This window comes from Pseudomonas sp. ZL2 (assembly GCF_054788455.1).
The window spans coordinates 56,524-112,933 of the sequence record NZ_JBGOGX010000015.1 but is presented as its reverse complement, the minus strand read 5'-3'; the positions used below and the strand labels follow the sequence as shown (position 1 = coordinate 112,933).

Genomic DNA, 56,410 nt, shown 5'->3' with positions numbered 1-56,410 from the left:
CGAAGTCGAGTTTATCGCCCAGGCCTTCCAGCTGATTCACGGCGGGCGCGACCTGAGCCTGCAACAACGGCCGTTGCTCAAGGTGCTGTCGACCCTCGAAGGGCAGGGCTACCTGCCAGCGGCGGTGATTGCCGAGCTGCGTGAAGGCTATGAGTTCCTGCGTTACACCGAACACGCGATCCAGGCGATTGCCGACCGCCAGACCCAGATGCTCCCGGACGACGAACTGGACCGCGCGCGCATCGCCTTCATGCTCGGCTTTGCCGACTGGCCGAGCTTCCATGCCCAGCTGATGCACTGGCGTGGGCGTATCGACTGGCACTTCCGTCAGGTGATTGCCGACCCGGACGAAGACGAGAATGAAGAAGGTGAAGTGATCGTCGGCGGCGAATGGCTGCCGCTGTGGGAAGAAGCCCAGAATGAAGAGGCCGCCTGCCGTCAGTTGCAGGACGCCGGTTTCGCCGACCCGGAAAAAGCCCTCAAGCAGCTTGCCGGCCTGCGCGTCAGCCCGCAGTTGCGGGCCATGCAGCGCCTGGGGCGTGAGCGTCTGGATGCCTTTATCCCACGTTTGCTGGCCCAGGCGGTGGAGCACGCCGATCCGGACCTGGTGCTGGAGCGGGTGTTGCCGCTGGTCGAAGCCGTAGCCCGGCGTTCGGCCTACCTGGTGCTGCTCACCGAAAACCCCGGGGCGCTGCGCCGCCTGCTGACCCTGTGCGCCGCCAGCCCGTGGATCGCCGAACAGATCACCCGTTTCCCGCTGCTGCTCGACGAGCTGCTCAACGAAGGCCGCCTGTTCAGCCCGCCGCAGGCCCCGGAACTGGCCGCCGAGTTGCGCGAGCGGCTGACGCGCATCCCCGAAGACGACCTTGAACAGCAAATGGAAGCCCTGCGCCACTTCAAGCTGGCCCACAGCCTGCGCGTGGCCGCTTCGGAAATCGCCGGCAACCTGCCGTTGATGAAAGTCAGCGACTACCTGACCTGGCTGGCCGAAGCCATCCTCAACCAGGTGCTGGCCCTGGCCTGGCGCCAGACCGTGAGCCGTCACGGCCAGCCCAAGCGCAGCGACGGCAGCCTGTGCGACCCGGGCTTCATTATTGTCGGCTACGGCAAGGTGGGTGGCATCGAGCTGGGCCACGGCTCGGACCTGGACCTGGTATTCATCCACGACGGTGACCCGCAGGCCGAAACCGACGGTGCCAAGCCGATCGACAGCGCGCAGTTCTTCACCCGCCTGGGCCAGCGCATTATTCACCTGCTGACCACCCAGACCAACTCCGGCCAGCTCTACGACGTTGATATGCGCCTGCGCCCCTCGGGTGCCTCAGGTTTGTTGGTCAGCTCGCTGGGCGCCTTTGAGCGTTACCAGCAAAACGAAGCCTGGACCTGGGAGCATCAGGCCCTGGTTCGCGCCCGGGTGCTGGTCGGTTGCCCGCAGGTGGGTTCGGCGTTCGAGACCGTGCGTGCACGCATTCTCGGCCAGGCGCGCGACCTGCCCAAGCTGCAGGCCGAGGTCAGCGAGATGCGCGCCAAGATGCGCGACAACCTCGGCACCAAGCTCAGCGCCGCCGGGACGGCGGCCAACGCCTTCGATGCCGGTGTGCCCTTCGATATCAAGCAGGATGCCGGTGGTATCGTCGATATCGAATTTATGGTGCAATACGCCGCTTTGGCCTGGTCTCACGACCATCCGGCGCTGCTGCGCTGGACCGACAATATCCGCATCCTCGAAGAGCTCGAGCAGGCCGGGCTGATGCCCGCCAGCGATGCCGTGCTGCTGCGCGAGGTGTACAAGGCGTTCCGTTCCGCCGCGCACCGCCAGGCCCTGCAGAAGCAGGCCGGGGTGATCGATGCCGGACAGTTCGTTCAGGAGCGCCAGGAGGTGCGGCGGATCTGGTCGGAGCTGGGCTTGAGTTGATACATCGGCCAGGCGGTTCAGGCATCAGGACGCCTGCCACGACCACAGTACAGCCCGAGTGGCGTACACTGGTCGACATATAGCCTGAATATAAAGAGGGGAGGCCAGGCTGTTTGCGGACAGTTTGCAGCCTCCCTGATCGTTTCTGGATAAAGCATGAGAATTTTGATCATTGGCCCCAGCTGGGTGGGCGACATGGTAATGGCGCAGACTTTGTTCCAGTGCCTGAAGCAGCGTCACCCGGAATGTGTGATCGATGTGCTGGCACCCGAGTGGAGCCGGCCGATCCTCGAGCGCATGCCCGAAGTGCGTCAGGCCTTGAGCTTCCCGCTCGGCCACGGCGCGCTCGAACTGGCTACGCGTCGGCGTATCGGCAAATCCCTGGCCGGCCAGTACGACCAGGCGATCCTGCTGCCCAACTCGCTGAAATCGGCGCTGGTGCCGTTCTTTGCCGGCATCCCCAAGCGCACCGGCTGGCGCGGCGAGCTGCGTTTCGGCCTGCTCAACGACGTGCGCAAGCTCGACAAGGCCAAGTACCCGCTGATGATCGAGCGCTTCATGGCCTTGGCCTACCCGGCTGGTGCCGAGCTGGCGCAGCCGTACCCGCGCCCGAGCCTGCAGATTCAAGCGCAGAGCCGCGACGCCGCCCTGGCCAAGTTCGGCCTGAGCCTGGACCGCCCGGTATTGGCGCTGTGCCCCGGTGCCGAGTTCGGTGAAGCCAAACGCTGGCCGTCGGAGCATTACGCCAAGGTTGCCGAGACCAAGATCCGCGAAGGCTGGCAAGTCTGGCTGTTCGGCTCGAAGAACGACCACGCCGTCGGCGAGGCCATTCGTGCCCGCTTGATTCCGGGGCTGCGCGAAGAAGCCAGCAACCTCAGCGGCGAGACCTCGCTGGCCGAAGCCATCGACCTGCTGTCGTGCAGCAATGCGGTGGTGTCCAACGACTCCGGGCTGATGCATGTGGCCGCCGCGCTGAACCGTCCACTGGTGGCGGTCTACGGCTCGACCTCGCCGGGCTTCACTCCGCCCCTGGCCGATCAGGTCGAGGTGGTGCGCCTGGGCCTGGACTGCAGCCCCTGTTTCGACCGTACCTGCCGATTCGGCCATTACAACTGCTTGCGTCAACTGGAGCCGGAAGCCGTGGAGGCTGCGCTGCAGCGCCTGAACGGCCCGAACCTGATCGACGTCATGGCCGAGGTCGACTAAGTGCGGGTACTGCTGATCAAGACCTCGTCCCTGGGCGATGTGATCCACGCGCTGCCGGCGCTGACCGACGCCGCCCGGGCAATCCCCGGCATCCGCTTCGACTGGGTGGTCGAAGAAGGCTTTGCCGAGATCCCCAGCTGGCATCCAGCGGTGGACAAGATCATCTCGGTGGCCATTCGTCGCTGGCGCAAGAACCTCTGGCAGACCTTCAAGAGCGGCGAGTGGCGCCAGTTCAAACAGCGTCTGCGCGAGAGCAAGTATGACCTGGTGATCGACGCCCAGGGTCTGGTCAAATCCGCCTGGCTGACCCGTTACGTCAAGGCGCCGGTGGCCGGCATGGACCGTTACTCGGCCCGTGAAGGGCTGGCGAGCCGCTTCTACGACCGGCGTTTGTCGGTGGAGCGCGGCCAGCATGCGGTGGAGCGGGTGCGCCAGCTGTTCGCCCTCGCTCTGGGCTACAACCTGCCGGCTGGTCTGGGCGATTACGGCCTGGACCTCAACCGCCTGCAGTTGCCGCCGGCGGCGCCGTTCGTGGTGTTCCTGCACGGCACCACCTGGGCGACCAAGCACTGGCCGGAAGCCTACTGGCGTCAGTTGGCCGAACGCCTCGGCCAGCAAGGCCTGCAGGTACGCCTGCCGTGGGGCAACCCGGCCGAGCAGGCGCGAGCCGAGCGCATTGCCAAGGGCCTGAGCAACTGCCAGGTGTTGCCCAAGTTGAACCTGGTCGGAGTCGCCCGCGTACTGGCCGCAGCCAAGGCCTGCATTGCCGTGGATACCGGCCTCGGTCACCTGGCGGCAGCACTGGATGTACCGACCCTGTCACTGTTCGGCCCGACCAACCCGGGCCTCACCGGTGCCTATGGCAAGTCCCAGGTGCATATCGCCAGCGATTTTGCCTGCGCGCCGTGCCTGCAAAAAAAATGTACCTACAAGCCGAGCGCTGATGACCAGCGCCGGTTCGATCTCAAACGCGAGTGGCCACTGTGCTTCACTCGCCTGAATCCCGAGCGTGTGGCGAGCCAATTGCGCGCGTTGCTGCTGGCTGAGGATGTTCGTTGATGCAACTGGCTTTTGTTCTATACAAGTATTTTCCCTTCGGCGGCCTGCAGCGTGACTTCATGCGCATTGCCCTGGAGTGTCAGCGTCGCGGTCACCAGATCCGCGTCTACACGCTGATCTGGGAAGGCGATGTGCCCGAGGGCTTCGAAGTGCTGGTGGCACCGGTCAAGGCGCTGTTCAACCATCGGCGCAACGAGAAACTCAGTGCCTGGATGGAAGCGGACCTGGCCAAGCGCCCGGTTGACCGCCTGATCGGCTTCAACAAGATGCCCGGGCTGGACGTTTACTACGCCGCCGACGGCTGCTTCGAAGACAAGGCGCAGAACCTGCGCAACTCGCTGTACCGGCGCTGGGGCCGCTACCGGCACTTTGCCGAGTACGAGCGGGCGGTGTTCGCCAAGGATGCCAAGACCGAGATCCTGATGATCTCCGAAGTCCAGCAGCCGCTGTTCATCAAGCATTACCAGACACCGATCGAGCGCTTCCATTTGCTGCCACCTGGCATCAGCCAGGACCGCCGCGCGCCGGCCAATGCCGCCGAGATCCGCGCCGAATTCCGTCGTGAGTTCGGCCTTGAGGATGATCAACTGCTGATGGTGCAGATTGGCTCCGGCTTCAAGACCAAGGGTGTCGACCGCAGCCTCAAGGCCCTGGCCGCCTTGCCGTCGTCCTTGCGCAAGCGCACGCGCTTGATGGTCATCGGCCAGGACGACCCCAAGGTGTTCCAGCTGCAAAGCGCAACCCTCGGGCTGAGCGACCAGGTGCAGTTCCTCAAGGGCCGCAGCGATATCCCGCGCTTTCTGCTCGGCGCCGACCTGCTGATCCACCCGGCCTACAACGAAAACACCGGCACCGTGCTGCTCGAAGCGCTGGTCGCCGGGCTGCCGGTACTGGTTTCGGCCGTGTGCGGCTATGCCCATTACATCGCCGAAGCCGACAGCGGCCTGGTGCTCGATGAGCCGTTCGAACAGGAGCAGCTCAACCGCTACCTGCAGCGCATGCTCGAAGAGGGTAACGCTCGCGCCGAGTGGGCGCGCAATGGCCTGGCGTTTGCCGACAGCGCCGACCTCTACAGCATGCCCGAGCATGCCGCCGACGTGATCCTGGCGCAGGAGCGCGCATGAAACTGATACTGGCTGAGCCGTTCAAACGCCTGTGGGCCGGGCGCGATGCCTTCGAGGCCGTCGAGGCCCTGCAAGGCGAGGTGTACCGCGAGCTGGAAGGCCGCCGTACCCTGCGCACCGAAGTCGAAGGCCGTGGCTATTTCGTCAAGATCCACCGTGGCATCGGCTGGGGCGAGATCTTCAAGAACCTGTTCACCGCCAAGCTGCCGGTGCTCGGCGCCGGCCAGGAATGGCAGGCCATCCAGCGCCTGCACGAAGTGGGCGTGCCGACCATGACTGCGGTGGCCTATGGTGAGCGCGGTGATAATCCGGCTGCCCAGCATTCGTTCATCGTCACTGAAGAACTGGCACCGACCGTCAGCCTCGAAGACTTCAGCATCGACTGGGTCAAGCAGCCACCCGCGCCGCGCCTCAAGCGTGCGCTGATCGCCGAAGTAGCGCGCATGACCGGCATGATGCACCGCGCCGGGGTCAACCACCGCGACTGCTACATCTGCCATTTCTTGCTGCACACCGACCGGGCGGTGACCGCCGATGACTTCAAGTTGTCGGTTATCGACCTGCACCGCGCCCAGACCCGGGTGAAAATCTCCCGCCGCTGGCGTGACAAGGACCTGGCCGCGCTGTACTTCTCGGCACTGGACATCGGCCTGACCCGGCGCGACAAGTTGCGCTTCTTGCGTGGCTACTTCCAGCAGCCGCTACGGCAGATTCTGGCCGAGGAAGCCGGGCTGCTGGCCTGGCTGGAAGGCAAGGCGCAGAAGCTCTACGAGCGTAAACAACGGTACGGAGACGCGCTCTGATGGCGGGTTGGAAACTGGAGCCTGCCTACCAGGCCCTGGCGACGGATTTTGGCAGCATCGACGCGGTGTTTGCCCTCAAGGGCGAGCGCCTGACCCACGACCCGCTGAGCGAAGTGATCCGTGTCGAGCGCGACGGGGGCAACTATTACGTCAAACGCTATACCGGCGCAGGCAAAGGCCTGCGCCGGTATTTGGGGCGCCCGCGGATCAAGGCCGAATGGCAGAACCTCAAGCAGTTCGCCAAGTGGGACATCCCCACCGCCGAAGTGGTCGCCTTTGGCCTTGAGCGTAATGGCCTGGCCTTTGGCCGCGGGGCGATGATCACCCGCGAGCTGCCGCGCACCGAAGATCTGTCGGCCCTGGCCGAGCGCAACGATGCGCGCCTGGCCGATCGCGGCTGGGTTGACCACATCAGCCGTCAGCTGGCCCGGCATACGCGAATCATGCATGACCACCACTTCACCCATAACGATCTGAAGTGGCGCAACCTGCTGGTGGATGACCAGGCCACGCTATTCTTCATCGACTGCCCGACCGGCGATTTCTGGTGGGGCTTCATGCTGCGTTACCGCATCACCAAAGACCTGGCGTGCCTGGACAAAGTGGCCAAGTATCACTTGTCGAACACCCAGCGTCTGCGCTTCTACCTGCAGTACCGCGGGCGCGAGCGTCTGAATGAATCGGACAAACGCCGCATTCGCCATGTGGTGACGTTTTTCGAGGGACGCGAATGACTGACTTTCTTGCCAGTGCCGATGTGGCACTGCTTGAGCGCCATGGCCTCAACGGTTTCGACCAGCTCTGGGCCCTGCAGCTCGATGCGGTGGATGAGCCCAATACCGGTCGTGGCGGCTGGAGCAGCGTCTATCGCCTGGAGCTTGAAGGCAAAGGCTACTACCTCAAGCGCCAGAGCGATTACCTGACCCGCACCCTGCACCGGCCGTTCGGCGAGCCGACCTTTGCTCGCGAGTTTCGCAATATCAGCCGCTACCAGAAGCTCGGGATTCCCGCTTTGCAGGCGGTGTATTACGGCGAGCGCAAGGTCGAAGGCGAGCGTCGGGCGATCCTCATGACCCGTGCCCTGGATGACTGGAGCGACCTCGACAGCCTGCTGGCGCAGTGGCCGCAGCTGGACATTGGCCAGCGCCAGGGCATCCTGCGCGCCTGCGGGCAGCTTGCGCGTACCCTGCACGCTGCCAATCAGGTGCATGGCTGCTTTTACCCCAAGCATATCTTCCTGCGTACCCGTAGCGATGGCTGGCTGGCGCAACTGATCGACCTGGAGAAAACCCGGCCGCTGCTGCTGGGCATGCGTGACCGGCTCAAGGACCTTGAGCCGCTGTTGCGCCGGGCACCGATCTGGAGCGAAGCTGAAGTGCGGGTGATGCTCTCGTCCTACCTGGACCAGCCCACCGACAGCCCGCTGGTGGATACCTGGCTGCAGCGCCTGACGCGCCGCCGCCGTGAGAAAGAGGCTCGCTGATGCGTTTGTCTGAACTCAAGGATGCCGGGCGCAGCCCGGATCTGCCCCTGAACATCAGCCTGGCCGACGCCGCCGGCAGTGCCGAGCTGCAGTTGCTCAGCCTGCTGCGGGTGCTGCCGGGCCAGCGTTATGTTGGCGCCGGGATCTGGCGCGGCAAGCCGGTACTGGCCAAATTGCTGGTCGGCAGCAGTGCTGCCCGGCATTTTCAGCGTGAGCTGGAGGGTGCGCGGCTGCTGGCCGCCCAGGGCCTGACCACGCCGTTGCTGCTGGCCGATGGTTTGCGCGAAGGCGAGGGCGGTTGGCTGCTGTTCGAGTTTCTCGAAAACGCCGTGAGCCTGGCCGATGCCTGGGCTGAAGTCGAAGCCCTGCCGCCGCTGGCCGATGAACAGCACCTGGTGCTCGGCGAAGCCCTGACGGCGGTGGCGCAGATGCACGCCAAGGGCCTGTGGCAGGACGACCTGCACCTGGACAACCTGCTGCGCCATAACGGCCAGCTGTATTTGATCGATGGCGCCGGGATCAAGGCCGAAACCCTTGGCCAGCCGTTGTCGCGCCAGCAGGTGCTGCAGAACCTCGGCGTACTTTTCGCCCAGTTGCCCAAGCGCCTGGAGCCGTTCATCGAAGAGCTGCTGGTGCATTACCTGCTGGCCAACGCCGAGCACGCGTTGCCGCTGGAAACGCTGCAAAAGCAGATCGACAAGGTCCGTAGCTGGCGTCTGAAGGACTACCTGGACAAGGCGGGTCGCGAGTGCACGTTGTTCAGCGTCGAGCGCGGTCCGTCGGGCCTGCGTTCAATTCGCCGCAATGAAGTGGTCGCCATGCTGCCGGTGCTGGAGCAGGCCGATACCCTGATCGACCAGGGCCACCTGTACAAGACCGGCGGCGCCGCCAGCGTGGCCAAGGTCGAGGTCAATGGCCGGCCACTGGTGCTCAAGCGCTACAACATCAAGAACACCGCCCATTGGTTCAAGCGCTTCTGGCGCCCGAGCCGGGCCTGGCATTCGTGGATCGAAGGGCATCGCCTGGAGTTTCTCGGCATTGCCACGCCCAAGCCGCTGGCGGTGCAGGAGCTGCGCTTCATGGGCTTGCGCAGCCGCGCCTATCTGGTCACCGAGTACGCTGATGGCCCGGATCTGTTGGCTTGTTTCGCGCCGTATGTCGAATCCGGCGAGGTGCCCGAGGAGCAACTGCAGGCCTTGCAGCACCTGCTCGCTCAGTTGATCCACGAGCGCATCAGCCACGGCGACATGAAGGGCCACAACCTGTTCTGGCAGGACGGCCAATGGTCGCTGATCGATCTGGATGCCATGTGTCATCACGCTACCCAGATGAGCTTTGCCCAGGCCTTTGCCCGTGACCGGGCGCGGTTGTTGCGCAACTGGCCCGCTGGCAGTGCGCTGTACAAGCGCCTGGATGAGTGCCTGCCGAAGCTGGCGGACTGATAGAGCCGCATCGCGGGGCTTGCCCCGCGATTGCTATCGAGCCAAGCCGCGCAAGCTGTACAGCGCTGGCAAGCCCAACCCCGCCCAGGCCAGCGCATCCCACCAGCCATCGCCAAGCAAGGCGGCAAACAGCCCCAGCGCGCCCATCAGTGCTATCGCCACTGGCACACCGAACACGCTCCAGAAACCTGACGACTTGCGCTTCATTGCACCGTCTCCGCTTGTGCCACCGCCACCGGCTTGCTGGCCCGCCGGCGCACTAGCCACAGGTACACCCCGCTACCCAGCACGATGATGGTCAGCACATCCAGCACTGCCCAGAGAACCTGCATCGGCCGGCCGCCGTAGTCACCGAAGTGCAGTGGCTGCGACAGGCCCATGGCGTCCATGTACCAGGGGCGGTCACCGATGGCGGTGACTTCAAGGTTACTGGCGTCGATCAGCACCGGGGTCAGCAGGTGTGCGGTCAGGTGTGTGCTGCCCTTCATGAACACCGCATAGTGATGCTCGCTGGAGAAACGCGTGCCGGGGAAAGCGATGAAGTCCGGTTGCATGCCCGGTGCGGCGTCGGCGGCGATATCCAGCACGCGGCTGACCGGCGCAAGCTCCGTTAGCGGCGGTGCATCGCGGTAGGGCGCGACCATCGCCGTCAGGCTTTCGTTGCGCCACGCCGCGATGACCAGATCCGACAGGGCGCTGATGACCCCGGTAACCCCAACCACCAGCGCCCAGGTCAGGGTGACGATGCCGATCAGGTTGTGCAGGTCGAGCCAGCGCAAGCGCGTGGACTTGTCGTTGCGCACGGTAGCGAACTTCAGCCGGCGCATGAACGGCGCATAGAGCACCACGCCGGAGATGATCGCCACCACGAACAACAGCCCCATGAACGCCAGCAGCAGCTTGCCGGGCAGCCCGGCGAACATGTCCACATGCAGGCGCAGCATGGTCATCATGAAGCCGCCGTTGGCCGAAGGCATTTCCACCGCTTCGCCGCTGCGTGCATCGAGCATGAACGTGTGCGACGAATTCGGCTCGGTGCCTGCGGTGGCGGCCATGATTGCGATCACGCCGTTGCTGTCGTCCTCATCCCAGCCGAAGTACTGCATCACCTCGCCAGGGCGATGGGCCTGGGCCTTGAGCACCAGTTCCTGCAAATCGAGCTTGGGTGTGTCGGCCGGCATCTGCTTGAGCTCGGGGGCATCGCCCAGCAGGTGGTCGATCTCGTGATGAAAGATCAACGGCAAGCCGGTGACTGCCAGCATCAGCAGGAACAGGGTGCAGATCAGGCTGGTCCAGGTGTGAACGAAGGACCAGCGACGGATGGTTCGGCTTTTCATCCGCGGCCTTAGAACTTGTAATTGACGCTGGCGACCACATTGCGCTCGTCACCGTAGTAGCACCAGTAACCGTCGCAGTTGGCCAGGTAGTCCTTGTTGAACAGGTTCTTGGCTTCGACGGCGACGGTCATGCCCTTGAGCGTGCTGACCTTGCGGCCCAGGTCGTAGTGCACCGACGCGTCGTAGACGGTGTAGGAGCCGACATAACCGAGATCGGTGTTGGTGGTGTTGCCGTAGTTGTCACCGACATAACGCACGCCACCGCCGACGCCGAAGCCGTCGAGCAGGCCGCTGTGCCAGGTGTAGTCGGCCCACAGGGTCGCCTGGTTGCGCGGGATCAGCGCCATGCGGTTGCCTTGCTCGTTGGCCGCACCCTTGAGGATCTCGGTATCGGTGTAGCTGTAGGAACCGATCAGCTTGAGGTTTTCGGTCACCTGTGTGGTGGCCTCCAGCTCAAGGCCGCGAACCTGCAACTGGCCAACCTGCTGGGTGATGTTGCCTTCGGTGACTTTCACGTTGTCCTGGCGCAGGTCATACACAGCTGCGGTGTAGAGGTTCTTGCTGCCAACCGGCTGGTACTTGATGCCGACTTCGTATTGGCGGCCTTCGGTCGGTTTGAACGAATCCGTGGAGGCGACGGCGGCGCCGGTAGTCGGCTGGAACGACTCGGTGTAGGAGATGTACGGGGTCACGCCGTTGTCGAACACGTAGCTCAGGCCGACGTTGCCGGTGAAGGCCTTGTCGCGTTCGGTGCTGGTCGCATCGTTCTGGTTGTGGAAGGTGGTGCCGGTGTGCACCCAGTCTTCACGCCCGCCCAGGGTCAGGCGCCAGTTGTCGAGGGCGATCTGGTCTTGCACGTAGAAGCCGGTCTGACGGATTTTCTGGCCGTAGTCGTACATGGTGAAGTAATCCACCTTGGAAAAGTCCTGGCCGTACGGCGGGTTGATCACGTTGCCTGGCGGCACGCTCGGGCTCAGGCCGTAGTCCCAGCGGTAGTTGGTGTTCGAGCGCTGGTGGTCGAGGCCGATCAGCAGGGTATGGCTCAGGGCGCCGGTCTGGAAGTCGGCCTGGAAGTTGTTGTCGACGGCGAACTGGCTGATGTCTTCGTTGACGATGCCGGTCTCGCGAGGAACGGTGCCGTCAGGCTGGATCGTGTCGTTGTTCATGGTCGCGACGTTGATACCCTGGAACGACAGGTCGCTCTTGGTGTAGCGCAGGTTCTGGCGGAACTGCCAGACATCGTTCAGACGGTGTTCGAAGGCATAGCCCAGGGCGTAGTAGGTGCGGTCGTAGAATTCCCAGTCCGGGTCACCGAGGTTCTTGTGGTGGGAGATATCACCGGCCGGCGAGCCCAGCTTGGTGCCCTGCAGCGGCAGGAACTGGCCGCTGATCCCGGTATCGTCACGGGTGAACTGGGTGATGAAGGTCAGGCTGGTGTCTTCATCCATGTTCCAGGTCAGGCTTGGCGCGAGGTTGTAGCGCTTGTCCGGAACATGATCGGTCGGCGCGCCACTGTCGCGTACGACACCGCTGACACGGTACAGGAACTGGCCTTGGTCATCGATCTTGCCGGTGCTGTCGAAGTTGATCTGGCGGTGGTTGTTGCTGCCGACCTGAGCTTCGATCTGGTGGGCGCTTTCAGCCTGGGGGCGACGGCTGACCATGTCGAGCATGCCGCCGGGTGGGGTCTGGCCATAAACCGACGATGCCGGGCCACGCAGCACGGCGATGCGCTCCAGGTTCCACGGCTCGACTTTCGGGTTGGCGAACGAGCCCTTCGGCAGCGGCAGGCCGTCGAGGAACTGGGTCGGGTCGAAACCCCGCACGCGCAGCCAGTCGGCGCGGGTGTCGGAGCCGTAACCGCTGCTTTGTACGCCGGCGGTGTAGCGCAGGGCGTCGTTGAGGTTGAGGACCTGGCGGTCGTCCAGCTGCTCACGGGTGATCACGCTCATCGAGCGCGGCACTTCAACGATCGGAGTGTCGGTTTTGGTCCCGGCTGCGGTGCGGGTGGCGGTGAAGCCGGTGGCCGGGCCCCAGGCGCTTTCATAGTCGCTGCGTGCATTGACGCTGGTTTCCGGCAGGGCCAGGGTGCCTTCGGGTGCCGCAACCAGGCTATAGGTGCCGGCGCTGCTCTGTTGCAGTTGCAGGCCGGTGCCGCGCAGGGCCGCCTGCAGGGCGCCGACGCCGTCGTACTGGCCGCTGACCGGCGCCGAGGTGCGGCCGCTGGCCAGGCTTGGGTCCAGGGCCAGGGCGATGCCGGCCTGGCTGGCGATCTGGTTGAGCGTGGTGGACAGCGGGGCTGCGGGCAGGTTGTAGCTGCGCAGGTTGCCCGATTGCTCGGCGGCGATCAGCGGGCTACTCGCCAGAGGCGCTGTCAGGGCAATGGCCACGGCCAGCAGGCTGGGACGCAGGAAGTTCTCAAAAGCGCGGGACATACAGCGGCTCCTCGACGGAAGTAAGTGCTAACTAGCTTCCTTGCCGAGTGAGTTGGGAAAAGTGTCAGGGGGTAGTGGAAATAATTTCGATTTCTATTTCATGCCTATCGCGGGGCAAGCCCGCTCCCACAGGGCCCGCATCGGGCCCTCAGTGCGTATCGCGTTTAGCTACCACCGTCACCCACCACGGTGTGCGCTGTTCGATCTGCACCGGCAAGGTCGGCAGCAACGAGGTCAGCGCCAGGTCGGTATCGTTGAGCGGGAAGCTGCCGGTAATGCGCAGGTCCGCTACATCCGCAGCAACCCCCAGATGCCCGCTGCGGTAACGTCCCAGCTCGTCGACCAGATCGGCCAGGCGCACGTTGTCGACCACCAGCATGCCGCGGGTCCAGGCATCGGCACCGGCGGCCAGGCCGTCAGCCCGGCCCAAGCGGTCGTGGCTCATTAGCACTTGCTGGCCTTCTTTGAAGATTTGCTCGTCGCCGCTGTTCTGCGGCCGGGCAGCCACCGCCGACTGCAGCACGCTCAGGCGCGTGCCCTGGTCTTCGAGCCTGACCAGGAAGCGCGTACCCAGTGCGCGCATGCGGCCGTCCTCGGTAGTGACTACAAACGGGCGATCGTCCTTGTGGCCGGTCTCGATAGAGATTTCACCTTCGTGCAACACGATCAGGCGCTCTTGCTCGTCGAAGCGGATATCCACTGCCGAATGGGTGTTGAGGCTGATCAGGGTGCCATCGGTGAGGCGCAAGGTACGCTGCTCACCCGTGCCGGTGCGTTGATCGGCCAGCCAGTAGCCCAGCGTCTGATGGGCACTGACCCAGCTCAGCAGACCCACCACCAGCACCAGGCTGGCCAGGCCGCTGCCCAGCTTGCGTACCCGTTGGCGCAGACCGGCGCGTGATTGCAGCAGGGCCTGGCGCGCAGGGCCGGCCGCGGCGCTGAAGCGCTGGTCGAGCATGCCCAGTTGCATCCAGGCGCGCGCGTGTTCTTCGTTGGCGGCATGCCAGCGGGCGAACTCGGCGCGTTCGTCGGTGCTGCCACTGCCCGAGTCCAGGCACAGCTGCCAGGCGATCGCGGCATCCAGCACCCGCGCCGAAACCGGCTTGTTATTCATGTCGGTTCACCGTACAGCGCCACGTAGCACTGGCGCATGCCCTGGGCCAGGTACTGGCGCACCCGCGATACGGAAACGCCCAGGCGTTCGGCGATCTCGGCATGGCCCAGGCCGTCCAGGCGGTTATACAGGAATGCTGCCCGGGCCTTGCTCGACAGCTTGCCAAGCAGGCGGTCGATGGCCTTGAGGTCTTCGAGGATCAAGTGTTGTTCTTCGGGGGAGGGCTGCTCGGCTTCGGGGATCAGCATCAGCTCGGCCAGATACGCCTGCTCCAGTGCGGCGCGGCGAAAGTGGTCGAACAGCAGGCCCCTGGCAATGGCCAGCAGGAACGCCCGGGGTTCGCGTGGCGCAGGCAATTGCTCGCGCCCGAGCAGGCGCACGAAGGTGTCCTGGCTCAGGTCTTCGGCGCGCTCGGCGCAGGCGATATTGCGTCGCAGCCAGGCGAGCAGCCAACTGCGATGGTCACGGTACAGCGTACCGACCAGCTCAGTGTGTGGGCTTTGCACAGACGACAAGGCGTTCCCCGAAAAGATGCGTTAACTAACGAGAATTATTCGCGATTGTCGCAGAAGCTCCCCATCAGACGCAATTCACGCTCATCGGATGATGCTTAAAAGCCATGACTTTGTTGCCGACGCCTGCGCAGGCGATGCAACTGTTGGTCAAGCAGAGCCGGACTGTCCAGTTGCTGGCGCCGGGCCTGGCTGAACAGGATCAGCGCCAGCTCGGCGGTGACCAGGGCATCGGCACTGGCGTTGTGGCGCTCGGCGGCTTCCAGGTTGAAGTAAGCGGTCCAGTCATCCAGCCCGGCTTCGCGCAGGGTGATCTGCGGGTTGAGCAGGGGTGCCAGTTCCGCGACATCGAAGAACGGGTGCTGCAGGCGATAACCGAGATGGTCCTTCAAAGCGCGGCTGAGCATGCGTTGATCGAACGGCGCATGGAAGGCCAGTAACGGGCTGTCGCCGATAAAGTCCATCAGCTCAAGCAGGGCTTGGGCCGGGTCACAGCCAGCAGCGATGGCGCTGGGCCCCAGGCCGTGGATCAGCACACTGGAGGTGAGCTTGTGGTCGCGCTGGTGCAGGGTACGTTCGAACTGCTGGCGGAAGTCGATGGCACCGTCTTCGATCACCACCGCGCCAATCGACAGCACGTGGTCACGGTTGAGGTTCAGGCCGCTGGTTTCCAGGTCGAGCACCACCCAGCGCTGCTGGCGCAGGCTATGTTCGGCCAGCGGCGCCGGGGCAGTCAGCTGTTGCACGCGCTGGCGCAGTTGCTCGTCGAGCCGTGGTGGGCTGGGGCGCAGCCAGGCAAACAGGCTCATAGCTGGTACCGCAGGGCCAGGCTGCTTTGCAGGCGCTGCGCCTGGCGCAGGGACTCGCGCAAAATGCGCCGGTCCAAGTGGTTGAGGCTGTCAGGGTCGACCCGGTTGGAGTAGGGCAGATTTTGCCGGCTCTGTAGTTGATGTTGCTGCATACGGGTTTGCTGAATGAAGTGGTAGGCCTCTTCATAAGCGGCGCCGTCGAGCGGGTCGATCACTTCCCTGGCCACCAGTTGGCGCAGGCGCTCCAGGGTGTTGTTGGCGCCGATGCCGTTGGCCAGGGCCAGCAAGCGTGCGCCATCGACGAACGGCGTCAGGCCCTGGACCTTGAGATCGAGGGTGGCGGCCTTGTCGTTACCCTGGCGGGTCAGCACGAATTCTCGGAAACGGCCCACCGGCGGGCGCTGGCGCAGGGCGTTGTCAGCCATCATGCGCTGGAACAGGCGGTTGTCGGCCACCTGCTCAAGGATGCTCTGGCGCAGTTGTTCACAGGCCTGCTCATCGCCCCAGACCACCCGCAGGTCGAAGTAGATGCTCGAAGCCAGCAGGTTCTCCGGCGTGGCTTCACGAATGAAGGCGGCAAAGCGCCTTGCCCATTCGGCGCGGGACAGGCACAGCTCGGGGTTGCCGGCCATGATGTTGCCCTTGCACAGGCTGAAGCCGCATTGCGCCAGGCCCTGGTTGATGTGCTGGGCCAGCGGCAGCAGGCGGCCGCGAATCTCGGCGGCATGGGCGGCATCGCGGGCTTCGAAAATGATGCCGTTGTCCTGGTCGGTGTGCAGGGTCTGTTCACGCCGGCCTTCACTGCCGAAGCACAGCCAGCTGAACGGCACGCCCGGGTCGCCCTTGTCTTCGATGGCCAGCTCGATCACCCGGCACACGGTGTGGTCGTTGAGCAGGGTAATGATCTGGGTAATCTGTGTCGACGAGGCGCCATGGGCCAGCATGCGCTCGACCAACTGGCTGATTTCGCCGCGCAGTGACACCAGGTTTTCGACCCGGCTGGCGTGGCGGATGGTGCGCGCCAGGTGCACCAGGTCAACCCGTTGCAGGGAGAACAGGTCTCGCTCCGACACCACGCCACACAAGCGCCGCTCTTCGACCAGGCAGACGTGGGCAATATGCCGCTCGGTCATGGCGATGGCGGCATCGAAGGCACTGGCTTGCGGGCTCAGGTAGAAGGGCGAGGCGGTCATGTGCCGGCTGATCGGCTGGGCGAAGTCGGCGCTGGCATCGGCCACCACCTGGCGCAGGTCGCGCAGGGTGAAGATGCCGATGGGAAAGCGCTGCTCGTCGACAATGACAATGCTGCCGACCTGCTGCTCGTGCATCAGGCGCACCGCTTCACGCAGCGGCGTAGCCGGATCGCAGACCACCGGATGACGCATGGCCAGCTCGCCCAAGCGGGTGTTCAGCGAATACTGGTTGCCGAGGGTTTCCACGGCGCGACGCTGGACCTGCTGGTTGACCTGGTCGAGCAGGCTGCTGACCCCGCGCAGGGCGAAGTCACGGAAGGCTTCGGAGAGGGTGAACAGGCGGATGAACGCGGCCTTGTTCAATTGCAGGCAGAAGGTGTCTTCGCCTGCCAGGTGTTCGGTGCGGGTAGCCCGTTCGCCGAGCAAGGCGGCGAGGGGGAAACACTCGCCGCTGGTGATCTCGAAGGTGGTTTCGGTGCCCGGGCGGGTCACGTGCTGACGCTCACCGACCACACGGCCTTGCTTGACGATGTAGAAGTGCTCGACCGGGCCGTCAGCGGGCTTGATGATGCTGTCATTGGCTGCATAGAAGCGCAGCTGGCACTGTTCGACGAGAAACGCCAGGTGGGCATTCTCCATCTGATTGAAGGGTGGAAAGCGTTGCAAGAATTGCATGGTCCCCTGGATGTTCTGCATCACTGCAGATTTTCCTGCCTGGGCGAAGGCGTCCATTTTGCTCATGAGCATTACCGCGTCTTTGTGTCGAACTGTGATCATCGACCTTGTTGTTTTCGACCTTCATGGTCGGTCGCGGGGTGCTCAGTGCCCATTGGACGTAAGTCTATAAACCGCGTCAGGGTGTTGAAGCAGTGCGTCATGTGTCAATTACCCGACGAAAGGCAGTTTGCAAGTAATCTGAATGCAGTCTGAACTGATTCACAGGACATTTTGCAGGTCATTGATGATGAGGCAGCCATGTCCGACCATGAAGACATACTGAGCGAGGACGAGCGTGAGGCGCTGGCATCGGTAACGGCGCCACCGGCTGCGCCGCTGAAGGTATTGATCGTTGATGACAACCGTGTGGCCCGCGAAGCCCTGGCCAGGTACCTGAGCTCCAAGCGTATCAAGTGCCTGACCGCGAGCAGCGGCAAGCAGGCGCTGGAGTGCCTGGTCAAGGAACGGGGTATTGGCCTGGTGATCACCGACCTGCGCATGGGCGCTTTCGGTGGTCTTGAGCTGATTCGACACATACGCGAATCGGAGCGCGCGGCGATGCCGATCATCATCGTGTCAGGGGCTGCGGATGTGCAGGACGCCATCGAGGCGATGCACTTGAGCGTTGTCGACTTTCTGCTCAAGCCGATCGATCTGGACAAACTGGTGGAGTTGGTGCGCAGGGAGCTGGGGATTTCTTAGGCAGGTCTGGCCTCATCGCTGGCAAGCCAGCTCCCACAGGTACTGCATTCACCGACCCTGTGGGAGCTGGCTTGCCGGCGATGGGGCTGCAAAGCAGCCCCCGAGGATGCTACAGGCCGTTCCTGGCCTTGAACTCACGACGACGACGATGCAGCACCGGCTCGGTGTAACCGTTCGGTTGCTTGGTGCCTTCGACGACCAGTTCGACCGCCGCCTGGAAGGCGATGTTGTTGTCGAAGTCCGGTGCCAGCGGGCGGTACAGCGGGTCGTTGGCGTTCTGCTTGTCGACCACCGGCGCCATGCGCTTGAGGCTTTCGAGGATCTGCGCTTCGCTGACCACGCCGTGACGCAGCCAGTTGGCCAGCAACTGCGCGGAAATCCGCAGGGTGGCGCGGTCTTCCATCAGGCCGACATCGTTGATGTCCGGCACTTTCGAGCAACCGACACCCTGGTCGATCCAGCGCACGACATAACCAAGGATGCCCTGGGCGTTGTTGTCCAGCTCGTTGCGTTTTTCTTCGTCCGACCAGTTCGTGTCGGCCGCCAGCGGGATGGTCAGGATGTCATCGACCGAAGCCGGTGCGCGCTTGGCCAGTTCCGCCTGACGGGCGAACACGTCAACCTTGTGGTAGTGCAGGGCGTGCAGCGCTGCGGCCGTCGGCGATGGCACCCAGGCGGTGTTGGCACCGGCCAGCGGGTGAGCGATCTTCTGCTCGAGCATGTCGGCCATCAGGTCCGGCATGGCCCACATGCCTTTACCGATCTGGGCGCGGCCTTGCAGGCCGGTGGCCAGGCCGATGTCGACGTTGGAGTTCTCGTAGGCGCCGATCCACTTCTGGGTCTTCATGGCACCTTTGCGCACCACGGCGCCGGCTTCCATGGAGGTATGGATCTCGTCACCGGTACGGTCGAGGAAGCCGGTGTTGATGAACACCACGCGCTCACTGGCAGCCTTGATGCAGGCCTTGAGGTTGACCGTGGTGCGGCGCTCCTCGTCCATGATGCCGACCTTCAGGGTGTTGCGCTTGAGGCCCAGGGCATCTTCGATACGGCCGAACAGTTCGTTGGTGAACGCTGCTTCTTCCGGGCCATGCATCTTCGGTTTGACGATGTACATGGAGCCGGTGCGGCTGTTCTTGCGGCTGGTATTGCCGTTGAGGTTGTGGATCGAAGCCAGGCTGGTGACCAGGCCATCGAGGATACCTTCCGGCACTTCGTTGCCGTCCTTGTCGAGGATGGCATCGATGGTCATCAGGTGACCGACGTTGCGCACGAACAGCAGCGAACGGCCGTGCAGGCTGACCGAGCCACCGTTTGGCGCGGTGTACTCGCGGTCCGGGTTCATGGTCCGGGTGAAGGTCTGGCCACCTTTGCTGACGCTTTCGGCCAGGTCGCCATTCATCAGGCCCAGCCAGTTGCGGTAGATCACCACTTTGTCGTCGGCATCGACGGCAGCGACCGAGTCTTCGCAGTCCATGATGGTGGTCAGGGCGGCTTCCATCAGCACGTCTTTGACACCGGCGGCATCGGTCTGGCCGACCGGGGTGCTGGCGTCGATCTGGATTTCGAAGTGCAGGCCGTTGTGCTTGAGCAGGATCGCGGTCGGCGCCGAGGCGTCGCCCTGGTAACCGATCAGCTGGGCGTCATCGCGCAGGCCGCTGTTGCTGCCACCCTTGAGGGCGACCACCAGCTTGCCGCCTTCGATGCGGTAAGCGCTGGAATCGACATGGGAACCAGCAGCCAGTGGCGCCGATTCGTCGAGGAAGGCACGGGCGAAGGCAATTACCTTGTCGCCGCGAACCTTGTTGTAGCCTTTGCCTTTCTCCGCGCCGCCGGCTTCGCTGATGGCGTCGGTGCCATACAGCGCGTCGTACAGCGAACCCCAACGGGCGTTGGAGGCGTTCAGGGCAAAGCGGGCGTTCATGACCGGCACCACCAGCTGCGGGCCGGCCATGCGAGCGATTTCGTCGTCGACGTTCTGGGTCGAGGCCTGGAAGTCTGCCGCTTCTGGCAGCAGGTAACCGATGTCCTGAAGGAAGGCTTTGTAAGCCACGGCATCGTGAGCCTGGCCTTTGCGCGCCTGGTGCCAGGCGTCGATCTGCGCCTGCAGTGCGTCACGTTTGGCCAGCAGTGCTTTGTTCTTTGGAGCGAGGTCGTTGATGATCTTTTCCGCACCCACCCAGAATTGTTCGGCGTTGACGCCGGTTCCGGGAATGGCTTCGTTGTTCACGAAGTCGAACAGGACTTTGGCGACCTGAAGGCCACCGACTTGAACGTGTTCAGTCATTGCTTGCCTCACTCTGCTCAGCTATTCAGCTCTTCTATTTAAGCCTTGCGCGCTTCTCTAAACACGGCACCAGAACATGCCCTCGCGGGCGGCTGGGTGCGGCCTGCCAGACAGGCTGGCGGGCGTTGGCGTATTTTCACAGGCGCATTGGCAGACATCGATCCAACGTTTTGTAGTCCGCGCTGCGGCATACTACATGATGCGCTGCGGTTGTGAAAATTAGACTAAATACGTCGTTCTGCGACCAATTGGTCGCATAGGGTCACGCTGGGAATCGGTATGTTCTCAAAAAACCGGCAGATTGTTCCAGATAAATCTTGAAACAGTACACGATTAGTCATTCGAAGCTCCTGCGGCAGGTTGCCGCGCCTTGCCTATACTTTCTCCGCGCCCTTTGATTTCGGGGCTGAACGTTAAAAGCAGAGGGTTGCCGCGTGGATCATCTCGTATTGACAGTGATCGCCCCCGATAAGGCCGGGCAGGTCGAGCGTATCGCTGAATGTATTGCCGAGCATAACGGTAACTGGTTGGAGAGCCGCATGTCGCGGATGGCCGGGCAATTTGCCGGCATTCTCAAGGTGGCGGTGCCGGCCGAGTCCTACGATGGGCTGGTCGAGGCGCTGCAGGCCCTGGGCAAGTATGACATTCGTGTGCTGATCGCCGAAAGCGGCATCGAGCCGTCCTGCACCTGGAAGCCGATCGCCATGGAACTGGTGGGCAATGACCGCCCGGGTATCGTCCGCGACATTACCCGCTTGCTGGCCGACCAGGGCGTCAACGTCGAGCGCCTGACCACCGAGGTGCGCCCGGCGCCGATGAGCAGCGAGCCGCTGTTCCATGCCGATGCCTTGCTGGCCGTGCCGCTGACACTGTCGCTGGATGTCTTGCAGGGCAAACTGGAGGCGTTGGCCGACGACCTGATGGTGGAATTGAACCTGCGCCCTGAGGATTAGTTATCCCGGTTTATCGGGGATGCGCCTGTGGATAACCTTGGGAGATGTCGCTGCAGGCCACTAATTGCGTGGCCTGCATGGCTTTGTACGTTTTTTGATCAGCTGCGCCGGCGCAGGCTCAGCCAGGCATCCACGCTGTACAGCGCCAGGCCCGCCCAGATGAACATGAAGGCCACCAGGGTGCTGCTCGACAGATGCTCGCCAAACAGCCACACCGCCTGCAGCAGTACCAGGGTAGGCGCCAGGTATTGCAGGAAGCCCAGGGTGGTGTAAGGCAGATGCCGGGCGGCGGCGTTGAAACACACAAGTGGCACCAGTGTCACCGGGCCGGCGGCTATCAGCCACAGGGCTTCGCTGCTGGTGTAGAAGCTCGCCTGGGCGCTGTGGGCCATGGGGTTGAGCAGCATCCAGCCGATGGCCAGCGGTACCAGCATCCAGGTTTCCACCACCAGCCCGGGCAGGGCGGCGACCGGCGCCTGTTTGCGGATCAGGCCGTAGAAGCCGAAGCTCAGTGCCAGCACCAGCGATACCCAGGGCAGGCTGCCGACCTGCCAGACCTGCTGGGCCACCCCGAGTGCAGCCAGGCCCACGGCTACCCACTGCAGGCGGCGCAGGCGCTCACCGAGCAAGAGCATGCCCAGCAACACATTGACCAATGGGTTGATGTAGTAGCCCAGGCTGGCTTCGAGCATGCGCCCGTTGTTGACCGACCACACGTAGGTCAGCCAGTTGCCGGCGATCAGCGAGCCACTCAGGGCCAGGATTGCCAGGCGTTTGGGGTTGTCGCGCAGCTCGCGCAACCAGCCAGGATGTTTCCAGACCAGCAGCAGCAACGAGCCGAACAGGGCTGACCAGAGCACCCGGTGGACGATGATTTCCACGGCGGGAACGCTTTGCAGCGCTTTGAAGTAGAGCGGGAACAAACCCCAGATGATGTAGGCGCTCAGGCCCAGGATGTACCCGCGGCGCGGGTTGGCGGCGTGCATGCAGATTCCTTGCTTAGGCAGCTATCTAAAAGCAGGGGGCTATTGTAGACAGACTCGCGCACGCTTCAGAACAATTTCAGCGGTTCTTCATCCAGTGCCGCCATTTGCTCACGCAGGGCGAGGATCTGGTCGCCCCAGTAACGCTCCTGGCCGAACCAGGGGAAGCTGCGCGGGAACGCCGGGTCGTCCCAGCGCCGGGCCAGCCAGGCACTGTAGTGCAACAGGCGCAGGGCGCGCAGGGGTTCGATCAGGGCCAGCTCGCGCGGATCAAAATCGTGGAACTCGTTGTAGCCATCCATCAGCTCGGCCAACTGGCCCAGGCGCTCGTGGCGATCGCCGGCAAGCATCATCCACAAATCCTGGACCGCCGGGCCCGTGCGGCAGTCATCGAGGTCGACGATGTGAAACACCTCGTCGCGGCACATCATGTTGCCCGGGTGGCAGTCGCCGTGCAGGCGAATGACCTGGTGCGGGGTGCTGGCGTAAACCGCCTCGACCCGCTTGAGCAGGTCGCGGGCCACCGACTCGAAGGCCGGCAGCAGGCTTTTGGGGATGAAGTTGCCTTCGAGCAGGGTATTGAGCGAGGCGTGGCCGAAGTTATCCACGGCCAGTGCTTCACGGTGCTCGAACGAGCGGGTGGCGCCGACCCCATGCAGACGGCCGAGCAGTTGCCCAAGGCGATACAGCTGATCGAGGTTGCCCGGCTCTGGTGCACGGCCACCGCGGCGCGGGAACAGGGTGAAGCGAAAGCCGCTGTGTTCGAACAGGGTCTTGTCGTTGTGGACAAGTGGCGCGACCACCGGCACTTCGCATTCGGCCAGTTCAGCGGTAAAGCTGTGCTCCTCGAGGATCGCCGCGTCGGTCCAGCGGTCCGGGCGGTAGAACTTGGCGATCAGTGGTTCAGCCCCTTCGATACCCACCTGGTAGACCCGGTTCTCGTAGCTGTTCAGTGCCAGCACCCGGGCGTCGCTGAGAAAGCCGATGCTTTCCACGGCGTCGAGGACCAGGTCGGGGGTGAGTGTTTCAAAGGGGTGGGACATGCTCGCTCCTGCTGTGCGGTTCCCTGCATGGTATCGCACATCGGCGGCTCGTGTGGGAGCGGGCTTGCCCCGCGATGCAGACACCACCTGATGTGCCGTCTGCACTGGGGTCATCGCGGGGTACGTCGGGTCGCCGCATCGCCGCTCCTATAGATTGGGCTGCACAGACTCAACCCCCAACGATCCCGCCATCCTCCCTGCTGATCGCCATCACCGAGGAGCGCGGCTTACCGTCGGGCAGGTGCTCGGGAAAGGTCGAGCCACCGGTTTCCCCCGGATGCTGAATACCGACGAACAAGGTGCGCTGATCCGGAGCAAAGGCGATCCCCGTCACTTCGCACGCCACCGGCCCGACCATGAAGCGGCGGATCTCACCACTGGCCGGGTCGGCGCAGAGCATCTGGTTGTTGCCCATGCCGGCAAAGTCACCATTGTTGCTGTAATCGCCGTCAGTCAGGATCCACAAGCGGCCATCGGCATCGAAGCCCAGGCCATCAGGGCTGTTGAACATGTTCTGTGGGGTGATGTTGGCGGAACCTGCCTTGGCATCACCGGCATGCACGGCCGGATTACCCGCTACTACAAACAGGTCCCAGTCGAAGCTCATCGCGCCATGGTCATCGGCGCTTTCGCGCCAGCGCAGGATCTGCCCGTAGACGTTCTTCTCGCGCGGGTTGGGGCCGCCGACTGGCTGGCCTTCTTCACCGCGTTTGACGTTGTTGGTCAGGGTGCAATAGACCTGGCCGTCCCTGGGGCTGACCACGATCCACTCCGGGCGGTCCATGCGCGTGGCCTTGAGGTGGCTGGCGGCCAGGCGCGCATGGATCAGTACCTGGGCCTGGCTGGCAAAACCGTTGGCGGCGTTGAGGCCGTTCTTGCCATGGGTCAGCTCCAGCCATTGGCCCTTGCCGCGCGGATGATCAAGGTTATGGTCGCCATCGTCGAAGCGCGCCACATACAAGGTGCCGTGGTCCAGCAGGTTGCGGTTGGCGTTGGCGTTCTTGTGGTCGATGCGATCGCGGCTGATGAACTTGTAGATGAACTCGCCACGCTCATCGTCGCCCATGTACACCACCGCGCGGCCGTCGCGGGTTTCGGCCAGAGCGGCGTTCTCGTGCTTGAAACGGCCCAGGGCGGTGCGTTTGACTGGAGTCGATTGCGGATCGAACGGATCGATTTCCACCACCCAGCCATGACGGTTCAGTTCGTTGGGGTTCTTGGCCAGGTCGAAGCGCGGGTCGTGCTGGTGCCAGTCGACCTCCTTGCCGGTGAGCGAGGCACCGTAGCGCTTCTGTGCGGCGTCGAAGGCCTGGGATGAATCGCTGCTGCCGAAGCAGTCGGTGAAGTTCTCTTCGCAGGTCAGGTAAGTACCCCACGGCGTCTTGCCGTTGGCGCAGTTCTGGAAGGTGCCCAGCGCCTTGCGCCCGCTGTTGTCGGCCGCGGTTCTGAGCAGTGCATCGCCGGCGGCCGGGCCATTCAGGCTGATGGGTGTGTTGCCATGGATACGCCGGTTGTAGGGTGAGTCCTGGACGAACTGCCACTGGCCATCACGGCGCTGCACTTCGATCACCGACACCCCTTCGGCGGCCTGGGCCTTGTGCACCTCTTCAGCAGAGGCCGGCTTGCCGCCATGGCTGAACAGGTAGCGGTAGTTGGTGTACTCGTTGTTGATCGCCATCAAGGCGCGGTCGTCGTCGCCGGGGAAGGGAAACAGGCTCATGCCGTCGTTGTGGTCACCGAACTGCAGTTCCTGGGCCAGGGCGCTACCATTGCCGGAAGGGTCGAAGGCCGGGGCGTCGGCATGCAGCGGTTGGCCCCAACTGATCAGTACCCGGGCCTTGTAGCCTGGCGGCAGGCTGATGCTGTCGGCGGTGGCGGCGGGGATGCTGGCAAAGCCCAGCAGGCTGCTGCCGCCGGCGCTGACGCTGGCCGCCAGTACGCTGCGGCTGAGCAGATTGCCACCGAGAAACAGCGCTGCGCCGCACAAGGCGCCAGCGCCGATGAAGCGGCGGCGGCTGAGACGGGTCAGGTGTTCAAGGTCGGTTGGCTGATGTTCTTCTAATAGGTGCATGACAGGCTTCCTGCGGGTTTGGCAGTCACCTTAGTCAGGGTGCATGACGGTTTTGTGGCAGTTTTATAGAGGAGTTCCGAGAAGCACGTAGGAAGGTTGGAATTGCACTTGCAAGTCGCTGCCTACAACGACCTGATGGTCCTTCAGCCAGTGTGCTTCAGCGAAGGCGCAAAGGGTTTGCCCGCTGGCCAGTGCCAGACGCACTTCGGTGGGGCCTTCGGCGTCATCAAGCAAGGCATCGACCTTGACCGGCAAACAGTTGTAGCCCTCGGCAGGCTGTTGGTCGAGGCCCAGCAACTCGAGCCAGCCAGCCTTGATCAGCGCCACGACGGCGGTACCGGGGGTCAGTTCCAGGCGGCCGGTGCTGTCGTGGGTGATCTCGGCATCAATGCGCAGTTCGCCCGCCAGGGTCAGGCTGATGCGGTCATAGCGGCCCTGGGCTTCAATCGAGCTGATGCGCCCGTGCAGCTGGTTGCGCGCGCTGGTGCGCAGCATCAGGCGGCCGAGCAGGTCGAGATCGCTGGCGTCCTCGGCGGCTTCAAGGATCTGCGCCTGCAGGGCCTGCAAGCGCTGGTACAGACGCAGCACCCGTTGGCCTTCGGCAGACAGTTTTGCTCCACCACCACCGCGACCGCCAACACTGCGCTCGACCAGCGGGCTGGCCGCCAGGTTGTTGAGTTCGTCGATTGCATCCCAGGCCGCCTTGTAACTCATGCCGGCGCTTTTTGCCGCACGGGTGATCGAACCTTGTTCGGCAATGTGTTGCAGCAAGGCAATACGCTGCGGGCGGCGGACGATGTGCTGGGTGAGCAGGGCAGGCAGAGACATAAGCGGTAACGGGCACCTGAAAGGAAACAGCCCGAAAGTGCCCGCACCCCGCGTTCAAGTCAAGCGCTGCCGGGCTTGGCGGTGCGTGCCAGACAATAGACATCGACCCGTCGGGCACCCGCCTTGAGCAGCAGGCTGGCCAATGCCTGGGCAGTGGCGCCAGTGGTCAGTACGTCATCCACCAGCGCTACATGACGCCCGGCAATCAGGCTGCTGTCGTGCACGGCGAAGGCCTGGCGCAGGTTGCGTTTGCGTGCCTTGGCCTTGAGGCCTTGCTGGGCCGGGGTATCGAGGGTGCGAGTGAGTACCTGTTCGCTGCAGCTTATACCCAGCTGTTGCGCCAGCCAGTTGCCCAGCATGCCCGCCTGGTTGTAGCCGCGTTGACGCAAACGCCGCCGTGACAGCGGTACCGGCAGCAACAAGGCCGGGCGCGGTAGCCCTTCGTCAAAGCGGTGGATCAACCAGCGCCCGAGCAGTTGCGCGAGCAGGCGGCCCAGCGGCCACTGGCTGTTGTGCTTGAAGCGGGTAACCAGCGCATCGACCGGAAACCCGTAATGCCAGGGCGCCTCGACCCGATAGAAGGCCGGCGGGCGCCGGCTGCACTGGCCGCAGACCAGGCCATGTATGGGCAACGGCAGGGCACACACCTGGCAGCGATCATCCAGCCAGGGCAGTTCGCTTTCGCAGGCGACGCACAGGGGGTAGGGCTGCTCGGCCGCTTCATTGCAGAGTAGGCATGTATGGTTATTAAATAGCCAATTGTAAACCAGTGTTTTGAGTTGTGGTTGACAGTGCATCAGCCTTCCTTAACTATGCGAGCTATCCGTGATGCGCTGGCGGGGTTTCCTGTGCCGGCGCCAGTACAAGCCTAAACAAGGAATCGCCGATGAGCGCCAGCACAACTGCAACAACACGTCACGACTGGTCCCTGGCCGAGGTCAAAGCCCTGTTCCAGCAGCCGTTCAATGACTTGCTGTTCCAGGCGCAAACCGTGCACCGCGCGCATTTCGACGCCAACCGCGTGCAGGTCTCGACCCTGCTGTCGATCAAGACCGGCGCCTGCCCGGAAGATTGCAAATATTGTCCGCAGTCCGGCCACTACAACACCGGGCTGGAAAAACAGAAGCTGATGGAAGTGCAGAAGGTCCTCGAAGAGGCAGCCCGGGCCAAGGCCATCGGCTCGACCCGCTTCTGCATGGGGGCGGCGTGGAAGCATCCGTCCGCCAAAGACATGCCCTACGTGCTGCAGATGGTCAAAGGGGTCAAGGCCATGGGCCTGGAAACCTGCATGACCCTCGGCAAGCTCGACCTGGAGCAAACCCAGGCGCTGGCCGAGGCCGGGCTGGACTACTACAACCACAACCTCGACACCTCGCCGGAGTTCTACGGCAGCATCATCACCACCCGCACCTACAGCGATCGCCTGCAGACCCTGGCCTATGTGCGTGATGCCGGAATGAAGATCTGCTCGGGCGGTATCCTCGGCATGGGCGAGTCGCTGGACGACCGCGCAGGCCTGCTGATCCAGCTGGCCAACCTGCCGGAGCACCCGGAGTCGGTACCGATTAACATGCTGGTGAAAGTCGCCGGCACCCCGCTGGAGAACGCCGAAGAAGTCGACCCGTTCGACTTCATCCGTATGCTCGCCGTGGCCCGGATCCTCATGCCCAAGTCCCACGTGCGGCTGTCCGCTGGCCGTGAAGCGATGAACGAGCAGATGCAGGCCCTGGCGTTCTTTGCTGGCGCCAACTCGATCTTCTACGGCGAGAAACTGCTGACCACCGCCAACCCGCAAGCCGACAAGGACATGCAGCTGTTCGCGCGCCTGGGTATCCAGCCCGAAGCCCGTGAAGAGCACGCCGACGAAGTCCATCAGGCCGCCATCGAACAGGCCCTGGTGGAACAGAAGAGCAGCGAGCTGTTCTACAACGCCGCCTCGGCCTGAGGCAGCCATGGCTTTTGATCTTCGCGCGCGGCTGGAGCAACGCCGCGCAGCTGACTTGTACCGTCAGCGGCCGCTGCTGCAAAGCCCGCAGGGCCCTGAAGTGGTGGTCGACGGCCAGCCGTTGCTGGCGTTTTGCAGCAACGATTACCTGGGCCTGGCCAATCACCCGGAAGTGATCGCCGCCTGGCGCGCCGGTGCCGAGCGCTGGGGGGTCGGCGGCGGTGCCTCGCACCTGGTGATAGGCCACAGCAGCCCCCATCACGCGGTAGAAGAAGCCCTGGCCGAGCTGACCGGGCGGCCGCGGGCGCTGCTTTTTTCTACTGGCTACATGGCCAACCTCGGTGCGTTGACCGCACTGGTCGGGCAGGGCGACACGGTGCTGCAGGACCGTCTCAACCATGCCTCGTTGCTGGATGCCGGCCTGCTCAGCGGTGCACGTTTCAACCGCTACCTGCACAACGATGCCGTGAGCCTGGCCAGCCGCCTGGACAAGGCCGTCGGCAATACCCTGGTGGTGACTGACGGCGTGTTCAGCATGGACGGCGACCTGGCCGATTTGCCAGCCCTGGCTGCGGTGGCCAATGCCCGCGACGCCTGGCTGATGGTCGACGATGCCCATGGCCTCGGCACCCTGGGACGCAACGGCGGCGGCATCGTCGAGCATTTCGGCCTGAGCCTCGAACAGGTGCCGGTCCTGATTGGCACCCTGGGCAAAGCCTGTGGCACCGCAGGTGCTTTTGTCGCTGGCAGCGAAGAGCTGATCGAATGCCTGATCCAGTTCGCCCGGCCCTACATCTATACCACCAGCCAGCCACCGGCCCTGGCCTGCGCCACCCTGCGCAGCCTGGAGTTGCTGCGCAGCGAACACTGGCGCCGTGAGCACCTGGCGGCGTTGATTCAGCAGTTTCGCAGCGGCGCCGAGCAGATCGGCCTGCAACTGATGGACAGCTTCACGCCGATCCAGCCGATCCTGATCGGCGACAGCGCGCGGGCCTTGCGCCTGTCGCAGATGCTCCGCGAGCGCGGCCTGCTGGTGACCGCGATCCGCCCGCCAACGGTACCCACCGGCAGCGCGCGCCTGCGCGTGACCCTGAGTGCGGCGCACAGCCCGGCGCAGGTGCAGCTATTGTTGAATGCACTGGCTGACTGTTATCCGCTGCTGGAGCCTGCAGATGCGTAATCATTTGATCCTGTTGCCAGGCTGGGGCCTGGGCAGTTCCGCCTTGCAACCGCTGGTGGCGACCCTGCGGGCCATCGACCCTGGCTTGCGGGTCGAAATCCAGGCCTTGCCCAGCCTGGTGTCCAGCAACCCCGAGGACTGGCTCGACAAGCTCGATCGGCAGTTGCCGCGCAATGCCTGGCTGGGCGGCTGGTCGCTGGGTGGCATGCTCGCCGCCGAACTGGCTGCACGGCGCGGCGATGACTGCCATGGGTTGATCACCCTGGGCAGCAACCTCAGTTTTGTCAGCCGCCCGGACTGGCCGCACGGCATGGCGCTGGATACCTTCCAGACCTTCCTCGAAGGTTGCCGCTATCACACCCAGGTCACCCTCAAGCGCTTCGTTTCGCTGTGCAGCCAGGGCGCCGAAGAGCCGCGCAGCCTGGCCCGCCTGCTCAGCGCCGGGATGCCTGCTCCCGCTCCGGAGCAGTTGGTGGCGGGGCTCGAAGTCCTTGGCCAGCTCGATACGCGTGCAGCCCTGCAGCGTTATGGCGGTCCGCAATTGCACCTGTTTGCCGGGCGGGATGGGCTGGTACCGGCGGAGGTCGCCGGCGAGTTGCTGGAAATACTGCCCGACGTGGAAGTCGGGCTGCTGGAAGACAGTGCTCATGGTTTTGTGATGGAAACACCTCATGAGTTGGCGGCGGCAATCAAGGCCTTTGTACATGAGAGTGACGATGACTGATCTTTCCCTGCCGGGCCTGCCCGGCGCCTTGCCCGATAAACGTCAGGTCGCAGCGTCGTTCTCCCGCGCTGCCGCCAGCTACGACAGCGTCGCCGAACTGCAGCGCGCGGTGGGCAATGCACTGCTTGAGCAGTTGCCCGGTGCATTCGAGCCGCAACGCTGGCTGGACCTGGGCAGCGGTACCGGCTACTTCAGTCGCACTCTGAACCGCCGTTTTCCCCAGGCTGCCGGTGTTGCCTTGGATATTGCCGAAGGCATGCTCCTGCACGCCCGGGAGCAGGGCGGGGCGCACCACCATGTGGCTGGCGATGCCGAGCGTTTGCCGCTGCGGGACGCCAGTGTCGAGCTGATCTTCACCAGCCTGGCGGTGCAATGGTGCGGCGATTTTCGCGCCGTGCTCAGCGAGGCCCGACGCGTTCTGCAGCCGGGCGGCGTGCTGGCCTTCGCCAGTCTCTGCGTCGGCACCCTGCATGAGCTGCGCGAAAGCTGGCAGGCGGTCGACGGCCTGGTGCATGTCAACCGCTTCCGGCGCCTTGAGGACTATCAACGCCTGTGCGGCGAAAGCGAGCTGAAGGTGCTCGGCCTGCAGGCTCGGCCCCATGTATTGCACTACCCGGACGTGCGCAGCCTGACCCACGAACTCAAGGCCCTCGGCGCCCACAACCTTAATCCGGGGCGCCCCGCCGGGCTTACCGGACGGGCACGAATGCAGGGCCTGTTGCAGGCCTACGAACGCTTCCGTCAGCCTCAGGGACTACCGGCTACCTATCAGGTGGTCTACGGTGTACTGCAAAAGCCGCCGGTAGAAGGGGAGTGAGATGAGCCGGGCCTATTTCATTGCAGGGACCGACACCGATGTCGGCAAGACCACCATTGCCGCCGGCCTTCTGCATGCCGCGCACCTGGCCGGGTTCAGCACCTTGGGTGCCAAGCCCGTGGCCTCGGGCTGTGAGGTCAGCAGCAAGGGCCTGCGCAATGCCGATGCCATGGCGCTGATCGCCGAAAGTTCGCTCAAGTTGCCCTACGAACAGGTCAATCCGTTCGCTTTCGAACCGGCCATTGCTCCGCACCTGGCTGCGCGGGAAGCCGGTGTCGCCCTGAGTGTTCAGGCCTTGTTGACGCCGATGCGCGAGGTGTTGGCCAAAGAGGCGGATTTCACTCTGATCGAAGGGGCTGGAGGCTGGCGCGTGCCGCTATCTGGTGAAGCCAACCTGTCAGACCTGGCCGTTGCCCTGAAGCTGCCGGTAATTCTAGTGGTCGGTGTGCGCCTGGGGTGTATCAACCACGCCTTGCTCACGGCCGAAGCCATCGCTCGCGATGGCCTGCAACTGGCCGGATGGGTCGCCAACATCGTCGATCCACGCACCTCGCGGCTGGAAGAAAACCTCGCCAGCCTCGCCGAGCGTTTACCGGCGCCGTGCCTGGGGCGGGTGCCCAAGCTCAAGCAGGTCAGCGCCGAAACCGTGGCTGCGTACCTGCAACTGGACCTGCTGGACTGAGACTGGTCTATCATAAGGCAAAGTGCCATTAGTGTTTTCAACGGGTCTTTTGCCAGCAAGTCTGCTTCAATAGAGGCCGTTCGCTTTTAGTGTCATGGAGTTTCGACATGGAAATCTCGGGCAGTTCAGCATACTACGCAGGGCTCGGTGCCATTAACGCTGGGCAAAACCGCGTCGATCAGGCCGCCAGCCAGATCGCCAACACCACCGTCGAGCGTGCCGCCACCAGCCAGTCCAGTGACTATCAGGCCGAGCGCCTGCGCGCGGTCGACCGCAGCCAGCAGATGGACCTGGCCACCAGCAGTGTCGAGATGGCGCTGGGCAAGCATCAGGTCGAACTCGGTGTCAAAGTGGCCAAAGCATCGGACGAAATGCTCGGCACCCTGATCGACACCTACGCCTGACCCCCTTCGGCTCGCCCTTCGCGAGCCTTCAACTAGTCTTTATGTATCAGCGCTTTGGCCTTGTTGGCCGGCGTTCGGCTGCGCGTTTGCCGGGCATTTTGCCAAGGCAATCGCGCAGTCTGGCATGGCCGAACTGCCCTCTGCTTGATGCTTGACAAGTTTTCGGCGTAAACGTATGTTTCAAACAACTGTTTGACCGAAAGCCGCCTAGAGCTGGTCGGTATATCGCGGTCTCCCTATCCAGGATTCATCAGCAGAGGTTCATCGCTATGCCTGATTACAAAGCCCCCTTGCGTGATATTCGCTTCGTTCGTGACGAGCTGCTCGGCTACGAAGCGCATTATCAGAGCCTGCCGGCTTGCCAGGACGCCACCCCGGACATGGTTGACGCCATCCTCGAGGAAGGCGCCAAGTTTTGTGAACAGGTACTGGCCCCGCTGAACCGTGTCGGCGACCTGGAAGGCTGCACCTGGAGCGAATCGGGCGTTAAAACCCCGACCGGCTTCAAGGAAGCCTACAAGCAGTTCGTCGAAGGTGGCTGGCCGAGCCTGGCCCATGACGTCGAGCACGGCGGTCAGGGCCTGCCTGAGTCGCTGGGCCTGGCGGTCAGCGAAATGGTCGGCGAGTCGAACTGGTCCTGGGGCATGTACCCTGGCCTGTCCCACGGCGCGATGAACACCATCTCCGAGCACGGCACCGCCGAGCAGCAGGAGACCTACCTGACCAAGCTGGTTTCCGGCGAGTGGACCGGCACCATGTGCCTGACCGAGCCACACTGCGGTACCGACCTGGGTATGCTGCGCACCAAGGCCGAGCCTCAGGCTGATGGTTCGTACAAAGTCACCGGCACCAAGATCTTCATCTCGGCCGGTGAGCACGACATGGCCGACAACATCGTCCACATCGTTCTGGCCCGCCTGCCCGATGCACCGGCTGGCACCAAAGGCATCTCGCTGTTCATCGTGCCGAAGTTCCTGCCGACCGCCGAAGGCACCGTCGGTGAGCGCAACGCCGTGTCCTGTGGCTCCCTCGAACACAAGATGGGCATCCACGGCAACGCCACCTGCGTGATGAACTTCGACGCCGCTACCGGCTACCTGATCGGCCCGGCCAACAAAGGCCTGAACTGCATGTTCACCTTCATGAACACCGCTCGCCTGGGTACCGCGCTGCAAGGCCTGGCCCACGCTGAAGTGGCGTTCCAGGGCGGCCTGAAATATGCTCGCGACCGCCTGCAAATGCGCTCGCTGACTGGCCCGAAAGCGCCGGACAAAGCCGCTGACCCGATCATCGTCCACCCGGACGTACGTCGCATGCTGCTGACCATGAAGGCGTTCGCCGAAGGCAACCGCGCGATGGTCTACTTCACCGCCAAGCAGGTGGACATCGTCAAGTACAGCCAGGACGAAGAAGAGAAGAAGAAAGCCGACGCACTGCTGGCCTTCATGACTCCGATCGCCAAGGCATTCATGACCGAAGTCGGCTTCGAAGCGGCCAACCACGGCGTGCAGATCTATGGCGGCCACGGCTTCATCGCCGAGTGGGGCATGGAGCAGAACGTTCGCGACAGCCGTATCTCGATGCTGTACGAAGGCACCACCGGCATCCAGGCGCTGGACCTGCTCGGCCGTAAAGTCTTGATGACCCAGGGCGAAGCGCTCAAGGGCTTCACCAAGATCGTGCACAAGTTCTGCCAGGGTAACGAAGGCAACGAAGCAATCAGCGAGTTCGTCGCGCCGCTGGCCCAGCTGAACAAAGAGTGGGGCGAGCTGACCATGAAGGTCGGTATGGCTGCGATGAAAGACCGTGAAGAAGTCGGTGCCGCTTCGGTGGACTACCTGATGTACTCCGGTTATGCCTGCCTGGCCTACTTCTGGGCTGACATGGCGCGCCTGGCTGCCGAAAAACTGGCTGCCGGCACCACTGAAGAAGCCTTCTACACCGCCAAGCTGCAGACCGCGCGCTTCTACTTCCAGCGCATCCTGCCGCGTACCCGCACCCACGTAGCAACCATGCTGTCGGGCGCCAACAACCTGATGGACATGAAAGAAGAGGACTTCGGTCTCTCCTACTAAGTCAAAGGCTGTAAGAAAAAACGCCTGCCCTCACCGGCAGGCGTTTTTTTTTGCTTTTGCTTCCTGTGGGAGCGGGCTTGCCCACCCCATCCAGCCATCCCGATCAAGTGCATTTATCTATTCATGTGCGCTGCCGATACATTAAGGCACAATGCCATTATTGATCTGCCGGGTCGGAGATTACCCTTGTTTCGTTTATCCGCTGTACGCCTGAGCCACTTCCTGCCATCGGTCTGTTTGCTGGTGTCAGGGCTCGCGGCCGCTTACGTGAGAGACCTCAGTGTGTTTTTCACGTCGCTGTTCAATGTCCTGCCCACCTTGGTTTTGTTGCTCGGCGGCGCCTACTGCGCCGTGTACCGCCGCCAACGTGAACTGTTTCTGATGCTCACGGTGTACATCGCCTACTTCCTGCTCGACACCCAGACCGACTTCTACCGCGACAACGGCCGCGTGCGAGAAGATGCAGCGGTGGTGTTCCACCTGGTCTGCCTGCTGTTGCCGCTGATGTTCGCCCTGTATGGCGCCTGGCAAGAGCGCACCCATCTGTTCCAGGACATGGTCGCGCGTTTCGCCGTATTGTTGGCTGTGGGCAGCGTCGCCCTGGGCCTGGAGCAGAGTTTTCCCCAAGCGCTGTTGAGCTGGCTGGCGGAGATTCGCTGGCCTTCGTTGCATGGCCAGTGGATGAGCCTGATCCAGCTGGCCTATCCGGTGTTCCTCTGCGCCTTCATCCTGCTGGTGGTGCAGTACCTGCGTGAACCGCGTCCCTTGCACGCGGCGCAGGTGATCGGCCTGATCGGTATCTTCTGGATGCTGCCCAAGACCTTCATCCTGCCGTTCACCCTGAACATCATGTGCAGCCAGGTGATGCTGATGATTGCCGCGGCGGTGTCCCACGAGGCCTATCAAATGGCTTTTCGTGATGAGCTGACCGGTTTGCCCGGCCGCCGCGCGCTCAACGAGCGCATGCAGCGCCTGGGGCGCAACTATGTGCTGGCGATGACTGACGTCGACCACTTCAAGAAATTCAACGACACCCATGGCCACGATGTGGGTGACCAGGTACTGCGCCTGGTGGCGAGCAAACTGTCCAAGGTCACCGGCGGCGGTCGGGCCTATCGCTATGGGGGTGAGGAATTCGCCGTGGTATTTGCCGGCAAAACTATCGAAGAGTGTATGCCGCACCTTGAGGCAGTGCGCGAGGTGATCGCCAACTACAACATCCAGTTGCGCAACCAGGACAACCGCCCCCAGGACGACCAGCAGGGTCGACAACGGCGTGGGGCGTCGGCGGCTTCCAGTGTGTCGGTGACTATCAGTATTGGTGCCAGTGAGCGCCTGGCCGATCATCGTTCACCCGATGAAGTGCTCAAATCCGCCGACCAGGCCCTCTACAGCGCCAAGGGCGCTGGGCGCAACTGTGTCATGGCCCATGGGGTTCAGGCAAAACGTGGTGCGGTGCGTATGGCGTGACCGAAATAGACTGTATAGTCGCCAGATGACCCTATGTGTCACAAAAGTTGTTCGGTTACACTGGTTTCATAACAGTGATGCGGCCCTGTAGGCCGTCCCCGACTCTAGTGTGAGAGGTAGCCATGGCTGACTATAAAGCGCCCCTGCGCGATATGCGCTTCGTCCTCAATGAAGTCTTCGAAGTCGCCAAGCTCTGGGCGCAGTTGCCCGGCCTTGCCGAAGCGGTGGACGAAGACACCGCCCTGGCGGTGCTGGAAGAAGCCGGCAAGGTCACCAGCAAGAGCATCGCGCCGCTGAGCCGCAGCGGCGATGAAGAAGGTTGCCACTGGGATAACGGCGCCGTGAGCACTCCGGCCGGTTTTATCGACGCCTACAAGACCTACGCCGAAGGCGGCTGGGTTGGTGTCGGTGGCGACCCAGCCTACGGCGGCATGGGCATGCCCAAGGTGATCTCGGCCCAGGTCGAGGAAATGGTCAATTCCTCCAGCCTGTCCTTCGGCCTGTACCCGATGCTGACTGCTGGTGCTTGCTTGTCGATCAACGCCCACGCCAGCGACGAGCTCAAGGAAAAATACCTGCCGAACATGTATGCCGGTGTCTGGGCCGGCTCCATGTGCCTGACCGAGCCGCACGCCGGTACTGACCTGGGGATTATCCGCACCAAGGCCGACCCTCAGGCCGATGGCAGCTACAAGGTCAGTGGTACCAAGATTTTCATCACCGGTGGCGAACACGACCTCACCGAAAACATCATCCACCTGGTGCTGGCCAAGCTGCCGGATGCGCCTGCCGGGCCGAAGGGTATTTCCCTGTTCCTGGTGCCGAAGTTCATGGTCAATGCCGATGGCAGCCTGGGCGCACGCAACCCGGCCACCTGTGGCTCGATCGAACACAAGATGGGCATCCAGGCCTCGGCCACCTGCGTGATGAACTTCGATGAGGCGGTCGGGTACCTGGTCGGCGAGCCGAACAAGGGCCTGGCGGCGATGTTCACCATGATGAACTACGAGCGTCTGGGCGTGGGTATTCAGGGCCTGGCCTCGGCCGAGCGCTCTTACCAGAACGCCATTGAATACGCGCGCGACCGCCTGCAAAGCCGCGCGCCAACCGGCCCGCAAGCAAAGGACAAGGTCGCTGACCCGATCATCGTCCACCCTGATGTGCGACGCATGCTGTTGACCATGAAGGCCCTCAACGAAGGCGGTCGTGCATTTTCCACCTACGTGGCGATGCAGCTCGATACCGCCAAGTTCAGCGAAGACGCCGACACGCGCAAACGCGCCGAAGAACTGGTGGCGTTGCTGACTCCGGTGGCCAAGGCGTTCCTGACGGACCTGGGCCTGGAATCGGCCGTACACGGCCAGCAGGTATTCGGCGGCCACGGCTACATCCGTGAGTGGGGCCAGGAGCAACTGGTGCGCGACGTGCGCATTACCCAGATCTACGAAGGCACCAATGGCATCCAGGCTCTCGACCTGATGGGCCGCAAGGTGGTTGGTAGCGGAGGGGCGCTGTACAAGCTGTTTGCCGACGAAATCCGTCATTTCACCGCCAGTGCCGACAGCAACCTGGCCGAGTTCGTCAAACCGCTCAACGCGGCTCTGGACAATCTTGACGACCTGACTGCCTGGGTCCTGGATCGGGCCAAGAACAACCCGAACGAAATTGGCGCAGCCTCGGTGGAATACCTGCAGGTGTTCGGCTATACCGCTTATGCCTACATGTGGGCGTTGATGGCCCGTACGGCCTTGGCCAAGCAAGGTGAAGACGATTTCTATGCCAGCAAGCTGGGCACTGCGCGCTTCTATTTCGCCCGTCTTCTGCCGCGTATCCACTCGCTCAGCGCCTCGGTAAAAGCCGGTAGCGAATCGCTGTACCTGCTCGATGCGGCACAGTTTTAAGGGTGTTAGTTGTTTGTAAGCATTCTCTTACATGACGTGGTGACTTTTCGCCTCTATCGGAAGATTGGATCCACAGTTAATCTTCTCACATGGACGTAGCGCAGGAAGCGCAAAGTACAGAACACGGACACGAAGGATTCCTGCCAGGATGGCGGGGCGAAAAGGATGTCAGGGAAACAGTCTGCAAAGCCCCGCTTCGGCGGGGTTTTCTTTTGCCTGCGATTTAACCTCAGCCCAGCACATCCAGCGGCGACACCCCGATCTGCCGCGGATCGGCTTCTTCTTCCAGCAGGTTGCGCAGCAGCTCCACCGACGCTTGCTGGCGTTGTGCATCGCGGAACACCAGGCCAATTTTCAGCGGCACCCGTGGTTCGCTCAATGGCTTCCACAGCAGTTCCTGGTCATCTTCGACCACTTCCTTGGCGCGCCCCGGCAATACGGTCGCCAGCGAGGTATGCGCCAGGCTGTCGAGAATCCCGCCCATGTTGTTCATTTCTGCCTGTACCTGCGGCCGCCGGCCGAGGTTGGCCAGTTGCGACTGCCAGATCTGCCGTACCTGGAACTCTTCGCCGAGCAGCAGCATGGGTAACTCGGCAGCCTGCTTGAGCGAGACTTTCTTGAATTCACGCAAGGGGTGGGTGTTGGGGATGACCAACTGCAGTTCATCTTCGTACAGCAGCAGCCCATGCAGGCCCGGTTGGCGCGGTGGCAGGTAGCTGATGCCGATATCCAGGCTGCCGTTGAGCAGACGCCGTTCGATCTCCAGGCCCGACAGTTCGTAGATCTGTACCACCAGATGCGGCTGCGCCTTGCGCACTCGGTCGAGCAGCTGCGGTACCAGGCTTGGGCGCACGGTCTGCAGTACGCCAATGGCCAGGGTACGCAACGCCTGGCCCTTGAAGTTGCGCAGCGCCTCGCGAGCCCGCTGCAGGCCGTCGAGCAGGGGCAGGGCATGGTTGTACAGGGTGTGCGCGGCCAGGGTCGGCAGCAGGCGCTTGTTGCCGCGCTCGAACAGGCTCACATCGAGGTTTTGCTCAAGCTGGCGGATCTGCTGCGAAAGCGCCGGTTGCGACAGTGACAGGCGCTCGGCAGCCCGGCCGACGTGGCCTTCTTCATACACCGCGACGAAATAACGCAGTTGGCGAAAATCCATAAGAATTACTTATCAAAAATGCTCGAAAAACCAAATGGCCGTTAGCCTGCAAGAAGCCTAGTCTATCCCGTATTCACAAGGTTTACAGGGCCAGAAGGCGCGATGAATACCGTGTATGTGGATGGCGTTTACATAGGCAAGGCAAAAAACCTCGGGCATGGCTTATTGACTGATATCGATAAGCAGGAGGTTGCAAGACGGTTGTGGTTATGGCCACAGGGGCTGGGGAGCGACGAACACGGCGACCCACGCTTTCACACCGGCCCTGAACGGGCCTTGCACCATTACCCGGCCGAGCACTACGCCTGGTGGCGGCAACGTTATCCACAGCTCGATTGGCGCGCCCCGGGTTTCGGCGAGAACCTCTCGACCCACGGCCTGGATGAACATCAGGTGTGCCTGGGGGACATGTTCCGCTGGGGTGGGGCGCTGTTGCAGATCAGTCAGCCGCGCTCGCCATGCTATCGCCTGAGTCATCGCTGGGGCGTGCCGAACCTGCCGCAACAGGCGCAGGACAGTGGCCGCTGTGGCTGGTTCTACCGGGTGCTCAAGCCGGGTTTTGTCAGCGCCGATGAACCTTTCGAACTGATTCAACGTAGCTATCCGGGCCTGACCGTGGCCTGGGCGCTGCGCACTTTTTACCGTGAACCTCTGGAGCATGCAGGTTTGAAAAAGCTGGTGGATTGTCCGGCCCTCTCGTCACGCTGGCGCGATATCGCGATCAAGCGCATGCGCACCGGTCAGGTCGAAGACTGGACCGCGCGTCTGCTTGGCCTGCCGCTCGAGGGGCTGCGCGCATGAACCTGTTCAACCTGCGCCGCCCGGCTGTGGCTGTGGCCGAGCGCAAGATCGCACCTGCCGTTACTCAGCCTGCAGACGCATTGTCGCGTGAATACCTGATGCCGGCGGTAGAGCGCGCGCCCCAGGTTTTCGTCCGCGGCCAAGGCTCATGGTTGTGGGACAGCGAAGGTCACGCATATCTGGATTTCACCCAGGGCTGTGCAGTCAACAGCCTCGGCCACAGCCCCAGTGTGCTGGTCAAAGCCCTGGGCAGCCAGGCGCAGGCGTTGATCAATCCGGGGGCGGGTTTTCATAACCGTGGCCTGTTGAACCTGGTCAATCGCCTGTGCGAAAGCACCGGCAGCGATCAGGCCTACCTGCTCAACAGCGGCGCCGAAGCTTGCGAAGGGGCAATCAAGCTGGCGCGCAAATGGGGTCAGTTGCACCGCAACGGCGCCTATCACATCATCACCGCCAGCCAGAGCTGCCATGGCCGCAGCCTGGGCGCGCTGTCCGCCTCCGACCCATCGCCGTGCAACCGTTGCGAGCCGGGTTTGCCGGGCTTCAGCAAGGTGCCGTTCAACGACCTTGAAGCGCTGCACGCGGCTGTCGATTCGCGCACCGTGGCAATCATGCTCGAACCGATCCAGGGCGAAGCCGGGGTGATTCCGGCGACCCAGGCGTATCTCCAGGGTGTCGAGCGACTGTGCCGCGAGCTGGGCATCCTGCTGATCCTCGATGAAGTGCAGACTGGCGTCGGTCGCTGCGGCGCGATGCTCGCCGAACAGTTGTATGGCGTGCGCGCTGACATCCTTACCCTTGGCAAGGGCCTGGGGGGCGGCGTACCACTGGCGGCCCTGCTGGCCCGTGGCAGTGCCTGCTGCGCCGAGGCTGGCGAGCTGGAGGGCAGCCACCATGGCAATGCGCTGATGAGTGCGGCGGGCCTGGCGGTGCTGCAGACCGTGCTGGAGCCGGGGTTCTTCGAACATGTGCAGGATTCAGGGCGGCACATGCGCGACGGTCTGAGCCGTCTGGCGGGTCGCTATGGTCAGGCCGAGGTGCGCGGCCAGGGGCTGCTCTGGGCGTTGCAGCTGAGCGAAGACATCGCCACCGAGCTGGTCCAGGCCGCCTTGCACGAAGGCTTGCTGCTCAACGCTCCGCAGGCCGACGTGCTGCGCTTTTCGCCAGCGCTGACGGTGAGCAAGGGCAACATCGACGAGATGCTCCTGCGCCTGGCCCGGGCCTTTGCCCGTGTGCACGCCGCGCAGCAGAACCTGCGGCGCGAGGCCACGGCCTGATCACTACACCGCACTAACGAATTTTCCGAACCGTCTCGCGTTCCTGCGCATCGCCCCGGGCCTGTTGTTTTTGGCTTGGGGCGTTTTTTTGTCTGCTGCTTACAAGTGGAACCCCGGTGACGCGCTAGAGTCAGTTCTAGTACATCTTTGAAGGGAGCTGCCCAATGGACTTTATCCGCATCATCATCGCCATTCTCCTGCCGCCGCTTGGCGTGTTCCTGCAGGTTGGCTTCGGCGGCGCCTTCTGGCTGAACATCCTGCTGACGTTGCTGGGGTATATCCCGGGCATCGTCCATGCGGTGTATATCATCGCCAAGCGGTGAGGCCAATCGCGGGTCAAGTCGGGGCGCCGCACCGCCGCTCCCACAGGATTGACTCTGTGGGAGCGGGCTTGACCCGCGATAGCGATCTAACTGCCTTCCAGCACCCGCCGATAAAACTTCCATTCCTCTTCCAGCGCATGCGCCAGGTTGCTCGCCGTACGAAAACCGTGACGCTCCGAAGGGTAGAAATGCCCTTCGGCGCGAATCCCGTTGGCCTTCAGCGCTTCAAGCATCGAACGGGTCTGTTCCGGCACTACTACAGCATCCAGCTCACCCTGAAAGAAGATCACCGGCACCTTGATGTTTGCGGCATGCAGCAAGGGGGTGCGCCGCTGGTAACGCTCGGCATCGGTCACCGGATCGCCGATCAGCCAGTCCAGGTAATCACCTTCGAACTTGTGCGTTGCCCGGGCCAGCGCCTGCGGATCACTGACGCCATACAGGCTGGCACCGGCGCGGAATACATCATGGAACGCCAGGGCGCAGAGGGTGGTGTAGCCGCCGGCACTGCCGCCGCGGATAAACGCGCGCTGCGGGTCGATCAGCTTGCGCTCGGCCAGGTGCCTGACCACGGCGCAGGCATCTTCGACGTCAATCTCGCCCCAGCGCAGGTGCAGGGCCTGGCGATAGTCCCGGCCATAGCCGCTGCTGCCACGGTAATTGAGGTCGGCCACGGCGAAGCCGCGCTGGGCCCAGTACTGGATGCGTGGATCGAGCACCGGGTAGCAGGCCGAGGTCGGGCCGCCATGGATGAACACCAGCAGCGGCGGCTGCACCTCAGCGTTCATGGCCGGGTAGAAGAAACCGTGGGCGATGCCGTCACCGCTGCGGTAGCGCAGTGCTTGCGGACGGCTGATGCGTTCGGCGGGCAGCGGTAAAGCACCGCCGGCCAGGACCTGTACATGATGGTTCTGGCGGTTGATGGCGATAACGGCGGGTGGGCTGATGGCCGACGCGGCAATGGCATAGAGATGCTGCTCGTCCAGATCCAGGCAGCGGAAGCGGCTGTAGTCCGCGCTGTAATCCTCTACCGAGCCATCGGCAAGGCAAATCCCCAAGCGGCTGAAGCCGTTATCGAACCAGCTCGCGAGGTAGCGCTGCTCGTCCAGCGGTAACCAGGTGCTGGCGCCCAACTGCCAGGGCGCGCCGGCATGGTCGGCCGCGGCGGCTGGCAAGGGGTTCCAGCCTGTTGCCGTTTCGCCCCAGGGCTGCCAATAGCCGTTGCGGTCGGACAGGCAATACAAACGACCGGCTGGGTCAAAATGAGGTTGTTGCAGGGACTGTTGCGGACCGGCTTCACCGGCGATGCAGCGTGGAGTGCTCCACTGGCCATCTGCCTGGCGTTGGCAGCACAGCAGCCGGGTTGCCGTCCACGGTTGTTCCGGGCGGCTCCATTCAATCCAGGCCAGGCGCGAGCCATCGGTGCTCAGGGTTGGCGAGGCGTAAAAGTCGGCGCCTTCGGCCAGGACTTCACGGCTGCCCTTGGCGATGGCCACCAGGCGATGCTCGACCGCCCCCGGACCATGGCTTTCTTCCACCGCCAGCACATGCCCGTTGGCCCAGCGCAGATCGCCGTAGCGCCGCACGCCCTCGGTCAGCGACTGCGGTAACCCGCCGTTGAGGTCCTGGGTATACAACTGCTGGTCCGCCTCGTTGACGAACACCAGGCCATCGTCGCTCAGGCAGAAGCTGCCACCGCCGTATTCATAGACCCGGCTGCGCACGCTGAAGCCATTGGGCGTCAGGCAACGGGCCTGGCCATCGCGCCAGTGCCAGATCCGGCAGGCGCCATCGCTGGGGCGAAATTCGTTCCAGAACAATCCCTGGGCAGCCACCCGCAGCTCGGCAAAATCGGTACCGGAGGCGACCGCCTGTTCGGCGCTGAAGCGCTCAGCCGCGGACAATGACAAGTGAGTTTCGCTCATTACGGAAGGTCAGCTCGTCGATGGTCTGGTGGGCGTGCTCGGCTTCTTCGCGAGCCTTGAGGATGATGCCGTGCTCGGCCGACTTGGCGCAAACCGGGTCGGCGTTACTGGCGTCGCCGGTGAGCATGAAGGCCTGGCAGCGGCAGCCGCCGAAGTCCTTCTCTTTCTCGTCACAGGAGCGGCACGGCTCGGGCATCCAGTCGTAACCGCGGAAGCGATTGAAGCCGAACGAGTCGTACCAGATGTGCTGCATGCTGTGCTCGCGGACATTGGGAAACTGCACCGGCAGCTGGCGGGCGCCGTGGCAGGGCAGGGCGGTGCCATCCGGGGTGACGGTGAGGAACACGCTGCCCCAGCCGTTCATGCAGGCCTTGGGGCGCTCTTCGTAATAGTCCGGGGTGACGAAGATCAGCTTGCACGGGTTGCCGGCGGCCTGCAGTTTAGCCCGGTATTGGTTGGTGATGCGCTCGGCGCGTTCGAGCTGGGCGCGGGTCGGCAGCAGGCCGACGCGGTTGAGGTGTGCCCAGCCGTAGAACTGACAGGTGGCCAGTTCGACGAAATCGGCTTCGAGGGCAACGCACAGCTCGATGATACGGTCGATTTTGTCGATGTTGTGCCGATGAGTGACGAAATTCAGCACCATCGGGTAGCCGTGGGCTTTGACTGCCCGGGCCATTTCCAGCTTCTGCGCGAAGGCCTTCTTCGAACCGGCCAGCAGGTTGTTCACCTGCTCGTCGCTGGCCTGGAAGCTGATCTGGATATGGTCCAGCCCGGCCTCCTTGAAGGCGGCGATCTTCTGCTCGGTGAGGCCGATGCCGGAGGTGATCAGGTTGGTGTAATAGCCCAGGCGCCGACCTTCGCCGATCAATTCGGCTAGGTCCTGGCGCACCAGCGGCTCACCGCCGGAGAAGCCCAGTTGTGCCGCGCCCATCTCGCGCGCCTCGGCCATGACCCTGAACCACTGCTCAGTGCTCAGCTCCTGACCCTGGGCGGCGAAGTCCAGGGGGTTGGAGCAGTACGGGCACTGCAGCGGGCAACGGTAAGTCAGCTCGGCAAGCAGCCACAGCGGCAGGCCGACTGCAGGTTTTGCCGGCAGCTCAGGCAAGGGTGATCCAGTGTTCGGCACGGGCCACCTCCATGAATTGCTCGATGTCGTCACCGAGCTCGGGTACTCCGGGGAACTGCGTGTCGAGCTCGGCAATGATCGCCGCGACATCGCGCTGGCCGTCGATCAGCCCGCCGATCAGCGCGGCGCTCTCGTTGAGCTTGATCATCCCTTCCGGATACAGCAGCACATGAGCTTTTTGTGCCGGCTCATACTGGAAGCGATAGCCCGGGCGCCATGCCGGGACTTGCGCGCGATCGAAACTCATAAGGCGATTCCTTTGTGCCAGACCCTTTCGCTGGTGACACTGTGATAAGGCGGGCGGTTCAGTTCGTAGGCCATGCTCATGGCGTCGAGCATGCTCCAGAGAATGTCCAGCTTGAACTGCAGGATCTCCAGCATGCGCTGCTGGCCCGCAACTGTAGTGTAGTGCTGCAGGGTGATCGCCAGCCCATGCTCGACGTCACGCCGGGCCTGGCCCAGGCGGGTACGGAAGTACTCGTAGCCGGCCGGGTCGATCCACGGATAGTGCTGGGGCCAGCTGTCCAGCCGCGACTGGTGGATCTGCGGGGCGAACAGCTCGGTCAGCGAGCTGCTGGCCGCCTCCTGCCAGCTGGCGCGGCGGGCAAAGTTGACGTAGGCATCCACGGCAAAGCGCACGCCGGGCAGCACCAGTTCCTGGGAGCGCAGTTGCTCCGGGTCGAGGCCGACCGCCTGGCCCAGGCGCAGCCAGGCTTCGATGCCGCCGTCTTCGCCAGGGGCGCCGTCATGGTCGAGCAGGCGCTGAATCCACTCGCGGCGAATTTCGCGGTCCGGGCAGTTGGCCAGGATCGCTGCATCCTTCATCGGGATGTTGACCTGGTAGTAGAAACGGTTGGCCACCCAGCCCTGGATCTGCTCGCGGCTCGCGCGGCCTTCATACATCGCCACATGGTAGGGGTGATGGATGTGGTAGTAGGCGCCCTTGGCGCGCAGGGCCTGTTCGAATTCGGCAGGGGACAGCGGTTTGGCGTCGCTCATGTCGGCTCCTAGAGGGTGATGCTCATGCCGTCGAAGGCCACTTCGACGCCGCGCCGGGCGCATTCGGCGCGTTCGGCCGAATCCTCATCGAGAATCGGATTGGTGTTGTTGATGTGGATAAGCACTTTGCGCTGACGCGGGAAGCTTTCCAGCACCTCGAGCATGCCGCCCGGGCCGTTCTGCGCCAGGTGGCCCATCTCGCGGCCGGTGCGGGTGCCGACACCACGGCGCTGCATTTCATCATCCTCCCACAGGGTGCCGTCGACCAGCAGGCAGTCGGCATCGCTCATCATCTGTAGCAATTTGCCGTCGACCTGGCCCAGGCCCGGGGCGTAGAACAGCTTGCCGCCGGTGCGCAGGTCCTCGACCATCAGCCCGAGGTTGTCGCCCGGGTGTGGGTCGAAGCGGTGCGGTGAGTAGGGCGGTGCGGCGCTGCGCAGCGGGAAGGGGGTAAAGCGCAGGTTCGGGCAGGCGTCGATGACGAAGCTGCCTTCGAGCTCGATGCGCTTCCATTGCAGGCCGCCGTTCCAGTGGCTGAGCATGGTGAACAGCGGGAAGCCGGTGCTCAGGTCCTGATGGACCATGTCGGTGCACCAGACCTGGTGCGGGCAGCCTTCGCGCAGGCTGAGCAGGCCGGTGGTGTGGTCGATCTGGCTGTCGAGCAGGACGATAGCGTTGATGCCGGTGTCGCGCAGGGCGCGGGCCGGTTGCATCGGGGCGAAGCCTTGCAGCTGCGCGCGGATGTCCGGCGAAGCGTTGCACAGTACCCAGTGGATACCGTCGTCAGACAGGGCAATCGATGACTGGGTCCGCGCCGTGGCGCGCAAGCTGCCGTCGCGAAAGCCTTTGCAGTTTGCGCAGTTGCAGTTCCACTGCGGGAACCCGCCACCGGCGGCGGAACCTAGAATCTGGATGTACATGGCCACTCCTGCCGCGTCCTGAAATAAAAACGCCCCGGCGGACCGAGGCGTTGTACCGCAAGCAGGCTCAGCGGCTCGCGAAATACATGGTCACTTCAAAGCCGATACGCAGGTCAGTGTAAGCAGGTTTGGTCCACATGGGATTACTCCTTCCGGATAGGTCTGGGGTTTGCCAGCTACTTATTTAGTCCACCCTCCAGATGAGGGGTTCCCATAGCCGAGATTGCGCTATCTTACTAAAAAAATACGAACTGAATGGTTAAATCTCAGATAAACGCCGTTACAGGGACGGTAAGAATCGCCAGCGTCAGTGCCAGTTTTCGCCGGGCGCCGGCCCGTTCGCCAGGCACAACCAACCGAGTTCGGCCTGGCTTGTCTGGCGCGCCAGGTGTTGCAGTTGTGGCGGGTCGATAGCCAGGATCGCCGCTTGCAGATCGCTCAGCAGCGGCTGCTGATGGCCGGCCAGATGCGCCTGCCAGGCCCATTCGGCAACGTCATTGTTGGTCATGGCCTGTTCGTCGAACTGTGCGGCGAGGGCCTGCTTGTCCGCGGTGTTGCAGCTCAGCGTGGCGGGCAGGGCATCGAGTACTGTGTGGATGTGCCTGACGATCTCGGCGTGGCTGGCCGACGGCGACTGCACGCCGAGCAGCAGGCCATTGCAGCCCTCGATCTGACGGAAGGCGCTGAACACCGCATAGCCCAGATTCAGCTCGACTCGCAGCCGTTGATAGAAGGGCCCTTGCAACTGCTGGGCAAGGAACCGGCCAGTGGCTTGGTCTTCGACCGGGCAAAACAGCAGCAGCGCTTGCTCGCTGGCCACCGGCGGCAGTGTTTGCCAGCGCCGCACAGCTTCGATTCTGGCGGGTAGATGCCTGCCTGCGCGCCCAGGCACTTTACCCACGGCCCGGTTCAGTGCTGATTGATCGGTGGCACTCAAGCCGGTCGAGAGTCCATTCCAGATTGAATATTCCCACAGCGTATCAAGATCGCTCTGGCTGATGGTACAGGCTGGTAACGGTTCGTCCTGGTAGCCAAGCAGCTGCTCCGGGAGCTGCCTGAGCAGGGCACGAATTGGCATGACATCGGGCTGGTTGGCAGCGCCGGGTGTCCAGCTCTGGCTGGGGGGAAACCGCAGGATTGCCAACGCCTGTTCGATCACTGCGACCAGCACTGTTCCATTGCCGGCGCAGCGCAACTGCCAGTATTTGTCGCAGGCGCTGAACTGCAGGTGTACGCCAGCCTGCGCTGCCTGTTCACGCAGGGCTTGCAGCGCCCGATCAAGTACCTGCCAGAGGCGCTCGCGCAAGGCTGAGGTGAGCTGCCAGCGCAGGTAGATGACACCATGCTGGCGCGACGGCGGTAGTAGGGGAGAAACCGTCAGGCCTTCGGGAACGGCGGTTGCTTGAGTAGTCTCTGCTTTCACGTTCAGCAACGGATTCGCGGTGGGCAACTGCCAGGCGAGGGTGGGCGTTTTTACCTGGCCAGCGAGCATTGTCTCGAGTAACCGCTCAAGCGCAGCAAGTCCTTGCGCGTCCAGCGCCTCGAAGCGTTGCCCGGCGCTATCCCGGCGCGCCAGCTCCAATGCGCTGGCGGTAAGTTCGCGGCAGCGCTGCAATCGAGCGTATTCCTGATTGATTTGGCCCAAGTCAGCCGCCCGGAAGAACGCCAGCCAGTCAGCCAGCAGTGCCCGGACCTGCTCGGCGTCAGCCGTAACGTGGAGTTTCAGGCCCGCGTGCAGCAGGGTCTGGCCGGCAAAGCCATACAGCGAGGAAAACTCGAAATGCTCCAGCCAGCCCCGCTCACGCAGCGTCGCCGGTAGCCCGCCGGGCCGGGTGTCGCTCAGCCAGGTCGCGAGAAAATCGACGGCTTGTTCAAAGCCAGCGGGGAGAGGGGCGCACGGGTACAGGACATCCACTTGGCGCTCGTTGCGGACCTGCAGTGGTGCCTGGTTGTTGAAGCTTGGCGGTAGCGCCTGCTGCACTTTTCTCCCGCTATTGAACACTTGGCCGAATCGACACGCCAGCGCCTGCAGTTCGTCGAGGCTTTGCGGCCCGCTCAGGCTCAAGGTGATCTGCCCGGCCTGATAGAAGCGCTGATGAAAATCCCTTAACGCGGCCTGGAACGCCGGGCTTTGAACCTGCAGGCTGTAACGGTTGCCAGCCTGAAAAGCGCTCAACGGATGTTCGCTGCCAGCAGCCTGAAGCAAGGCAAACTGCCGCTGCGCTTGTGGATTGCGTGACCAGGCAATGAACTCGGCATGGATCACTTCCCGCTCGCGCACTTGCCGTTCAAGGTCGAACTGCGGGTGCGCAAGCATCTGGCAAAGACGCTCCAGGCTACCGGCAAAGGCCGCTGGCGGCACTTCGAAGAAGAACTCGGTATTGCGTTCACGGGTACTGGCATTCACCTGGCCGCCGTAGTGCTGCACGTAGCGCATCAGGCCGTCTTCCAGCGCGAAACGTTGATTGCCAAGAAAGAACAGATGTTCGAGAAAGTGCGCCAACCCCGGCCATGCCCGTGGCGCGTCATGGCTGCCGGCCTGTACCCGCACTGCCGCTGCGCAGCGTTTTAGCTGCGGCGCATGGCGCAGGGTCACCTGCAGGCCATTGGCGAGGGTCAGGATGTGAAGGGCGCTGGGCATGACGGCTCCGGATACAGGCGAACCGTCATGCTAGCGGATTATTGCCGCGGCGTGCTGTAGAGCTCGGGGCGCAGGTCGTGCAGGTAAGGGTTGTTGGCCCGCCCTTGCTGCACCCGCTGCAGGTCCAGGTCGGCGCTCAGCAGCGCCGTGTCACGACCGGCCATGGCCAGGATGCTGCCGTCCGGGCCGACGATACTGCTTTGCCCGCAGTAGTGGATTTCGTCTTCGCTGCCGCAGTAGTTGGCGTACGCCAGGTAGCACTGGTTCTCGTAGGCGCGGGCGCGCACGGTGACCTGGGCAATGAAGTCGAAGGGCACCATGTTCGCCGTCGGCACCAGGATCAGCTCGGCACCGGCCAGGGCCAGGCGCCGGGCGTTTTCCGGGAACTCGATGTCGTAGCAGATCAGAAATCCAAGGCGCCAGCCGTTGAGCTCGACCACCGGGAAGTGATCCGGCCCCGGGCTGAACATCGCCCGGTCCAGGCCACCGAACAGGTGGGTCTTGCGGTAGTTGCACAGGCTGCTGCCATGGGCGTCGATCAACTGCACGCTGTTGAAGATCTGACCGTCGTCCGCCAGCTCCGGGTAGCCGTAGGCAATGGCGATGCGATTGCTCTGGGCGATCTCCACCACGGCCATGGCCGACGGGCCGTCTTCGGCTTCGGCCAGGCGCGCGACGGCTTCGCTGCCAATGTTGTAGCCGCTCAGGAACATCTCCGGGCACACCAGCAACTCGGCGCCGCGGGCAGCGGCCAGTTGCGCCTGCTGGTGCAGGCGCTCGAGGTTGCCGGACAGGTCCAGCGGTTGCGGTTCGCCTTGGAACAGGGCGATGCGCATGGCGATTCTCCCGTCAGTCGGCCAGGGCGATCGGTCCGATCTCATTGAACACATCGCCCGGGCCTGGGTTGTCCGGGTGGGTCTGCCCACCGAAGTGATTCATGATACCCCACACCGCATTGAGCGAAGTCTGCACCGCGCCTTCGACCCAGGCCGGGGTCCACGACACATCGTCACCGGCAATGAAGATGCCGCGCTGTTCGGTCGGCATGTCCTGCTGCATGAAGTGCGCGTACATGCGCTGGTTGTAGCGGTAATGGCCGGGCAGGGCGCCCTTGAAGGCGCCGAGGAAGTGCGGGTCGGCTTCCCACGACACGGTGATCGGGTCGCCGATGATGTGCCCGGCGATATCCACTTTCGGGTAGATCTTCTTCAGCGCATCGAGGGCCAGCTTGACGCGTTTTTCCACCGGGTGCGGGAGCATCTTCAGCGCATCGCTCATCCACGAGTAGGACAGGCAGATCACCCCCGGCTTGTCGTCGCCGTTGTCGAACAGGTAGGTACCGCGGGTCAGGCGGTCGGTCAGGGTCATGCTCATCAGGTCGCGGCCGGTTTCCGGGTCCTTGTCCTTCCAGAATGGCCGGTCGACCATGACGAAGGTCTTCGATGACTGCATGTAGCGGGTACGGTCCAGGGCCATCCACATCTTCTGCGAGAACAGCGATTCTTCGCACTCGATCTGGGTGGTCAGCAGCCAGCTTTGGCAGGTGGTCAGCACGGCGGCGTAATGACGGGTGTCGCCCCAGTTGTCGGTCACCGCCAGGCGCCCGTCGCTGTCGCGGGCAATGCTTTTCACCCCGGGGCGTGGTGCGCCGCGGTGCAGCGAGCTGAGGCTGGTGCCGGCCGGCCAGTGCGCGCAGCGCTCCGGCACATGGCGCCAGATGCCCAGCGGCACCTGCTCGACGCCACCGACCACCAGGTGCTGGTGATCGTCGCAGTTGGTCATTACCACGCGGAAGATTTCCAGCATCGAGTTGGGGAAGTCCGAGTCCCAGCCACCGGTGCCGAAACCGACCTGGCCGAATACTTCGCGGTGCAGGAAGCTGAGCTTGGCAAAAGCTTTGGAAGTAGCGACGAAGTCATAGAAGGTGCGGTCGTCCCACAACGGTACCAGGGTGTTCCACAGCTCTTTGAGGCGCGGCACATCACGGTCGCGGATAGCCTGCTGGATATCGCCGAAGCGGGCACCGTCCTCCAGGGCATCGGCCCAGGCATCGGCCACTTCCTGGAACAGCTTGGGCAGGTCGGAAAGTTTTTCCGCGTAGTGGGTCTGGCCTTCCAGGTCGACGACCGTACTGCCCGAGGCGGGGGTCAGCGGGTTGGGGAACGGCTTGGTCTCAAGGCCGAGCTTGTCGACGTAGTGATAGAACGCCGTGGACGACACCGGAAAGCGCATGCCGCCGAGTTCGGCGATGATCCCGTCGGTGCCTTCGAAGGCCTGCGAGCGCAGGCGCCCACCCATTTTCGAGGCTTCGTACACCACAGGCTTGAGGCCCAGCTTCATCAGCTCGTAGGCCGCTACCAGCCCGGCGATACCGGCGCCGACAATCGCAACCTCTTCGCCTTGGCGCTCGCTCGGAATGCTGCCCAGGCCGGCCGGATGCTCGATCCAGTCGTCAAAGGCGAACGGGAAATCCGGGCCGAAAATGGTGATGGGTTTCTTGCCGTCGGCGGGGTGGCGATTGTTCTTGTTCATACGTGACCTTGCCAGGCGCTGCGCGGGGTGCGGAGCTTGAGTATAGGAAAACACTGGCGGTCATTTTAGGGGGTGGGGGTTACGTAATTAAGATGCAGAGTGTCGTCGTTTGGTCATGTTTTTGGTCGATATGACGTATCTGTAATTCATATTGACTCCTTCAGGAGGGGGCTTGCCCCGCGATCAACCCTCATCGCGGGGCAAGCCCGCTCCTACACATAATGTGGCTTTAAACCGGCTGCCCGCGATCTACCTTGCTGCTGAGGATAATCGAGGTGGTGGTCTTCTCCACCCCATCAACGCTGCCGATCTGATCGAGCAACTGGTCCAGTTGCTCGGGCGAATCACTGCGCAGCCAGGCGACGTAATCGAATTCGCCGCTGACCGCGCACAATTGCTGCACCTGGCCCATGGCGCTCAGGCGCCGCACCACGTCCTTGCCCGAGCGCGGTTGCACCTTGATCCCCACATAGGCCTGCAAGCCGCCATCGATCAGCCGCTGACCCAGGCGCACGCCGTAGCCGCTGATGACTTTGGTCTTTTCCAGGCGGGCCAGGCGCGAAGTCACCGTGGTGCGCGCGATACCCAGTTGCCGGGCGAGCGTGGCGACGCTTTCACGGGCGTTGATCTGCAGCAGCGAGATCAGCTGGCGATCGATTTCGTCGAGGGCGACGGGGCGGCTGTCAGGCATGGGCACTCTCTGGCGAGAGCCGCTTTTCACGGCTCATGGAATAAGCGCGATAGCCTATCCATTGCCCTCACCCTTGAGCAAGGCGTCTGTGCTCAGCGCGACTTGAAGCAGTGCTCGGCCTGGGGAAAGCTGCCGTCGCGCACTTCCCGGGCATAGGCTGCCAGGGCTTGGGCAATCTGTGGCTGCAGGTCGGCGAAGCGTTTGACGAAGCGTGGCTGGTATTCACCGAACAAGCCCAGTAAATCCTCGGTGACCAGAACCTGGCCGTCACAGGCAGGTGAAGCGCCAATGCCAATGGTGGGGATTGCCAACTCCTCGCTCAGGCGACGGGCCAGGGGTTCGGCGATGCCTTCCAGTACCACCGAGAAAGCCCCGGCTGCCTGCATGGCGAGGGCGTCCTGGCGTACTTTGGCAGCACTCTGGTCATCCCGGCCCTGGGCCTTGAATCCGCCGAGGCTGTTGACCTGCTGCGGCATCAGTCCGACATGGGCCATTACCGGAATCCCACGGCGAGTGAGGAAGGCGACGGTCTCGGCCAGCTCTTCGCCGCCTTCAAGCTTGATGCCCTGGGCACCGGTTTCGCGCAGCAGTCGCGCACTAGTGAGGAAGGCTTGCTCGGGCGAGGCCTGATAACTGCCGAACGGCAGGTCGATGACCACGCAGGCGCGTTGCGACCCGCGCATCACCGCCTGGCCGTGGGCAATCATCATTTCCAGGGTGACCCCGAGGGTGCTGGGCATGCCATACAGGACCATGCCGACCGAGTCACCGACAATGATCACATCGGCCTCGGCATCCACCCAGCGCGCCATCGGCATGCTGTACGCAGTCAGAACTACCAGATTGCCAGCGCCTTTGCGCTGCTGGATGGCGGGCACGCTCAAACGGTTTTCACGCACATGGCTGCTCATCGGTCTCTCCTAGGGGTTGTTCAACTAAGCCGGGCGCAGGCTACCATCGGCCTTTGTCGGCTCACTTGAGCAAAGGAGACAGGCAATGCCGCCAATGAGACAAACCAGTGAAGTACCGTCGCTGCCGGACTTTCAGCAGCTGCCGGAACCGGTCTACCGGCGCATGTTTGCCATTCCGGCGGGCCATCGGGTGCAGATGCACAGCCACCCCTGGGTGCAGTTCACCTATGCCAGCGTCGGGATCATGGAGGTTTTGACCGAGCAGCACAGTTACCTGCTGCCGCCTCAATGCGCGTTGTGGATACCGGCGGGTGTCGAGCACACCGCCTATAGCGATCAGACCATCGAGTTTCGCGGGCTTTATCTGGACGAATCGCTGCTTAACGGTTACCAGCGGCCTTGTGGAGTGCTGCAGGTGACACCACTGGTGCGCGAGTTGATCGACAAGGCCAGCCGATTTGCGCCGAATTATCCGGCGCAAGGTGCCCAGGCGCGGCTGCTGCAGGTGCTGGTCGATGAACTGCGGGAGTTGCCTGAAGCGCCCTTTGGCCTGCCATTGCCCAGTGATCCGCGCTTGCGACGCATCACCGAAGCATTGCAGGCCAACCCAGGCGATAACCGTAGTATTGAAGACTGGGCGCAGCAGGTTGGGGCTTCGCGGCGCACACTTGTGCGGCTATTTCAGGCGCAGACACAGTTGTCGTTCAGAGAGTGGCGCCAACGGCTGCGCCTGCTCGCGGCCTTGCCCTTGTTGGCGCAAGGCATGAGTGTCACGGCGCTGGCCAACGAGTTGGGGTATGACTCGGTGTCGGCGTTTATTGCGCTGTTTCAGCGCTATTACGGTGAAACGCCGGGAGTTTATGGCGCCCGGCTGATCAGCCCGAGTTAACCAGTGCTCTTACTTCATCAAGTGATCTGTAGGGAATAACGGTTCGAGGAAGCCTGGAAGAGGGGGACAGGTTGAAAACCTCGAAGCCCTCTCCTACGACCGAGTCGGCCGCCAACTCAAAGGACGGAAGTATCCGCGAGTCAAAATGCTGGTCCAGGCCGCAGGGGGATCGCTTGGAAAGCGGGTCTTCGTAGAATCTGCCAGCGTTCTGGTTCAGGTCTACACCCACCATCATCACTTGGTTGAAGCCTGCGTGATAAGCGATTTGCAGTGCAACATAGGCCACTGTTCGGGCATCGAAAAAGCCGCGCTGCAGATTTTTACTGAACCCGAGTGGCTTTTTGCGGCTGCTTGGGTAGGGGCGATTGCGGATCAGTTCTGGGTCTGTGCGCAGCCAATCCCGGAACGTCGGCTTGGGTGCTTTGCGCAGGAAGAACAGTTCGCCTTCAGGGGTTACCCGAGTGGAGCGATAATGGTCTTCCCAAAGGGCTACGCGCTCGCTGCGCCGCATCGCTTCGGCGAACAACTGAGGCTGCTGATTGGAGAAGTCGCGATCGGTGCAGACATAAAAAAATGGCTTGATGGGCGTGTCGATGAACATGGAGATCGCGCCGTTCATCGTGATCATTGGTACATCGGCAAACTCCAGGAAGGGGAAGTCTTTTGCCGAACTGCCTGATGCAATCACGAAAACGGGGCCCGATGCGATGTTCCGACATGTATCGAAACTGCTGACGCTGAGGGGCACGTCAGAACTTAACCGTGCTTTTGAGGCGTCCACTGTACCAATCCTGAAACCGCATTGAAGATCATGCAGTTGAGAATAAATCCCACTTAATAAGTAGGTCATTTTCGTCGGATTGTTAACATTTGTAAAGATATGTGATGAAGTGTGGGGCTGTCAGCATCGTGCGGACGGGGTGTTCTATGTTGATGAGAGTTGGACTGTGACGCTTGAATGGCTGATGGAGTGTTGGCGACTCGAAGTCTCCAACAAGAAAAGGGTGGGCAGCCGCATAGGCCTGATGTCCAACGTTCTGCGGCGCTTGCGCAAGGACAACAAGCTCAGGTTTTTGTTTCGCTTTCGCCTCGCCCAATACCTGTATGGTAAAGGTGGTTTCTGGGCGGCACGTGCACGACGGATGCAGCAGAAATTGAATCTGAAGTACGCGGTGGATATCGACATAGGTGCGTCCATCGGCCCTGGACTGCGAATTGCGCACCTGCCTGGGGTAGTGATCACCAGCCACGCCCAAATAGGTCGAAATTTTTTTATCCGGCAGAACACGACTATCGGTATCAAGTCCCTGGGCCTTGACCACTATGACTTGAGGATTGGCGACAACGTCAGTGTTGGGGCAAACAGCTGCATCATCGCCGACAGGCTGAGCATAGGCGACAACGTGGTGATCGGGGCCATGTCACTGGTCAACAAGGATGTGCCAGCTAACTGCACCTTCTATAACAAGCGGCAGGCAGTCGTTCGCGCTTGCGAGTCGTAGCAGCCTGAAATGACAAAAACCGCGCAAAGGCGCGGTTTTTTGTTTGGTGGGCCCAGCAGGACTCGAACCTGCGACCAAGGGATTATGAGTCCCCTGCTCTAACCAACTGAGCTATAGGCCCCAGTGGACGCGGATTATAACGAGGGTTTCCAGGCTGTGCCATCCGAAAGATCTGAAAGAGCTATGCGAAGGAAAGTTGCGGCAAATTCCTCGGCCGGCAGCGGCAGGCTGACGATGTAGCCCTGGATCTGTTCGCAACCTTCGGCAGCGAGGAATTGTTGCTGGGCCTGGCTTTCCACCCCTTCGGCGATGATGGTCAGTTGCATGCTGCGGCCCAGGGCGATGATGGCGCGGGCAATCGCGGCATCGTGGGGGTCGTCGGGCAGGCCGCGGATGAACGACTGGTCGATCTTGAGGATGTCCAGCGGCAGGCGCTTGAGGTAGCTCAGTGACGAGTAACCGGTACCGAAGTCGTCGATCGCCAGTTGCACGCCCAGGTGCTTGAGCTGGTGGAGGATGGCCAGGGCTTCCTCGGCCTGGCTCATGATGAAGTTTTCGGTGATCTCCAGCTGCAGGTCGCCGGCCTTGAGCTGGTGGGTCTTGAGCAGCTGTTCGATACGTTTGACCAGGCTTGGTTGGCGCAGCTGGGCGCCGGCAAGATTGACCGATAGCGGCCCGAATGCCTGGTAGTTGTGCTTCCAGTCCTGCATTTGTCGGCAGGCCTGTTCCAGCACCCAGTCGCCCAGTTGCAGGATCATGCCGTTTTCTTCGGCCAGTGGGATGAAATGTTCCGGTGGTACGTCACCAAAGGTCGGGTGGGACCAGCGGATCAGCGCTTCGGCGCCCACCAGGCTCTGGGTTTTCAGGCTGAACTTGGGTTGGTAGCACAGGCTCAGCTCATTGCGTTCGATGGCCCGGCGCAGTTCGTGCTCCAGGGCGACGCGTTCGCTGGCTTGGGCGGTGAGATCGCGGGTGTAGGACTCGACTCGGTTGCGGCCCTTGGCCTTGGAACGGTACATGGCGGCGTCGGCGTTGCGGATCAACGAGGCGACGTCGGTGCCGTCCTGTGGATAAAGGCTGGTGCCGATGCTGGCGCTGGTGAAGAACTCGTGTTCGCCAGCCTGGAACGGTGCGCTGAAACAGGCCAGCAGCTTGTGTGCGATATGTTCGGCATCGCTGGGCTGGTGCAGGCCGGGCAGCAGGATGATGAACTCGTCCCCACCCAGGCGCGCCACGGTGTCGATATCACGCACCTGTTCCTTGAGCCGTTGAGCAATGCCTTTGAGCAGCAGGTCGCCGACCGGGTGGCCGAGGCTGTCGTTGATGTGCTTGAAACGATCCAGGTCGAGAAACAGCACTGCGCCCTGGCGCTTTGACGCCTGGGTGCAATTGAGCGCGGCCTGCAGGCGGCTTTCGAACAGGGTGCGGTTGGGCAGCCCGGTGAGCGGGTCGTGATGGGCCTGGTAATCGAGCTTGGCCTGGGCATGCTTGAGGCTGGAAATGTCA

51 protein-coding genes and 1 tRNA gene (2 of these 52 running past the window's edge) are annotated in these 56,410 nt (G+C 63.0%); 24 read left to right on the top strand and 28 right to left on the bottom strand.

What is annotated here, in order from left to right; all coding sequences use genetic code 11:
- The 8 genes from glnE to ABM562_RS13310 all read left to right on the top strand — a co-directional run.
- Positions 1-1,915, top strand: partial view of a bifunctional [glutamate--ammonia ligase]-adenylyl-L-tyrosine phosphorylase/[glutamate--ammonia-ligase] adenylyltransferase gene (gene glnE / locus ABM562_RS13345; protein WP_115084959.1) — the 3' portion only. The gene continues 1,022 nt to the left of window position 1, outside the view; only the last 1,915 of its 2,937 coding nucleotides appear in the window; its start codon lies beyond the left edge, outside the window; its stop codon occupies positions 1,913-1,915.
- A 156-nt stretch (positions 1,916-2,071) separates the two neighbouring features.
- The gene (gene waaF / locus ABM562_RS13340; RefSeq protein WP_115084960.1) at positions 2,072-3,121 is read left to right on the top strand and encodes a lipopolysaccharide heptosyltransferase II; all 1,050 of its coding nucleotides are present in this window, start codon (positions 2,072-2,074) and stop codon (positions 3,119-3,121) included.
- Positions 3,122-4,180, top strand: coding sequence for a lipopolysaccharide heptosyltransferase I (gene waaC / locus ABM562_RS13335; protein WP_460422290.1), 1,059 nt, complete (start codon positions 3,122-3,124; stop codon positions 4,178-4,180).
- Positions 4,180-5,304 (top strand): glycosyltransferase family 4 protein, encoded by a 1,125-nt coding sequence (locus ABM562_RS13330; protein WP_115084962.1) that lies wholly within the window; start codon positions 4,180-4,182, stop codon positions 5,302-5,304. Before waaC ends, ABM562_RS13330 begins: the two co-directional genes overlap by 1 nt.
- Positions 5,301-6,107, top strand: a complete 807-nt coding sequence (gene rfaP / locus ABM562_RS13325) for a lipopolysaccharide core heptose(I) kinase RfaP (protein ID WP_233674745.1) — start codon at positions 5,301-5,303, stop codon at positions 6,105-6,107. The genes ABM562_RS13330 and rfaP overlap by 4 nt, the downstream gene beginning before the upstream one ends.
- Complete coding sequence (locus ABM562_RS13320) at positions 6,107-6,841, top strand: lipopolysaccharide kinase InaA family protein (RefSeq protein WP_460422287.1); 735 nt, start codon at positions 6,107-6,109, stop codon at positions 6,839-6,841. Before rfaP ends, ABM562_RS13320 begins: the two co-directional genes overlap by 1 nt.
- Positions 6,838-7,590 (top strand): lipopolysaccharide kinase InaA family protein, encoded by a 753-nt coding sequence (locus ABM562_RS13315; protein WP_115084965.1) that lies wholly within the window; start codon positions 6,838-6,840, stop codon positions 7,588-7,590. Before ABM562_RS13320 ends, ABM562_RS13315 begins: the two co-directional genes overlap by 4 nt.
- Positions 7,590-9,032, top strand: coding sequence for a lipopolysaccharide kinase InaA family protein (locus ABM562_RS13310; protein ID WP_115084966.1), 1,443 nt, complete (start codon positions 7,590-7,592; stop codon positions 9,030-9,032). Before ABM562_RS13315 ends, ABM562_RS13310 begins: the two co-directional genes overlap by 1 nt.
- 33 nt (positions 9,033-9,065) lie before the next feature.
- On the opposite strand, the gene ABM562_RS13305 is transcribed toward ABM562_RS13310, so the two are convergent.
- The 7 genes from ABM562_RS13305 to ABM562_RS13275 form a co-directional block, all read right to left on the bottom strand.
- The gene (locus ABM562_RS13305; RefSeq protein ID WP_460422284.1) at positions 9,066-9,239 is read right to left on the bottom strand and encodes a hypothetical protein; all 174 of its coding nucleotides are present in this window, start codon (positions 9,237-9,239) and stop codon (positions 9,066-9,068) included.
- Positions 9,236-10,369 carry a PepSY-associated TM helix domain-containing protein gene (locus tag ABM562_RS13300; protein WP_134061249.1) on the bottom strand — a complete coding sequence of 378 codons (1,134 nt, stop codon included), beginning with the start codon at positions 10,367-10,369 and terminating at the stop codon, positions 9,236-9,238. Before ABM562_RS13300 ends, ABM562_RS13305 begins: the two co-directional genes overlap by 4 nt.
- Positions 10,370-10,377: 8 nt before the next feature.
- Entirely contained in the window at positions 10,378-12,804 is a 2,427-nt protein-coding gene (locus tag ABM562_RS13295) for a TonB-dependent siderophore receptor (RefSeq protein ID WP_258578499.1), read from the bottom strand.
- A 148-nt stretch (positions 12,805-12,952) separates the two neighbouring features.
- Complete coding sequence (locus ABM562_RS13290; protein WP_115084969.1) at positions 12,953-13,918, bottom strand: FecR domain-containing protein; 966 nt, start codon at positions 13,916-13,918, stop codon at positions 12,953-12,955.
- On the bottom strand, positions 13,915-14,433 hold the full coding sequence (locus tag ABM562_RS13285) for an RNA polymerase sigma factor (RefSeq protein WP_115084970.1): 519 nt from the start codon (positions 14,431-14,433) through the stop codon (positions 13,915-13,917). Before ABM562_RS13285 ends, ABM562_RS13290 begins: the two co-directional genes overlap by 4 nt.
- A gap of 95 nt (positions 14,434-14,528) precedes the next feature.
- The gene (locus tag ABM562_RS13280) at positions 14,529-15,239 is read right to left on the bottom strand and encodes a 3'-5' exonuclease (RefSeq protein ID WP_115084971.1); all 711 of its coding nucleotides are present in this window, start codon (positions 15,237-15,239) and stop codon (positions 14,529-14,531) included.
- Positions 15,236-17,173 carry a DUF294 nucleotidyltransferase-like domain-containing protein gene (locus tag ABM562_RS13275; RefSeq protein WP_233674754.1) on the bottom strand — a complete coding sequence of 646 codons (1,938 nt, stop codon included), beginning with the start codon at positions 17,171-17,173 and terminating at the stop codon, positions 15,236-15,238. The genes ABM562_RS13280 and ABM562_RS13275 overlap by 4 nt, the downstream gene beginning before the upstream one ends.
- Before the next feature lie 234 nt (positions 17,174-17,407).
- On the opposite strand from ABM562_RS13275, the gene ABM562_RS13270 reads away from it, so the two are divergent.
- Positions 17,408-17,851, top strand: coding sequence for a response regulator (locus tag ABM562_RS13270; protein WP_115085005.1), 444 nt, complete (start codon positions 17,408-17,410; stop codon positions 17,849-17,851).
- A gap of 109 nt (positions 17,852-17,960) precedes the next feature.
- Here ABM562_RS13270 and ABM562_RS13265 read toward each other — a convergent pair whose 3' ends face one another.
- Positions 17,961-20,138: a malate synthase G gene (locus ABM562_RS13265; protein ID WP_460422281.1), complete on the bottom strand. Its 2,178-nt coding sequence runs from the start codon at positions 20,136-20,138 to the stop codon at positions 17,961-17,963.
- A 434-nt stretch (positions 20,139-20,572) separates the two neighbouring features.
- Between ABM562_RS13265 and ABM562_RS13260 the strand changes: the two genes are divergently transcribed.
- Complete coding sequence (locus ABM562_RS13260) at positions 20,573-21,091, top strand: glycine cleavage system transcriptional repressor (protein WP_460422279.1); 519 nt, start codon at positions 20,573-20,575, stop codon at positions 21,089-21,091.
- A gap of 98 nt (positions 21,092-21,189) precedes the next feature.
- Here ABM562_RS13260 and rarD read toward each other — a convergent pair whose 3' ends face one another.
- The 5 genes from rarD to ABM562_RS13235 all read right to left on the bottom strand — a co-directional run bounded on the left by rarD (position 21,190) and on the right by ABM562_RS13235 (position 26,813).
- Positions 21,190-22,077 carry an EamA family transporter RarD gene (rarD, locus tag ABM562_RS13255; protein ID WP_115084974.1) on the bottom strand — a complete coding sequence of 296 codons (888 nt, stop codon included), beginning with the start codon at positions 22,075-22,077 and terminating at the stop codon, positions 21,190-21,192.
- Positions 22,078-22,142: 65 nt separating this feature from the next.
- Positions 22,143-23,117 (bottom strand): serine/threonine protein kinase, encoded by a 975-nt coding sequence (locus ABM562_RS13250; protein ID WP_460422277.1) that lies wholly within the window; start codon positions 23,115-23,117, stop codon positions 22,143-22,145.
- Positions 23,118-23,286: 169 nt separating this feature from the next.
- Positions 23,287-25,188: a PhoX family protein gene (locus ABM562_RS13245; protein WP_134061254.1), complete on the bottom strand. Its 1,902-nt coding sequence runs from the start codon at positions 25,186-25,188 to the stop codon at positions 23,287-23,289.
- 63 nt (positions 25,189-25,251) lie between these two features.
- Positions 25,252-26,016: a TOBE domain-containing protein gene (locus ABM562_RS13240; RefSeq protein WP_233674741.1), complete on the bottom strand. Its 765-nt coding sequence runs from the start codon at positions 26,014-26,016 to the stop codon at positions 25,252-25,254.
- A gap of 59 nt (positions 26,017-26,075) precedes the next feature.
- A complete protein-coding gene (locus tag ABM562_RS13235) occupies positions 26,076-26,813 on the bottom strand; it encodes a double zinc ribbon domain-containing protein (protein ID WP_460422275.1) in 738 nt (245 codons plus the stop codon).
- Between the two features lie 89 nt (positions 26,814-26,902).
- Here ABM562_RS13235 and bioB point away from each other — a divergent pair, with 89 nt between their 5' ends.
- The 9 genes from bioB to ABM562_RS13190 all read left to right on the top strand — a co-directional run bounded on the left by bioB (position 26,903) and on the right by ABM562_RS13190 (position 37,214).
- Positions 26,903-27,961: a biotin synthase BioB gene (gene bioB, locus ABM562_RS13230; RefSeq protein WP_010221404.1), complete on the top strand. Its 1,059-nt coding sequence runs from the start codon at positions 26,903-26,905 to the stop codon at positions 27,959-27,961.
- Positions 27,962-27,968: 7 nt separating this feature from the next.
- On the top strand, positions 27,969-29,141 hold the full coding sequence (bioF, locus tag ABM562_RS13225) for an 8-amino-7-oxononanoate synthase (RefSeq protein WP_115084979.1): 1,173 nt from the start codon (positions 27,969-27,971) through the stop codon (positions 29,139-29,141).
- A complete protein-coding gene (locus tag ABM562_RS13220; RefSeq protein ID WP_115084980.1) occupies positions 29,134-29,865 on the top strand; it encodes an alpha/beta fold hydrolase in 732 nt (243 codons plus the stop codon). Before bioF ends, ABM562_RS13220 begins: the two co-directional genes overlap by 8 nt.
- On the top strand, positions 29,858-30,682 hold the full coding sequence (bioC, locus tag ABM562_RS13215) for a malonyl-ACP O-methyltransferase BioC (RefSeq protein ID WP_460422272.1): 825 nt from the start codon (positions 29,858-29,860) through the stop codon (positions 30,680-30,682). Before ABM562_RS13220 ends, bioC begins: the two co-directional genes overlap by 8 nt.
- A 1-nt stretch (position 30,683) precedes the next feature.
- The gene (bioD, locus tag ABM562_RS13210) at positions 30,684-31,364 is read left to right on the top strand and encodes a dethiobiotin synthase (protein WP_115084982.1); all 681 of its coding nucleotides are present in this window, start codon (positions 30,684-30,686) and stop codon (positions 31,362-31,364) included.
- 107 nt (positions 31,365-31,471) lie between these two features.
- Positions 31,472-31,768: a pyrroloquinoline quinone biosynthesis protein PqqE gene (locus ABM562_RS13205; protein ID WP_115084983.1), complete on the top strand. Its 297-nt coding sequence runs from the start codon at positions 31,472-31,474 to the stop codon at positions 31,766-31,768.
- 269 nt (positions 31,769-32,037) lie between these two features.
- Positions 32,038-33,843: a phenylacyl-CoA dehydrogenase gene (locus ABM562_RS13200; protein ID WP_115084984.1), complete on the top strand. Its 1,806-nt coding sequence runs from the start codon at positions 32,038-32,040 to the stop codon at positions 33,841-33,843.
- Between the two features lie 186 nt (positions 33,844-34,029).
- Positions 34,030-35,313: a GGDEF domain-containing protein gene (locus ABM562_RS13195; RefSeq protein WP_115084985.1), complete on the top strand. Its 1,284-nt coding sequence runs from the start codon at positions 34,030-34,032 to the stop codon at positions 35,311-35,313.
- Between the two features lie 122 nt (positions 35,314-35,435).
- Positions 35,436-37,214, top strand: coding sequence for an acyl-CoA dehydrogenase C-terminal domain-containing protein (locus ABM562_RS13190; RefSeq protein ID WP_115084986.1), 1,779 nt, complete (start codon positions 35,436-35,438; stop codon positions 37,212-37,214).
- 229 nt (positions 37,215-37,443) lie between these two features.
- On the opposite strand, the gene ABM562_RS13185 is transcribed toward ABM562_RS13190, so the two are convergent.
- Positions 37,444-38,367 carry a LysR family transcriptional regulator gene (locus ABM562_RS13185; RefSeq protein ID WP_115084987.1) on the bottom strand — a complete coding sequence of 308 codons (924 nt, stop codon included), beginning with the start codon at positions 38,365-38,367 and terminating at the stop codon, positions 37,444-37,446.
- Positions 38,368-38,469: 102 nt separating this feature from the next.
- On the opposite strand from ABM562_RS13185, the gene ABM562_RS13180 reads away from it, so the two are divergent.
- From ABM562_RS13180 to ABM562_RS13170, 3 genes are all read left to right on the top strand, one after another.
- Entirely contained in the window at positions 38,470-39,168 is a 699-nt protein-coding gene (locus ABM562_RS13180) for an MOSC domain-containing protein (protein ID WP_115084988.1), read from the top strand.
- Complete coding sequence (locus ABM562_RS13175; protein WP_134061259.1) at positions 39,165-40,445, top strand: aspartate aminotransferase family protein; 1,281 nt, start codon at positions 39,165-39,167, stop codon at positions 40,443-40,445. Before ABM562_RS13180 ends, ABM562_RS13175 begins: the two co-directional genes overlap by 4 nt.
- A gap of 164 nt (positions 40,446-40,609) precedes the next feature.
- Complete coding sequence (locus ABM562_RS13170; protein ID WP_003177654.1) at positions 40,610-40,768, top strand: YqaE/Pmp3 family membrane protein; 159 nt, start codon at positions 40,610-40,612, stop codon at positions 40,766-40,768.
- 86 nt (positions 40,769-40,854) lie between these two features.
- Here the strand turns inward: ABM562_RS13170 and ABM562_RS13165 are convergent, their stop codons facing one another.
- The 11 genes from ABM562_RS13165 to panB all read right to left on the bottom strand — a co-directional run bounded on the left by ABM562_RS13165 (position 40,855) and on the right by panB (position 52,513).
- Positions 40,855-42,693, bottom strand: coding sequence for a S9 family peptidase (locus ABM562_RS13165; protein ID WP_460422268.1), 1,839 nt, complete (start codon positions 42,691-42,693; stop codon positions 40,855-40,857).
- On the bottom strand, positions 42,659-43,819 hold the full coding sequence (gene pqqE, locus ABM562_RS13160; RefSeq protein WP_460422266.1) for a pyrroloquinoline quinone biosynthesis protein PqqE: 1,161 nt from the start codon (positions 43,817-43,819) through the stop codon (positions 42,659-42,661). The genes ABM562_RS13165 and pqqE overlap by 35 nt, the downstream gene beginning before the upstream one ends.
- Entirely contained in the window at positions 43,791-44,066 is a 276-nt protein-coding gene (gene pqqD, locus ABM562_RS13155; protein WP_115085009.1) for a pyrroloquinoline quinone biosynthesis peptide chaperone PqqD, read from the bottom strand. The genes pqqE and pqqD overlap by 29 nt, the downstream gene beginning before the upstream one ends.
- Positions 44,063-44,818 carry a pyrroloquinoline-quinone synthase PqqC gene (pqqC, locus tag ABM562_RS13150; RefSeq protein ID WP_115085010.1) on the bottom strand — a complete coding sequence of 252 codons (756 nt, stop codon included), beginning with the start codon at positions 44,816-44,818 and terminating at the stop codon, positions 44,063-44,065. Before pqqC ends, pqqD begins: the two co-directional genes overlap by 4 nt.
- A gap of 8 nt (positions 44,819-44,826) precedes the next feature.
- The gene (pqqB, locus tag ABM562_RS13145; RefSeq protein WP_115085011.1) at positions 44,827-45,738 is read right to left on the bottom strand and encodes a pyrroloquinoline quinone biosynthesis protein PqqB; all 912 of its coding nucleotides are present in this window, start codon (positions 45,736-45,738) and stop codon (positions 44,827-44,829) included.
- Positions 45,739-45,805: 67 nt separating this feature from the next.
- The gene (gene pqqA, locus ABM562_RS13140; RefSeq protein ID WP_008365141.1) at positions 45,806-45,877 is read right to left on the bottom strand and encodes a pyrroloquinoline quinone precursor peptide PqqA; all 72 of its coding nucleotides are present in this window, start codon (positions 45,875-45,877) and stop codon (positions 45,806-45,808) included.
- A 168-nt stretch (positions 45,878-46,045) separates the two neighbouring features.
- Complete coding sequence (gene pqqF / locus ABM562_RS13135) at positions 46,046-48,379, bottom strand: pyrroloquinoline quinone biosynthesis protein PqqF (RefSeq protein WP_460422263.1); 2,334 nt, start codon at positions 48,377-48,379, stop codon at positions 46,046-46,048.
- A gap of 38 nt (positions 48,380-48,417) precedes the next feature.
- Entirely contained in the window at positions 48,418-49,215 is a 798-nt protein-coding gene (locus ABM562_RS13130; RefSeq protein WP_134061262.1) for a carbon-nitrogen hydrolase family protein, read from the bottom strand.
- A 13-nt stretch (positions 49,216-49,228) separates the two neighbouring features.
- Entirely contained in the window at positions 49,229-50,911 is a 1,683-nt protein-coding gene (locus ABM562_RS13125; RefSeq protein ID WP_115085014.1) for a flavin monoamine oxidase family protein, read from the bottom strand.
- A gap of 229 nt (positions 50,912-51,140) precedes the next feature.
- Positions 51,141-51,602 carry an Lrp/AsnC family transcriptional regulator gene (locus ABM562_RS13120; protein ID WP_115085015.1) on the bottom strand — a complete coding sequence of 154 codons (462 nt, stop codon included), beginning with the start codon at positions 51,600-51,602 and terminating at the stop codon, positions 51,141-51,143.
- Positions 51,603-51,694: 92 nt separating this feature from the next.
- Positions 51,695-52,513 (bottom strand): 3-methyl-2-oxobutanoate hydroxymethyltransferase, encoded by an 819-nt coding sequence (gene panB, locus ABM562_RS13115; RefSeq protein ID WP_115085016.1) that lies wholly within the window; start codon positions 52,511-52,513, stop codon positions 51,695-51,697.
- Between the two features lie 94 nt (positions 52,514-52,607).
- Here panB and ABM562_RS13110 point away from each other — a divergent pair, with 94 nt between their 5' ends.
- On the top strand, positions 52,608-53,402 hold the full coding sequence (locus ABM562_RS13110) for an AraC family transcriptional regulator (RefSeq protein WP_346617707.1): 795 nt from the start codon (positions 52,608-52,610) through the stop codon (positions 53,400-53,402).
- On the opposite strand, the gene ABM562_RS13105 is transcribed toward ABM562_RS13110, so the two are convergent.
- Positions 53,389-54,183: a lipopolysaccharide biosynthesis protein gene (locus ABM562_RS13105; protein ID WP_346617696.1), complete on the bottom strand. Its 795-nt coding sequence runs from the start codon at positions 54,181-54,183 to the stop codon at positions 53,389-53,391. The two genes, ABM562_RS13110 and ABM562_RS13105, sit on opposite strands and share 14 nt — an antisense overlap.
- A gap of 184 nt (positions 54,184-54,367) precedes the next feature.
- Between ABM562_RS13105 and ABM562_RS13100 the strand changes: the two genes are divergently transcribed.
- Positions 54,368-54,904 carry a serine acetyltransferase gene (locus ABM562_RS13100; RefSeq protein ID WP_460422298.1) on the top strand — a complete coding sequence of 179 codons (537 nt, stop codon included), beginning with the start codon at positions 54,368-54,370 and terminating at the stop codon, positions 54,902-54,904.
- 44 nt (positions 54,905-54,948) lie between these two features.
- Here the strand turns inward: ABM562_RS13100 and ABM562_RS13095 are convergent.
- Positions 54,949-55,025: transfer RNA gene (locus ABM562_RS13095), tRNA-Ile, on the bottom strand.
- Positions 55,026-55,038: 13 nt separating this feature from the next.
- Positions 55,039-56,410, bottom strand: the 3' end of a protein-coding gene (locus ABM562_RS13090; RefSeq protein WP_115085019.1) for an EAL domain-containing protein. 2,372 nt of this gene lie beyond the right edge of the window; the window shows 1,372 of its 3,744 coding nt (coding positions 2,373-3,744); its start codon lies beyond the right edge, outside the window; it ends in the stop codon at positions 55,039-55,041.

What these genes read in the sequence shown, in the direction of transcription:
- waaF (WP_115084960.1), top strand. Translation starts at nt 2,072, where the DNA reads ATGAGAATTTTGATCATTGGCCCCAGCTGGGTGGGCGACATGGTAATG.
- ABM562_RS13330 (WP_115084962.1), top strand. Translation starts at nt 4,180, where the DNA reads ATGCAACTGGCTTTTGTTCTATACAAGTATTTTCCCTTCGGCGGCCTG.
- rfaP (WP_233674745.1), top strand. Translation starts at nt 5,301, where the DNA reads ATGAAACTGATACTGGCTGAGCCGTTCAAACGCCTGTGGGCCGGGCGC.
- ABM562_RS13320 (WP_460422287.1), top strand. Translation starts at nt 6,107, where the DNA reads ATGGCGGGTTGGAAACTGGAGCCTGCCTACCAGGCCCTGGCGACGGAT.
- ABM562_RS13315 (WP_115084965.1), top strand. Translation starts at nt 6,838, where the DNA reads ATGACTGACTTTCTTGCCAGTGCCGATGTGGCACTGCTTGAGCGCCAT.
- ABM562_RS13310 (WP_115084966.1), top strand. Translation starts at nt 7,590, where the DNA reads ATGCGTTTGTCTGAACTCAAGGATGCCGGGCGCAGCCCGGATCTGCCC.
- ABM562_RS13305 (WP_460422284.1), bottom strand. Translation starts at nt 9,239, where the DNA reads ATGAAGCGCAAGTCGTCAGGTTTCTGGAGCGTGTTCGGTGTGCCAGTG.
- ABM562_RS13300 (WP_134061249.1), bottom strand. Translation starts at nt 10,369, where the DNA reads ATGAAAAGCCGAACCATCCGTCGCTGGTCCTTCGTTCACACCTGGACC.
- ABM562_RS13295 (WP_258578499.1), bottom strand. Translation starts at nt 12,804, where the DNA reads ATGTCCCGCGCTTTTGAGAACTTCCTGCGTCCCAGCCTGCTGGCCGTG.
- ABM562_RS13290 (WP_115084969.1), bottom strand. Translation starts at nt 13,918, where the DNA reads ATGAATAACAAGCCGGTTTCGGCGCGGGTGCTGGATGCCGCGATCGCC.
- ABM562_RS13280 (WP_115084971.1), bottom strand. Translation starts at nt 15,239, where the DNA reads ATGAGCCTGTTTGCCTGGCTGCGCCCCAGCCCACCACGGCTCGACGAG.
- ABM562_RS13275 (WP_233674754.1), bottom strand. Translation starts at nt 17,173, where the DNA reads ATGAGCAAAATGGACGCCTTCGCCCAGGCAGGAAAATCTGCAGTGATG.
- ABM562_RS13270 (WP_115085005.1), top strand. Translation starts at nt 17,408, where the DNA reads ATGTCCGACCATGAAGACATACTGAGCGAGGACGAGCGTGAGGCGCTG.
- ABM562_RS13265 (WP_460422281.1), bottom strand. Translation starts at nt 20,138, where the DNA reads ATGACTGAACACGTTCAAGTCGGTGGCCTTCAGGTCGCCAAAGTCCTG.
- rarD (WP_115084974.1), bottom strand. Translation starts at nt 22,077, where the DNA reads ATGCACGCCGCCAACCCGCGCCGCGGGTACATCCTGGGCCTGAGCGCC.
- ABM562_RS13250 (WP_460422277.1), bottom strand. Translation starts at nt 23,117, where the DNA reads ATGTCCCACCCCTTTGAAACACTCACCCCCGACCTGGTCCTCGACGCC.
- ABM562_RS13245 (WP_134061254.1), bottom strand. Translation starts at nt 25,188, where the DNA reads ATGCACCTATTAGAAGAACATCAGCCAACCGACCTTGAACACCTGACC.
- ABM562_RS13240 (WP_233674741.1), bottom strand. Translation starts at nt 26,016, where the DNA reads ATGTCTCTGCCTGCCCTGCTCACCCAGCACATCGTCCGCCGCCCGCAG.
- ABM562_RS13235 (WP_460422275.1), bottom strand. Translation starts at nt 26,813, where the DNA reads ATGCACTGTCAACCACAACTCAAAACACTGGTTTACAATTGGCTATTT.
- bioB (WP_010221404.1), top strand. Translation starts at nt 26,903, where the DNA reads ATGAGCGCCAGCACAACTGCAACAACACGTCACGACTGGTCCCTGGCC.
- bioF (WP_115084979.1), top strand. Translation starts at nt 27,969, where the DNA reads ATGGCTTTTGATCTTCGCGCGCGGCTGGAGCAACGCCGCGCAGCTGAC.
- ABM562_RS13220 (WP_115084980.1), top strand. Translation starts at nt 29,134, where the DNA reads ATGCGTAATCATTTGATCCTGTTGCCAGGCTGGGGCCTGGGCAGTTCC.
- bioC (WP_460422272.1), top strand. Translation starts at nt 29,858, where the DNA reads ATGACTGATCTTTCCCTGCCGGGCCTGCCCGGCGCCTTGCCCGATAAA.
- bioD (WP_115084982.1), top strand. Translation starts at nt 30,684, where the DNA reads ATGAGCCGGGCCTATTTCATTGCAGGGACCGACACCGATGTCGGCAAG.
- ABM562_RS13205 (WP_115084983.1), top strand. Translation starts at nt 31,472, where the DNA reads ATGGAAATCTCGGGCAGTTCAGCATACTACGCAGGGCTCGGTGCCATT.
- ABM562_RS13200 (WP_115084984.1), top strand. Translation starts at nt 32,038, where the DNA reads ATGCCTGATTACAAAGCCCCCTTGCGTGATATTCGCTTCGTTCGTGAC.
- ABM562_RS13190 (WP_115084986.1), top strand. Translation starts at nt 35,436, where the DNA reads ATGGCTGACTATAAAGCGCCCCTGCGCGATATGCGCTTCGTCCTCAAT.
- ABM562_RS13185 (WP_115084987.1), bottom strand. Translation starts at nt 38,367, where the DNA reads ATGGATTTTCGCCAACTGCGTTATTTCGTCGCGGTGTATGAAGAAGGC.
- ABM562_RS13180 (WP_115084988.1), top strand. Translation starts at nt 38,470, where the DNA reads ATGAATACCGTGTATGTGGATGGCGTTTACATAGGCAAGGCAAAAAAC.
- ABM562_RS13175 (WP_134061259.1), top strand. Translation starts at nt 39,165, where the DNA reads ATGAACCTGTTCAACCTGCGCCGCCCGGCTGTGGCTGTGGCCGAGCGC.
- ABM562_RS13170 (WP_003177654.1), top strand. Translation starts at nt 40,610, where the DNA reads ATGGACTTTATCCGCATCATCATCGCCATTCTCCTGCCGCCGCTTGGC.
- ABM562_RS13165 (WP_460422268.1), bottom strand. Translation starts at nt 42,693, where the DNA reads ATGAGCGAAACTCACTTGTCATTGTCCGCGGCTGAGCGCTTCAGCGCC.
- pqqD (WP_115085009.1), bottom strand. Translation starts at nt 44,066, where the DNA reads ATGAGTTTCGATCGCGCGCAAGTCCCGGCATGGCGCCCGGGCTATCGC.
- pqqC (WP_115085010.1), bottom strand. Translation starts at nt 44,818, where the DNA reads ATGAGCGACGCCAAACCGCTGTCCCCTGCCGAATTCGAACAGGCCCTG.
- pqqB (WP_115085011.1), bottom strand. Translation starts at nt 45,738, where the DNA reads ATGTACATCCAGATTCTAGGTTCCGCCGCCGGTGGCGGGTTCCCGCAG.
- pqqF (WP_460422263.1), bottom strand. Translation starts at nt 48,379, where the DNA reads ATGCCCAGCGCCCTTCACATCCTGACCCTCGCCAATGGCCTGCAGGTG.
- ABM562_RS13130 (WP_134061262.1), bottom strand. Translation starts at nt 49,215, where the DNA reads ATGCGCATCGCCCTGTTCCAAGGCGAACCGCAACCGCTGGACCTGTCC.
- ABM562_RS13125 (WP_115085014.1), bottom strand. Translation starts at nt 50,911, where the DNA reads ATGAACAAGAACAATCGCCACCCCGCCGACGGCAAGAAACCCATCACC.
- ABM562_RS13120 (WP_115085015.1), bottom strand. Translation starts at nt 51,602, where the DNA reads ATGCCTGACAGCCGCCCCGTCGCCCTCGACGAAATCGATCGCCAGCTG.
- panB (WP_115085016.1), bottom strand. Translation starts at nt 52,513, where the DNA reads ATGAGCAGCCATGTGCGTGAAAACCGTTTGAGCGTGCCCGCCATCCAG.
- ABM562_RS13110 (WP_346617707.1), top strand. Translation starts at nt 52,608, where the DNA reads ATGAGACAAACCAGTGAAGTACCGTCGCTGCCGGACTTTCAGCAGCTG.
- ABM562_RS13100 (WP_460422298.1), top strand. Translation starts at nt 54,368, where the DNA reads ATGGAGTGTTGGCGACTCGAAGTCTCCAACAAGAAAAGGGTGGGCAGC.